A 40,773-nucleotide genomic window follows, 5' to 3' on the forward strand; every position below is an offset into this window, starting at 1 on the left:
TTTTCAGGGTTTTAAACACTGTTCAATCTTTCATTTTCAAGGTTCATTTGCTGTTGTTCTCAGCAGCAACGTGTTATATGTTATCACATTGTTTTCGCTTTGTCAACAACTTTTTTTATTTATTTTTGGAAGTTTTTCATTTCCTTGCCCCGTTCTCACGGGGCGAGGATTATAATATCAAATGTCACGACAAATGTCAACAGTATTTTTCAACTTTTTTCATTTTTTCGCGGAAATCATGGAAAACGTGTTTTTCGTTACTGTTCACGCATGCGTGAACAGTAACGGGATTTTGCCGATGCTTCGCATCCCAAATCGGCAAAATCTGCTACCAGAACTGTATCATACGGGATTTTCAGTTCAGAAAATCCCTACCTGTGAGCAATAATGTTTTTCCCATATGTATGGAACTTCTGACCTACTGCAGTTCTATAAATGGAGCCGCTACCGTTCTTACTCCATCCGGATTTTCAAGGTTCCATTGGGTAAAGCTGAGTGAGGCGTCTGCAACCGTCTTTCCAAGTGCTGTCAAAAACTCTGGGATCTGGCTTTCTAAAATAGTTCCCAATTCTTCTCCCATTTTTTCTTTTCCCTGTTCCTCGCAGCCATTTAAGTATAGAAGAAACGCAGATTCCGTTTTGTCATTTACCTTCTTTGCAGCTCCGCGGAATCCAAGGACACCGGTCTGGTGTGTACCACAGGAGGACGGACATCCGGAAATATGGATTTTCGGAAGTGCATCTGCCGGAAGGTCTGCTTCCCGCACAGCTTTTACGCACGCCTGCAAAAGTGCCTGGGAATCCCGCACGCCGACCTGGCATACCGATGCACCGATGCAGCTTACGGATGCCTCAAACTCGGTCTTGGCAGTATTACCCGCTGTGATCGCCAGAACTTTTTTAGCTTCTTCGCCAGTCAGATTGATGATATACGCAGTCTCATCCGGTGCAAGGCGCATTTCTGCTTCATCCATTTTCTGAAGCGCATCGCTGAGCGCACACAGTACAGAAAGATCCGGCTGTCCTCCGATCGGATGCCACAGCACAGTATAAAGGCCTTCCTGTTTCTGTTCCAAAGCACGGCTATCAGAAACCGTGCTGCCATCTCCGGTCTTATTCACTTCCATTTTCTGAACCTGAAGCTTCAGATCCTCGCCAGACGCATAGACCTCATCCAGCTTTTCCAGAAATGCTTTTCTGTAATTTTCTGCACCGCCGAGACTTTCCTGCATATAGCGGCTTCTGGCTTTACCACGGTTTTCATAATTTCCATAGGCGCGGAAGGTCAGCCACATTGCCTTGATGTAATAGCAGATATCTTCCGGTTTTACTGCCTCTGCGATCAATACACCAAAACGTGGATTGTTTCCAAGTCCTCCCGCGCTGTAAACATCAAAGCATCCATCCGGGCGGGCCGCAAACCCGAGATCCCGGTAAGTTGCATGCGAAAGATTCTTCGGAGAACTGGAAAAAGCCACCTTCAGCTTACGCGGCATTTTTTCCGCACGGATGAACCCCATCAGGTATTCGCCTGCTGCCTTTGCCCATGGCAATACGTTAAAATATTCTTCCTTGTCGACACCGGAAAGCGGACTGCAGGTCACATTACGCGGAAAGTCTCCGCCTCCTCCCATGGTGACGATTCCAACATCCAGAGCCTGTTCCATAATATCGGCAACGATTGCCCCATCCAGATCATGCAGCTGAATGGTCTGGCAGGTAGTAAAATGTGCCTTGTGCAGCTGGTATTTCCGGATCGTATCTGCAACAAACTTCAGTTTTTCCTTTGTCACACAGCCCCCTGTCATGCGCAGACGCAGCATACTGGCCTTTCCACCTTTCTGGGCATAGCTTCCGTACAGACCTGAAAATCCTTTGTAAGCATCCTTGCTAAGCTCTCCCGCATAAAACGCAGCTGTCTTTGCCCGAAATGCTGGAATATCCTGTTTCCAGTCCTGGTCATTTCTGATTTCCATACCTTCTCCTCCTAATATAAATTCAGAATTTCCTTGTCTGTGTTATGCTAATTCTTCCCAAAATAAGCATGCAGACTTGCAGATAACTCTTTCATACGCAATGTAAACCCGCAGGATCTGTTTCCAGCCTTTCAGGATACATAGAGCACAATTTCCTATGGAACAATAAAAGCATCTGATTCGCTCAGATACTTTTGATTTTATCACAATTCACGTTTCATGGAAACGGATTTCGCACATTTTCTATGATCCGCCGGATTTTCACCGGGTCTTTCAATCCTTCTGTTTCCACTCCGCTGCTGCAATCTACCCCAAACGGATGAAACTTCTGAATTGCTTCCCGCACATTTTCCGCCCGCATACCGCCGGCTAAAAACCAGGGTTTTTGAATTGCTCCTACCTGCTTGATCAGGGTATGGTCAAAGGTGTGTCCGGTTCCGCCGCTTCCGGCATCCAGCAAAAGATAATCCGCTTCGCTTGCATCCCAGCGTTTTAATTCATGATCCTGCTTCATGGACACCGCACGGATCACCGGGATATCCGGACGGATGCTTCCGATCAGCTGGTACAGGTTATACGAAAAACTGTCATAATTATCAATCAGTACGATCATGCTTCCATGCCCTCCTCTGCTTTCTTTACTGCAAGAACCACAGCTCTTGCCTTATTTAAGCATTCCTGGTATTCACTTTCCGGCACACTGTCCGCCACAATTCCGGCTCCGGAGCGGGCGTAAACCTTGCCTTTTTTGCATAAGCGATACGGATCGCAATACAGACATCTAAGTTTCCGGAAAAGTCCAGATATCCGATAGCTCCGCCGTAGATGCCGCGCCGGCTGCCCTCCATCTCCGCTTCTAGCTGATTGGAAAGCACTACCTGGAAGATATCTCCCTCCCGGATGTAACGTTTTCCCTTTTCCACCATCTCGCAGTAGGCTTCTTTGGAAAAAGCCGGTTTGAAATCAGTTTTCAGTTTTAACGGCTGCTCCGGTGCCGGCTTTCCGTTTCGGATCAAGTTCACCAGTTTTTCCAGCTCCAGCTGCGCCTTGTAATACTCCTGTTCCAGTGCACCGGTCTTCATATTCACGATCAGAATAATCTTCTGGCGGAAATTATCAAATGCAATGACCTTGTCAAACAGCATCAGGTCTACATCCTGAAAGGAATCCGCGTCGCCTTTTTCCAGCTTCAGCTTCGGTTCCGCATATCAAGAAAAGTGTAACGGCCCCAGCGTTTGGATTTCTCCACGCTCTCTCACAGAAACAGGGAAAGACGATTTCAGGAATACATGATTGCGTCTGTCAGAAGGACTTGAAACAAAAAATCCCGTCCTGAACAGACTTCCTGTGAATTGAAATCTGTCAAGGACGGAATTGGAAATTTAATTTACCAGATCACCCGCGGTGCCACCTTGCTTCGCGAAACCTTCCATGGATAAAGATAAAATCTATAGAATTCCCGCGCACTTTTCGGAATACCAACATATTCCCGGCAACTAACGTATGCCCTCACGTCGCAGAATACTAGGCCTTGCGGCTTTTGACTGCGCCCTCAGCGGTCCATTTAACAAGCTGCGTTCTGACGGTCCTCGGCCCTCCGTCTCTTTATTTCCTTTTGTTCTTTTTCGCCGAAAATGTCGTCCTGTGTTTCTGCCAGTTTTCTTCTAGAGCTGTCAGTTTTGGGACTTTTCTGAAGCTTCGCCATTATGGATTTTCTGCCGGTTCCTGATCTTCCGGAATTTCCGGCGCAAGCGCCAGCGTAAACCAGAACTCCACGCCGTCTTCCCGGTTTGCCACGCCATACTGCTGGTGATGGGCTTCCATGATTGCCTTGACGATGGAAAGTCCGATGCCGCTTCCGCCGTAAGCGCGGGTGCGGGCCTTATCCACCTTGTAGAATTTCGTCCACAGGTTTGGCAGGTCTTCCTCCGGGATCGGATTGCCATTATTGTATACATGAATCTTCGCCACTTTATCGGTTACATCACTCCAGATGCGGATCTGATGTTCCCCGCCAAGATGGTTCATTGCATTCGTCAGATAGTTCGTCACAACTTCCTCGATCTTGAATTCATCACCCATGACCATAAGAATCTCCGGCATGTCCACGGTTACCTTTGCCTCATTCTGCTGGATCAGGATGCCGGAGGAATTGATCAGGTCATGAACCAGTTCTGAAATATCAAAGGCTTCGATACTCGGGGTATCGTTTCCAAACTCCAAAGCCGTCAAGGTCAGTAGCTGACGCACCATCTTATTCATCTTGTTGGCTTCATCCATGATGACCTCGCAGTAGTAATTGCGGCTTTCCACATCCTCACACATGCCGTCGCAAAGGCCTTCTGCATAGCCCTGGATCAGCGCGATCGGCGTCTTTAATTCATGGGAAACATTCGCGATGAATTCCTTTCGCATCTCATCGATCTGGATTTTTTCATCAATATCGTGCTGCAGCTGTTTGTTGGCAGCCTGCAGTGCACCAATGGCATCTTTTAAGCTGTAGGACAGCGAGTTCATGCTGCGCCCCAGAATACCGACCTCATCCTCTGCGTCGTCCTCATAAGCAACATCAAAATTCAGCTTTGACATCTCCTCGGACAGGGAAGATAATTTCAAGATTGGCTTGGTGATGCGGTTGGTCACAAAGCACATCAGGGCACTTCCAAATACCAGCGCGATCAGACCGACCCAGGTAGTAAACCGGTTGGACAACTCCACGCTCTCCCGGATGCTTGCAAGCGGCATGGACATGATGAACATGGTCCGGTTGTCGGAAAAATAGCCCCAGCTCTCCATATATGTGCCGCTGGAACGGAAATCCATGTTCTTCTCAACCACATAATTGTCGTGCTGTTTTAACACCTGCATGTGCTTCTGACCCTTGCCCAGTACATAGCGCTGCAGCTTCTGGGTCAGGAAGTCGCTGTCACGCCCGGATGTAATCAGAGCTTTTCCCGTATCACTGTCGATCAGGGTCATGGCAATGTTGTTCTGCTCACTGTAGCTGCGGATCGTCCCAAGAAGCGTTCCCTGTTCCTGCGGCAGGCCAGCCGGAAGATCTTCTGCCGGAACCTCGTCATCTTGTTTCGGAGATTCTTTCGGTGTGTCTGCGCCGGATGCTTCACCTGAAGCATCGGCGTTATCGGAATCTTCCTCGCCTTTTGCTGTCTGCTTCCAGATTTCCCACTCCTGCTCCAGCTCTAATTTCAGGACATCTCCGATATTTTCATTTTCCCCGACCTTTTCCTGGATGACTGTATCAATATCGGTATAAGCCTCTTCCATCACCTTCAGTTTCTGATCCACATAATAGCGCTCCAGCCACCAGGAATTGACCCCCCAGATGGCCAAAAGCATCGCCGCCATAAGCCCTACAAAAATCAGCATGATCCGGTGACGGATCGAATGAAATTGAAAAACTTTTTTATGCTTCATCAGTCTACCTCGAATTTATACCCCATACCCCAGATGGTCTTGATATAATTGCCCTTCTCACCCATCTTGCTGCGCAGTTTTTTAACATGGGTATCGATCGTGCGGGCATCCCCGAAATAATCATAATTCCAGACATTGTTCAAAATCTTCTCCCTGGACAGCGCAATGCCCTGGTTTTCCACAAAGTAAGTCAAAAGTTCAAACTCTTTGTAACTTAAGTCAACCGGTTTTCCGTCAATCTCGACCAGGTGCGCCGCCTTGTCAATGCGGATACCGCCCACTTCCATGGTCTCGCTCACCGCTACGTTGGACCGGCGCAGAATCGCCTCCACTCTCGCAACCAGAATCTTCGGGCTGAACGGTTTGGAAATATACTCATCCACTCCAAGCTTAAATCCCTGGAGTTCATCGCGTTCCTCACCACGGGCTGTCAGCATGATGACTGGCACCTGGGAATACTGGCGCACCGTCTTCAAAACTTCCCAGCCGTCCATCTTCGGCATCATCACATCCAGAATGATCAGTGAAATATCTTTCTGTTTAAAAAAAATATCGACCGCCTGCTCGCCGTCCTCCGCCTCGATCACGGAAAAGCCCTTGATTGTCAGGAAGTCTTTGACCAGCTTGCGCATTCTGGCTTCATCGTCTACTACTAATATTTTTAAGGAATCCATTATGTATCGTCTCCTCTCTGTAAATGCTGATTCACACAGAATTTCTGCTGCTGACTGTACCCTGCAGCCTGCAGTTTTCCTTCTTTTTCCCCATTTTAGCAGATATTTTTCTGGTTTTCCACGTTTTCACAGAGATTTCACAGATACAACCCGAACTCTGTAAAAGGGCTCCGGAATGCCGCCATATGGCAGCATTCCAGAGCCCTTTTCCTAATCAAATTTATTGCGTTTTTATTCTTCTGTCTTCTCAGCCTCTTCGCACACCTCGATGCCAAGCTCCTCAAGCTGCTTCGGATCTACCGGGGTCGGTGCCTCGGTCATCAGGCAGGAGGCATCCTTTACCTTCGGGAATGCAATGACCTCACGGATGCTGTCGCAGCCGCCCATCAGCATGACCACACGGTCAAGGCCGTATGCCAGACCAGCGTGCGGCGGTACTCCGTACTTGAATGCTTCAAGCAGGAAGCCGAACTGCTCCTGTGCCTTCTCCGGTGTGAAGCCCAGTACCTCGAACATCTTGGACTGGATGTCGCTCTGGTGGATACGAACGGAACCACCACCGATCTCGGTACCGTTTAATACGATATCGTATGCTTTTGCGCGTACTGCGCCCGGATCGGTATCGATCAGGTGCCAGTCTTCGTCCATCGGCATGGTGAATGGGTGATGCATTGCCACGAAACGTCCCTGCTCCTCGGAGTACTCCAGTAACGGGAACTCAGTTACCCACAGGAACTTGTAGTCGTCTTTCTTCAAGAGGTCAAGCTGGCGTGCGATCTCCAGACGCAGGTTGCCAAGAACATCCCATACAACTTTGTTCTTATCTGCTGCGAATAACAGCAGGTCGCCCGGCTTACCATCCATAGCGGAAATGAGGGCTGCCATCTGGTCCTCGGTCATGAATTTTGCGAAGGAAGACTTGTAGCTGCCGTCCTCCTGGATTGCGATGTAAGCAAGACCCTTTGCGCCGTAGCCCTTTGCGAACTCAACCAGTGCGTCGATCTTCTTACGCGGCATATGGCCCTGTCCCTCTGCGTTGATACCACGGACGGTACCGCCGTTTTCGAGTGCGCCCTTGAATACGACAAACTCGCAGTCTTTGACTACATCGGATACGTTCTTTAACTCCATACCAAAACGCAGGTCCGGCTTATCGGAACCGAAACGGTCCATAGCCTCCTGCCAGGTCATACGCGGAATCGGCTGCGGAATCTCTACGTTTAAGATTTCCTTGAACAGCTTGTGTAAGAGACGCTCGTTGACATCAATCACATCGTCTACGTCTACGAAGGAAAGCTCCATATCGATCTGGGTGAACTCCGGCTGACGGTCTGCACGCAGGTCCTCATCACGGTAGCAGCGTGCCAGCTGGAAGTAACGGTCGTAGCCGGAGCACATTAAGAGCTGCTTAAAGAGCTGCGGGGACTGCGGAAGGGCATAGAAGGAACCCGGATGCACACGGCTCGGTACCAGGTAGTCTCTTGCTCCCTCCGGAGTACTCTTGATGAGGGTTGGGGTTTCGATCTCTAAAAATCCTTCCTCTGCCAGGAACTGTCTGGTAAGGATAGCGATCTTACTTCTGAGAAGCAGGTTGCGCTGCATATCCGGTCTTCTTAAATCCAGGAAACGGTATTTTAAGCGCAGTTCCTCTTTGGTCTTGGAGTTCTCCTCGATCGGGAATGGCGGGGTCTCGGACTCAGATAAGATGCGCAGGCTGTTGGCACGTACCTCGATCGCGCCGGTCGCCAGGTTCTCATTGACTGCGCCGGAACGTGCCTCAACACGGCCGGTTACTGCAATGACATATTCACTTCTTAACTTTTCTGCCTTTGCGAAGCTCTCTGCGCCGCAGTCACTCTCCTCGAAGATGATCTGCAGGATACCGGAGCGGTCACGTAAATCTACGAAGATGATTCCGCCCTTGTTTCTGCTTTTCTGCACCCAGCCCATTACGGTCACGTCCTGACCGATGTTTGCTGTGGTGACTTCCGTACACCGATGGGACCGTTTCAGTCCCAGCATTGATTCTGCCATGGTTTTGTCTCCTTATTTCAGCACGGATCACTCCGTGGTTCTTCTGAATTTATAATGGTTCTCATTTAAACCTTATTATTTTAAAGCTGATTTCTTATTTCAAAGTTTTTCTTTATTTCAGTGCTTCCTTATAGAACTCTACAAACTCTGTGTAGCCTTCCTTATTCAGCTGCTCCTTCTGGAACTTCTTGTTCTTGTTCATCATGGAAACCAGCACCTGGACACCGGCTTTACGCTCGTCCATAGCCTGTTTCATGATCTGACCGAAGCGGGACTGGTCCATACCCTTTTCGATGAGGTATGCTTTCTTCGGAGCTGCGTTCTCGATTTCGCCGCCCTGCTCCATAAGAATGGTAACGATACGCTCGAATCCGATGGAGAAGCCGCAGGCCGGGGTATCCTGGCCGGTGAACTTGCCGATCATCTTGTCGTATCTTCCGCCACCTGCAACGGAACCGCCGAAGCCTTCCATGGAAACCTCAAAAATGGTTCCGGTATAGTAAGACATACCACGCACCAGAGTCGGGTCAAAGGCCAGCTTGAAATCAGTTTCCGCAACCTCGGTCACGGTATCCATAATGTTAGCCAGATTCTCTGCAGTCTTTGCATCTAGCACACCGGCTAAGGTCTCACCCAGACCGCGGACTGCTGCTGCATCCTCGCCCAGATTTGCTAACAGGTCTGCATACTTTTCTACGCTCTCCTGTGCATAGCCAAGCTCCAGAAGCTCTGTCTTTACGCCGTCCAGACCGATCTTGTCCATCTTATCCAGGGTGATGAAGACCTGATCCAGTCCATCCTCCGGGAAACCGCAGTAAAGAGCCATACCCTTTAAGATACCGCGGTCATTGATGCGCACGGTAAATGCGTTTTTCGGACAGATCTTGCCAAGTGCTGTGGTCGTAGCCAGGATCAGCTCGATCTCAGCCATATTGGTTGCATCGCCTAAAATATCGATATCACACTGGGTGAACTGGCGGAAACGGCCGCGCTGCGGACGGTCTGCACGCCATACACTGCCCATCTGCAGAGCCTTGAACGGGCTCGGCAGCTGTGCGCCGTTGTTGGAATAATAACGGGACAGCGGCAGGGTCAGGTCGTAGCGGAGTCCGCTGTCTGTTAAATCATTCTCTGTTTCAGCAGTCTCAAGGTTCAGCTTCTCGCCGCGCTTTAAGATCTTGAAGATCAGCTTCTCGTTGTCACCGCCCTGCTTACTGGTCAGGTTCTCGATATGCTCCACACACGGAGTCTCCACCTGAGTAAATCCGAAACTGCGGTAGGTTTCACGGATCTGGTTCATCACATATTCCCGCACCTGCATCTCTGCCGGCAGGATATCACGCATGCCGGTAACCGGCTTCTTTTTCAATGCCATATTCTTTCTCCGTTTTCTATCTTTGTAAATCTCTCTGTGTATCTGAAAAAACACATATTCCTAAAGATTATACTATTCTAAAACACAAAATGCAATCGCAAGTATGTAAGTTACGAGATGTCCGGCAAAAGTTTTGTTTCTGTTTGCACGTACGCACCCGGCAGCAGAGTTACGCTGTGGTTCCCTTACTGCGCAAATAGTTTCTCTTTCCGCTCGATCATCTCATCCACACGGCTGATGTACTGCTCCACGTCTTTGACATTCTCACAGCGCTCGATGCGGTTTTCCTCCGGGAAAAGACGCTTGGTGGTGGTTCCTGCCCCGCAGCCGATGATGGTCTGCTGTTCCTCCATGATGAGCACATTGTAAATGCAGGCTTTTCCCGGTGCCGCATAGCCGACGTTCTCAAAGTTTCCAGCCATATTTTTCTGGCGGTACAGATAATACGGTTCCAGTCCCATTTCTCTTGCGTAGCGGGCCGTTAAGTCGATCATCTCCTGAGTATTCTCGATCTTTAAGTCTTTATAGACTTCTTTCATGGTATTTAAGCGTGCTGCACGCTTGATTGCTAAAGAGTGCACGGTCACGCTGTCCGGTGCCAGGGCCTTCACGGCTTCCATGGTCTCCTGCACGTCCTCTAACGTTTCCTCTGGCAGTCCGATGATCAGATCCATATTGATGTTGTCAAAGCCAACCTCACGGGCAAGCTTGAAACGATCCACCACATCCTCTACGGTATGACGGCGTCCGATGAGCCGCAAGGTGTCCTGCTTCATGGTTTGCGGGTTGATGGAAATACGACCGACCCCGTGTTTCTTTAAGACCTCCAGTTTTTCCCGGGTAATGCTGTCCGGACGTCCTGCCTCCACCGTAAACTCCTGGACGGTAGAGAAATCGAAGGTTGCTTTCAATTTGGTGATGAGCTGATCCAGATCCTCAGGCGAGAGGGAAGTCGGGGTACCGCCTCCAAAGTAGACGGTATCCAGGGTACAGCCCTTTTTCTTCTCTGCCACATAGTCCAGTTCTTTGAATAATGCGTCCAGATACTCCTGAGTGCGGTCCTTCCACTTTCCGATCGGATAAGAGGTGAAGGAGCAGTACAGGCAGGTGGTCGGACAGAACGGAATGCCGACATACAGACTGTATCCCTCTTTATAGTCGATTTTGGAAAGCAGCTGGCGCTCTCTCTGGGCAATCTCAATGCTTAAGTTGATCTTCTCGTTGCTGGTAAAGTAAGTGTCCTTCATGTGGCGGAAGATGCTTTCCGCACTCTCTCCCTCCGCAAATTTGGTCATAGCGATCTTGGTCGGACGGATGCCGGTTAAGGTTCCCCACGGAAGGAGTTTTCCGGTCTGCTGCATCAGCAGCACATAGAGTCTGCGCTTGATCTTGTTCTTCGTCTCGAAACGATTCTCGTAATCAACCTTTAAAACGCTGCTTTCCGCTGCCTCCTGAAGCTCTGCACGCACGCCAGGCTCCAGCGCTTCCATGGAAAACGCCGCAAAAGAACTTCTTCCCAGATGTCCCAGACACAGGTTAAACTCTGTGTGGTCTTCATTTACCGTTCCTTCCACGAAAAAGTCCAGATCATCCTGCATCTCATGGGCGAACGTCTGCCCCGGGTAAAATGCCATCAGAAGTTCCCGGATGTCCTGCTCATAGGCACTGTCATTTAACAAAATTCCGATCATTACCGTCTGCCTCCCTTTCTCACATACGCAGCCACCGGATTGTACTGCTTTTCATGGGCAATCGTCGTGGCATCGCCGTGTCCCGGATAAACCATGATCTCATCCGGCAGCACAAGAAGTTTTTCCGCGATAGAATGCACGATTGCAGACATACTTCCAGTCGGAAGATCGGTCCGGCCTAAAGACTCTGCAAATAAGGTATCTCCGCTGAAGATCACCTCTTCCTCCGGGATGTAATAGCAGACAGAGCCTGCCGTATGTCCCGGTGTTGCCATGACCTTCCACTCCCGGTTCAAAAAGTGCAGCACATCGCCATCGCGCAGCAAATGATCTGCGCTGATGCTGATCTGCTCGGTTCCCATGGTCCCGGAAAGATTCAGGGACGGATCATTTAACATCTTCTCATCGTCCATGTGCACATAAAGCTTACAGCCGTATGTCTTGCGGATATCATCTGCCGCCATCATATGGTCGAAATGTGCATGCGTTAAAAGCACAGCATCCGGTTCCACGCCAAACTCCCGGCATTTGCTGACCAGGTAGTCCGCATTGTCGGCCGGATCGATGATCACCGCCGCCTTTTCTCCCTCGCAAAATACAAGATAGCAGTTTGTGCTGATGCCGCCCAGCACGTAGGTTTTTATTCGAAAATTGCTCATGTTTTGCTCCTTTTTCCCGTTTGATAAATGAAAAGAAAAACTGCGGAACAACTATCCCGCAGTCCTCTCTATATCGATCACGCCCTCGATCTGTCTTAACTTGTCAGTCAGGCGGTTCAGTTCTTCAATTCCATGAATATCAAACGTCATGATTATGGTGGCCTTGCCCTGCTTGCTGGTGCGTACATTCATAGAAGTGATGTCGATCTGACGTTCCGTAAATACCTTGGAAATATCGACAAACATGCCGATCCGGTTATTTGCGTAGATCTGGATCTCTGTGGTGTAGCGCTCCTTGCTGTCTGTATCATCCTCCGGCTGCTGCCACTCTGCTTCAATCAGTCTGGTACGCTCCTCTGACGGAAGGTTGATGATGTTCACACAATCCGTACGGTGAATGGAAACGCCGCGGCCGCGGGTCACATAGCCCACGATCTCGTCACCCGGCACCGGGCTGCAGCACCGTGAGAAACGGACTGCCACATCGTGGATCCCCTTTACCATAATGCCGCCCTTGGACTTCTTGCTGACCTCGGCTTTGTTACCGGACATCTCGCTAAGACCATCTAAAATGTTGGTATCGGTAACTTCCTTGCGGGTTTTCTTGGCACGTTCCTCGATCATCTTGTTGATGACCTGGCCTTCTTTCAAGCCGCCGTGTCCAATGGAAGCCAAAACTGAATCCCAGTCACGGAACGCATAACGCTGCATCACCTTTTCCTGGAACTCCGGCTTGTTTAAGTCCCCAAAGTTGATGCCCTTGGTCTTGCAGTATCGGTCGATCAGTTCTTTACCACGTACAATATTGTCTTCCTTTAACTCACTCTTGAACCACTGGTTGATCTTGTTCTTTGCCTGGGTGCTCTTGACCAGGGACAGCCAGTCCCGGCTCGGTCCCTTGGAATTCTGGGATGTGATGACTTCGATACGGTCACCGTTCTGGACCACATACTCGATCGGTACCAGCTTTCCGTTGACCCTTGCCCCCACCATCTTGTTGCCGACAGCACTGTGGATGGAGTAAGCAAAGTCAATGGTCGTGGAACCGCTCGGAAGCGTCTTGACATCGCCAGACGGGGTAAAGCAGTAAACATTCTCAGAGAATAAGTCCAGGTCACCTTTTACCATGCTTAAGAACTCTTTGGAGTCGCTGGCATCCTTCTGCCACTCCAGGATCTGGCGCAGCCAGGATAACTTCGCAGCTTCGTCGCCTGCCGCGATCTTGCCGCTGCCGCTCTCCTTGTATTTCCAGTGTGCTGCGATACCATATTCCGCAGTACGGTGCATCTCAAAGGTACGGATCTGGATTTCAAACGGCTGGCCATTGCTTCCGATCAGCGTCGTATGCAGGGACTGATACATGTTTGGCTTCGGCATGGCGATATAATCCTTGAACCGTCCCGGGATCGGCTTGTACAGCTCATGGATGACACCAAGTGCCGCATAACAGTCCTTCACGGTCTCGACAATGATGCGGACCGCAAACAGGTCGTAGATCTGGTCCAGTGTCTTGTGCTGATTGACCATTTTCCGGTAAATGCTGAAGAAATGCTTGACGCGGCCATCTACCTTCGCCTCAATGCCCGCCTCTTTCATGTGGGCAGAAACTTCATCTACAATGCCCTTAACAAACTCCTCGCGCGCATCCTTTCCAAGGGAAATCTTCTCAGCCAGGTCGTAATAAACCTCCGGCTGCAGATATTTTAAGGAAAGATCATCCAGCTCTACCTTGATCTTGGAAATACCAAGACGATGGGCGATCGGCGCATAAATTTCCATGGTCTCACGGGCTTTTTCTTTTTGCTTTTCCGGCTTCATATACTGCAGCGTACGCATGTTGTGCAGACGGTCTGCCAGCTTGATGAGGATCACGCGGATATCTTTTGCCATGGCAAGAAACATTTTTCGCAGGTTTTCTGCCTGCATCTCGACCTTATCCTTCGACCAGGACAGCTGGGTCAGCTTGGTAACACCATCTACCAAAAGCGCTACCTCCGGACCAAACTCCTTGGAGAGCTCGTCTAACGTCATGACCGTATCCTCGACAACATCGTGAAGGATACCTGATGCGATCGTCTCTTTATCCATCTCCAGGTCTGCCAGGATAATGGCAACACAAAGAGGGTGAATGATGTAAGGTTCACCCGACTTTCGTTTCTGATCCTTATGGGCCTCATGTGCTACCTTGTACGCCTTTTCGATCAGGGAGATATCGTCCGAAGGATGATACTTCCGGATACTGCGGATCAGGTCCTCATACAATTCTTCCGGGCTGGTAAAATCTGCGGGATTTTCCAGCTCAATGTCCATTTTCTTCTCCGTCTGTTCTTTTGCCATAGAAAAAGCCACCTTTTTGAGCATAGTTATTAAATCATTATAAATATTTTTGTCGGAAAATGCAAGCATTACGTCCCGTAGTTCGCTATTTAGACCATTTGACCGATTTCTAAGCTCTGGTAACCTGATACATCAGCGCATTGCACACAGCTGCCGCAATGTTGCTGCCGCCTTTTCTGCCGCGTGCAACGATGCAGGGAACATCCGACTGGCAGATCAGTTCTTTCGATTCCACGACGTTCACAAACCCAACCGGAGTCCCGATGATGAAATCTGGGTGGATCTCACCATTTTGCATCATCTCATAGAGACGGATCAGCGCAGTAGGCGCATTTCCGATTGCAAAGATGACCGGACCGGAAAGCTTTGCCGCGCGCTCCATGCTGACGATGGCACGGGTCACCCCGCGCTCCTTCGCCTCCGCTGCCACATCCGGATCTGCCATAAAGCAGCGCACGTTTCCGTTTAACTGCTTTAATGCAGCCTTATTCACACCTGCCAGCGCCATGTTGGTATCGGTCACAATGGTAAAGCCGTTGCCGCTCTTCATCATAGCCACGGCCTGCTCCACGGCATAAGGAGAAAAATACAGATTCTCTGCGTAATCAAAATCTGCTGCCGTGTGAATGCAGCGCTTGACCACAGCCAGCTCCCCTGCACTCCAGCTGCCCTTTGGCATCTCTGACTCGATGATCGCCATACTGCGGGCCTCGATCTCCTCCGGACGGACCCACTGCATTTCTTCTATCATAATGTTGTCCTTTCTGATTCATATTCCTCCATAATACGGTATACCGCCTCCATATCCAGAGACCTCCGTACCAGATCTGCCAGCTTATCGTACTGCCTTTCCTTATATTCTTCCATGCTTTTTGCCGTTGCAGTCAGGCTGATGCCTTTTTTTTCTGCAAGCTGGTTTAAAATGGCTCCGGTAAACTCCAGATTGTCGAAGATGCCGTGCAGATAGCTTCCGAACACCAGGCCATCTGCCCGCACGAATCCATCCATGCGGCCGTCTGCAAGACGGACTGCCGGGAATATTTCCTCATTTTCATGAGAAATGTCACTGTTTCCAGTGCCGGTTTCGATTTCTGTCCGGAATGTCTCGCCCATGTGGATCTCATACCCTTTCACGGTCTGTCCCGCACATGCCGTATAAATTCCCGGCAGTTCCTGCAGCGTTCCTTCGGTCTGTGTCCTGGTCTTTTCCGCTGCAAAAATGGTTTCCGCAGCCAGAAGTTCCATGCCGCGCATAGAGCTTCCCGGCTCGCCTTCCACGCCCTCCGGGTCAGAAAGCCGCTCCCCTAACATCTGGTAACCGCCGCAGATTCCGATCAGCGGAACCTGCTCCTCTTTCACCAGTCTCTGGATCACGGCTTCCAGGCCGCTCTCCCGCAGCCATTTTAAATCTGCCATCGTATTTTTGGTTCCAGGCAAAAGGATCAGATCCGGATGTCCCAGATGCGCCGTCCGGTCCACATACCGCAGGGAAACGCCTTCGTAATGCTCCAGCGCATTAAAATCCGTAAAGTTGGAGATGTGCGGCAGATGGATCACTGCCACATCGAGTCCCTCCCGCACCTCGGTCCGCACCAGACGGTCCGACAGACTGTCCTCGTCATCCAGGTCGATTTGTTCCATCGGGATCACACCAACGACCGGAATGTGAAGTTTTTCCTCGATCATGCGAAGTCCCGGCTCCAGAATCTTCACATCGCCCCGGAATTTATTGATCACCAGACCTTTGATACGCGCCCGCTCCTCCGGCTCCAGAAGACTTACCGTTCCATAAAGCGAGGCAAACACGCCGCCCCGGTCAATATCCCCGACCAGAAGCACTGGCGCATTGGCAATCTTTGCCATTCCCATATTCACGATATCATTATCCCGCAGGTTGATCTCCGCCGGACTTCCCGCACCTTCTAAGACAATGGCATCGTACTGGCTTTCCAGACGCTCAAATGCCTCCTTCACAGCCGGGATAAACTCGGTTTTTCTCCGGTAATAATCCATAGCTCTTAAATTGCCGAACACTTCCCCGTTTACGATCACCTGGCTTCCCATCTGGCTGGTCGGCTTTAACAGGATCGGGTTCATGTCCACCGTAGGAGCAATGCCTGCTGCCTCAGCCTGCATCGCCTGTGCCCGTCCGATTTCCAGCCCGTCTTTCGTGATATAAGAATTCAACGCCATGTTCTGGGATTTAAACGGAGCCACGGAAAGTCCGTCCTGTTTCAAAATCCGGCACAACGCCGCCGCCAGAAAGCTTTTTCCCGAATTGGACATGGTTCCCTGGATCATGATTTTCTTTGCCATTTCTAAACCCCCTGACGGAATTCCGTTGTAAAATGCGCGTCGTAAAGCTTGGAAAGTTCAAATGTATCTCCAAGGAAACGCCCCACCGTGACAAGTGCTGTCTTGCGGATGCCTGCTTCTTTTACTTTATCCGCAATATCTGCAAGCGTTCCTGTCACAATTTTCTGGTCTTCCCAGGAAGCCTTATACACCACAGCCGCCGGAGTATCTGCCGGATAACCGCCCGCCTGCAGCCGTCTGCCCAGTTCCACGATCTCCCCGACACTTAAGAAAATAACCATAGTCGTCTGATGTGCTGCCAGTGCCTCGATCTGTTCCCGCTCCGGCACTGCAGTCCGTCCTTCCATGCGGGTCAGGATGACGGTCTGACTCACACCCGGAAGCGTGTACTCCCGCTTTAAGCTGGCCGCTGCCGCCAAAAAGGAACTGACACCCGGTACGATTTCATACGGAATTCCAAGCTTATCCAGTTCTACCATCTGTTCCCGGTGTGCACCATAAATGGACGGGTCACCCGTGTGGACACGGACCACCTTTTTTCCTGCTTCCACGCCGCACTTCATCACATCCAGCACTTCCTGCAGATGCATGGTCGCACTGTTGTAAATCTCTGCCTCCGGCTTTGCTCCGGAAAGCACCTGGGGATTCACAAGGGAACCCGCATAAATGATGATATCTGCCTCATCGATCAGGCGTTTTCCCTTTACAGTGATCAATTCCGGGTCACCCGGTCCGGCTCCGATAAAATAGATCATAAGTTTACTCCTCCTTAAATTCCTGGTACGCCCCCACATGAATTTCCTCAAATGTACTGTTTTCCCGGTACACAGCTTCTGCCATATCCAAAAGCGGAAACAGCATAACCGCTCCGGTCCCTTCGCCCAGCGCCAGATTTCCATAAATACTGGCCTCTAATCCCAGTTTTTCCATCGCCATGGCGCAGGCCGGTTCCTTTCCCATATGGGAAGGAAGCAAAAAGTCTGTCACCTGGGGACAAAGCTTCTGCGCCAGAAGCGCCGCCACCAGGGAGATCAGCCCATCTAACACAACCGGGATCCGGTAAATAGCCCCTCCAAGCATCAGGCCACACATCCCGGCAATATCAAAGCCGCCTACTGCTTCCAGAACCGCCAGCGGGTCTTCCGGGTCCGGCTGATGCAGGGCAATCGCTTCTTTGATGACCTCGATCTTCTTTTCCAGTCCGGTATTGGAAAGTCCGGCACCCCGTCCGGTCACAAGCTCTACCGGAGCCTGCAAAAGCACGCTGGCCACGGCACTGCTGGTCGTCGTATTGCCAATTCCCATCTCCCCGACTGCTAAAAGATCATAGCCTGCATCCTTAAGCTCTGACGCAAGCGTGATTCCGGTATGGATTGCTTCCAAAACCTGTTCATGGCTCATGGCCGGTTCTTTTCTCATATTCCTTGTACCGTTCGCAATACGGCAGCTGCGTACTCCCGGCTCTTTGATTTCCCCAAGCACACCGATATCGACCGGGATCACATCGGCCCCGGCTACCGATGCCATGCGGTTGACACTGGCAATCCCCCTGGCAAAATTCTCGGTCACGACCGCCGTCACACTGCTGTCTGTCTGGGTTACCCCCTCTGCCACCACACCATTGTCGGCACAAAATACCACGACTGCTTTTTTATTCAGACAGATATCTTCCGTCTTCTGGACTCCTGCGATCTTGACCAGAAGCTCCTCAAATTTTCCAAGTCCGTACAATGGCTTCGCAATCCCGTTCCAGTGGTGCTTCGCTGCTTCCACGGTATGGGCATCTGCCGGACGCACGCTCTTGCAAAGGCAGCCAAGCTGCTTTTCCAGATATTGTTCCATGTTACATCTCACTTTCTACGTTACACTTCATGCGTACATACCCGGCAATAGATTTTCATTGCTGTCCGAGCATGCATACCCGCAACAGTTTTGCATCCTCTTTATGGTCAGATGCGGTACCCTCTTGGTGTCACCATCCGCTCCCCAATCTTTCTCGTCTGGGAATTTCCGATAAACACCGTGGTAAACATATCCACCTTCGTATCTTTTAATTCACTTAAGAGCAGCACGCGGGCGCTCTGCCCTTCCCGGCCGATGTTGCTCACAATACCGCAGACCCGGTCTTCCTTTGTCTGCTCCAGAATGATCTCACAGGCACGCTTTAAATAATCCGCCCGCTTCTTGCTGGACGGATTATAAATGCAGATGGAAAAGTCTGCTTCTGCCGCACAACGGAGGCGCTTCTCAATCTTTTCCCATGGAGTTAAAAGATCACTCAAGCTGATCACGGCAAAATCATGCATCAGCGGAGCGCCAAGTACGGCACCTCCTGCCAGGGCCGCTGTCACACCACTGATCACTTCTACCTGGCATTCCGGATATTCCTCCTGCAATTCCAGGATTAGACCGGACATGCCATACACTCCGGCATCGCCGCTGCAGACCATGGCCACGCACTGCCCTTTTCTGGCTTCTTCAAACGCCATGCGGCAGCGCTCTACTTCTTTTCGCATCGGTGTTGTGAGAAACTGCTTTTCTGGGAAATGTCCCCTAAGAAGATCTACATACACCGTATAGCCCACGATCACATCGCTCTGCTCTAAGGCCTTCCGCGCCTCAAACGTCATCTGGTCAAAATTTCCCGGCCCCATGCCGACTACATACACAAGCTTTTTCATTCCAGCCATCCTTACTCCACCTCACACGGTTTCTTTTCCTTTACGATCAGCAGGGAATAATACCCTGCCTGCTCATCGATCTCATCCACAGACCAGAAAATGCGTTCTCCCGGCATGCCACAGTTTTCGATCATACAAGCCTCCATGCCTGCATCCCGGATCCATTGCTTCACCTGTGCCATGTTCTTTCCCATCTTCATGATGATCTTCGTGCCAGGGAGCTTTAATCCCTCCTCGATCTGGTCCGGCTGAGACAAGATGTGGATCTGCTCCTTTCCCTCTGCAATGCCAAGCCCAAGCGTTGCTGCCGTTGCACAGAAGGATGGGATTCCATTCACCATCTCCGTGTGGTATCCCCGCGCTGCGATCCGCTTCTGCACATAAAGAAAGGTCGCGTAGATGGTTACATCTCCCAGGTTTAGGATTCCCACCTGTTTTCCTTCTTTTAAATAGGCTTCCACCACATCCGCTGCACTCTCGTGACTCTCTTCCAGAAGCTTTGCATCCCGCGTCATAGGCATTTCAATGGAAAACCAGGACTTTTCCTGAAGCCCCGGCACTGCGCGGACTGCGATCTGGTAAGCCACACTGTCTGCCACATTCTTTCCCGGCACTGCCAGCACATCGCACTGCTCCATCACCCGGACTGCCTTCAGCGTTAAAAGCTCCGGGTCACCCGGGCCGACACCGATTCCGTAAAGTGTACCTGTCTGTTTTGGATCTGTATGATTCTGCATATTATAATTCCTGCTTTCTGTCCATATTCGAATAGTTTCCCATTTGTTGCTGTTCACGCATGCATACACGACAGGCTCCTTTGGGCCACTGTTCATGCGCTGCGCAAGCAGCAACGGATTTTGCCGATGCTTTGCATTTGGGGTTTCATGGGAAGTATTATAGAGGATTTCCCGCTAAAAGTCCACAGGATTAGCGGAGGCGCGGCTTCTTGGCGCGGCTTCTGGACACGCACACAGATAAGGACCATCCCATGCGGTCTGTACACACAGCAATAGGCCCACAAAAGCCGGAGCATTGCTGTTTGCGCATGGTACAAACAACATCTGCAGCTTCTGTAGGCCTATGATCCTAATTTTTTTAATTATTCGTCAAATGTAATGATCTTTCCAGGATTTAAGATCAGCTTTTCATCAAATGCCAGCTTGATGGACTGGTACAGCTTGTACATCCGGTCACCAACAAACGGCTTTAAGTACTCCAGTCTTCCATTTCCGATTCCGTGCTCGCCGGATAACTGGCCGCCAAACTGTTTGGATACCCCATAAAGCTCGGTCAGGCAGGCGCGGGTTCCCCGGATCCAGTCTTCATCGCTCATGGAGGCGTCACGCAGCATTTCCGTGTGGATGTTTCCGTCTCCGGCATGTCCGCACGGCTCTACACGGATGCCATATTTCGCACCGATGGCCTTTGCAAGACGTACATACTCTGCAATCTTTGCACGCGGAACAACCACATCGCATTCCTCCTGGGCAACGCTCTCTGCCTTCATGCCCTCCAGGATCGCGCCGCGCACAGACCATACCGATGCGATACGCTCTGGTGTATCCGCGATATAGACATCGATCGCTCCGGCCTCCAGTGCCGCATCAGATGCTGCGCTGCAGGCAGCGAACAACTCCTGTTCACTTCCGGCATCGTACATGACGATCAGCACAGCATCGCCCTCCTTCACCGGAAGAAGCTTGTGCAGGTTGCGCTCCACAATATCGATCAGCTCCCGCTCCAGAAATTCAATGGCTGTCGGAACTGCAGGCATCTGCAGAAGACGCGGTACCATATCGATGCAGCTTTCCAAGCTTTCAAACGGCATAACAAGGGTCCGGGTCAGCTTCGGTGCCGGCAAAAGCTTCAGGGTCACCTCTGTGAGGATACACAGGGTTCCCTCGGAACCGATCACCAGATCCTTGATATCGTAACCGGTTGTATTTTTTACTACGTTAGAGGAGAACTGGACGATCTCACCATCTGGCAGGACTGCTTCGATACAACGGACAAAATCACGAGTCAGTCCATAGCGTACTGCACGCATACCACCTGCGTTGGTAATAACATTTCCGCCGATGGACGCTGTTTTTTCACCCGGATCCGGCGGATAGAACAGCCCCTCTGCTGCTGCGGCTGCTGCCACCTCAGTTAACAGCATACCAGGCTGTACCGTGATGGTCATGTTGGCTTTATCCAGGCAGACCAGCTTATTCATCTTCATAACGGATAACAGGATGCCGCCGTACTTACAGCTTGCACCGCCTGCCAGTCCGGTACCTGCACCGCGGACAACGACCGGGATATTCTGCTCCCAGGCATATTTCATGATCTTGCTGACTTCCTGCTTATCCAGCACTTCTACATAAAGCTCCGGCGGAAACACACCGTACTCCGGCATTTCGTCGTGGTAATATTCCCTTGCGATCTCGTCACCGACCCAGACACGCTCCGGCGCAGTCACACTGCGGAGGTAAGCGAAATCCTCTTCAGTCATTTTTTTATATGGAAATGGCATATCACTCACCATCCTTTCTGTTTTTTACATTCTTGACCAGCTCCGGCAACACTGTATACAGATCATCCTTGATCGCAATATGTGCAATGTCAAAGATCGGTGCTTCCGGGTCATTGTTGACTGCAACAATGCATTCTGCACTGTTCATGCAGGCGGTAAACTGGATCGCACCGGACACACCGAAGGTCAGGATCAGCTTCGGCTTTACGGTACGTCCGGACAGGCCGATCTGGTGTGCGGTATCTCCGTATCCATCCTCAATCATCGGACGGGTGAAGCATAACTGGCCTCCTAAAAGCTCTGCCAGCTCCTTTAACTCATCCAGTGCCTTGTCTGCGCCGCGTCCTGCTACAACCAGCACATCCTCCTCCTCGATGGAACGGACATGCTCCAGCACCTTTGCAGAAAGCACTTCGATGCGGGAACGCACCATATCCTCCGTCACGTTACACATGGTAATCTTTCCGGAAACCTTCTCCACCTTCTGTGCACGGTCCATAACCTTATAGCGGACCGTAGCAAACTGCGGCCGTGACTCGCTGATGACGATCTGTGCCATGATGTTTCCGCCAAAGGCAGGACGGATCTGGACCAGATCGGTGTTGGCCTTCATTTCCAGCTTCGTGCAGTCTGCAGTCAGTCCTGTGTGGAAACGGGTCGACAGACGCGGTGCTAGGGAACGTCCCAGAGAGGTTCCTCCGACTAATACAACAGACGGACGCAGCTTGGAAATGCAGTCAGCCACTGCGTCAGCATAGCAGTCAGCCTTAAATCCGTTAAAACCCTCGTGCTCATACACAAAAACCTCATCCACGCCATAAGTCAGAAGCTCTTTTGCATTTTCTGCAGTCCCTGCGCCTCCGACCATGACCGCATAAACCTTGTAACCAACCTTTTTTGCCAGCTTTCTTGCTTCCCCGATCAGCTCAAATACAACCGGATGCACCTTGCCACGCTCCTGCTCCGCATAGACCAGGATCCCGTTCCAGGTACTCTTATCCTCACCGCCGGCCTTCTGTTCAAAATAGAGTGCCTTGCTCTGGCACTGTCTCACGCAGACACCGCACATACGGCAGTTTTCATTTAACGTAATTCCCTTTTTCTCCATGGTAATGGCTTCAAAGGGACATTTATCAATACAGGCTCCGCAAAGGGTGCAGAGCTCCGGATCAAACCGCAATAACTTCATGTATAATTCCTCCGATTTTCCATTCTTGGTTTTTATTTATCTGATCCGCACTCAGCTTTTCTGGCTGTGCATCAGATATATTTCCGCTCTGCAAGCAGGCTGGCCAGCTGGCCTGCTTTCTCTGCCGGTGTTCCGGTCAGCTCCACGCTGGGCGCGCCAGCCTCCGGTGCAAAGATCCGCTCCACTCTGGTCGGGGATCCCACTGCACCAAACCGGGTCAGATCCGGCCTTGGAAGATCATCGAAGGTTACAATGCGTACCGGACGGTCCATGGTTTCTTTCGTGAGGCGCCAGGATGGCAGTCTCGGAACGCAGATGTCTTTATCCACAGTTACCAGACACGGATAATGCATCCGTGAGATCTGGGTCACACTGCCAAAATCCTGCTTTAATGTGATCTGTTCTTCGTCCGCCTCCTCGATGGCAGAAACCCATGCACAGTGCGGAATATGTAAATGCTCTGCAATGGCCGGTCCGATCTGGGCGGTATCGCCATCGGTTGTCTGGCGTCCGCAGAGGATCAGGTCTGCACCACCTAACATTTCAATGCCCTGTGACAATGTGTAGGAGGTAGCCAGCACATCGGAGCCTGCAAACTTGCGGTCACTCAAAATAACGCCCTCATCGGCTCCCATGCTGTAGGCATCGCGGATCATACTCTCTGCCTGGGATGGTCCCATGGTCAGCACCGTAACGCTTCCGCCTGTTTTTTCCCGGATCTGCAGTGCACATTCCAGCGCATAAAGGTCATACGGATTGGTGCGCTGACCTGCGCTTCCCCTCTTAAGGTTTCCGGTCTCCGGGTCAATGTCAACCTTGGAGGTAGCCGGAACCTGCTTCATACATACGATAATTTTCATAGCAAATAACCTTTCCCTCTTTTATCGTTGCTGTTCACGCGATGCGCAGACAGCAGCGGATTTTGCTGCAAATGTAAATGCAATGGTAATACGCAGTTACTGCGAATCATTTTCAGTAGCTGTCGTCTAGTATAGCACGCCAACGCGTTAAAGTCGAGATGTATACAATTTTATTTACGAATGCTTATTTAATGATGCAATTTTCTGGCAATGTGCACTACGAAAAAAGCCCTGGCCTTCGCCAGAGCTTTTAACTATAAAGCATATGCTTTGTTATTCCATTTCACTTCGTAACTGCGCAGATCTACTGAACAGTTCCTTCACTTCTTCTTAAAATGTCGTAAGGGCTGACCTCACAGCCAAGGTCTACCCACAGGATCTGCTTTGGATGCGGTGCGCTCTCCATGGCATTTCCCTCCTCGTCCGTAATGGATTTTACGGTCACCAGGATATTGCGGCCGTCCGGCTTCATGATCTCAATCTGCTCGCCTACGGTAAACTTATTCTTCTGCTCAATGCGGCAGCAGCCATCCTCCCGGACTTCCTCTACGGTACCGAGATAGGTGTAGTTTTTCACGTAAGTGTTGCTGTCGTAGATCTGGCTGTCGGTAGTCGGCTTTCCGAAGTAAAATCCGGTGGTAAATTCACGGTAAGTGCATTTGCCAATCTCTTCCTTGTACCATTCCATGTTTTTCTGGTACAGGGCCGGATCCTTCTTGTAATCATCGATTGCCTTGCGGTAGGTGCGTGCTACGGTTGCCACATACAGGGCAGTCTTCATGCGGCCCTCGATCTTAAAGCTGTCGATACCGGCATCGATAAGCTCCGGAATATGCTCGATCATGCACAGATCCTTGGAGTTGAAGATGTAAGTGCCGCGCTCATTTTCGTAAACCGGCATATACTCGCCCGGTCTGGTCTCTTCCACAACGGAATATTTCCAGCGGCACGGATGCGTGCAGGCACCCTGGTTTGCATCTCTTCCCACCAGGAAATTGCTCAGCAGGCACCGCCCGGAATAGGAAATACACATGGCTCCGTGAATGAAGCTTTCGATCTCCATATCGTCCGGAATGTGTGCACGGATTTCTTTAATTTCCTTTAAGGAAAGCTCACGGGCAGATACCACACGCTTTGCGCCAAGCTGATGCCAGAACAGGTAGGTTCCGTAGTTGGTGTTGTTTGCCTGGGTGCTGACATGCAGCTCCATGTCCGGAAGTACGCGCTTTGCGATCGCAAATACGCCCGGATCGGAGATGATGAGGGCATCCGGACGGATTTCCTTCAATTCCTCAAAGTACTGCTCCACACCCGCCAGATCGTCGTTGTGCGCCAGGATATTGGCTGTGATATAAACCTTTACCCCGCGCTCGTGTGCAAACGTAATGCCTTCCTTGATTTCTTCATTGGTAAAATTCTTTGCCTTGGCTCTGAGGCCGAACGCCTCTCCGCCCAGATATACGGCATCCGCACCGTAGATGACTGCTGTTTTTAAGACATCCAGGCTGCCTGCCGGTATCAGTAATTCTGTTTCTCTCATATTTTTTCCCTGTCAGTTTGTTTCTTTTCTACAATTTTGCAACTACTGTGCATATTCCTTCATGTCAATCTTTGCAGCTGCAAGATTTCTGTTGCCATGTTACCCACAATTTTCGTCTTTCAGACAATATTTATCCACTGATTTTCACGCTTAACGCAACTCCATCCCCAATCGGGATCACGCTGGTCTGGAATTCCGGCATGTGTGTCAGTGTATACAGATATTCCCGCATACGCGCATGGATCGTGCGGTTGCGGCGCTCGACCGCGAAGCGGGACTCTATGATATCGCCGTCCTGCAGCACATTGTCGGAAAACAACACACCGCCCGGAGATAACAGGCGGATAATATCCGGCAGCCAGTGGATATACTGTCCCTTGGCCGCATCCATAAAGATAAAATCGAATGGCCCGTCGAGTTCTTTTAAAATAGCTCCTGCATCGCCCTCTAAAAGGGTGATCCGGTCAGACATTCCTGCCTTTTCAAAATTCTCCCGTGCCACGGGAATGCGCGGTTCATATTTTTCAATGGTAATAATATCTGTACCTTCCGGCATAACCTGTGCCATCAAAAGGGCAGAATAACCAACTGCCGTCCCAACCTCCAGAATGTGCTTTGGCTGTTTTGATGCTACCATGGTCTGCAGAAAAACCGCAGTTTCTTTCCGGATGACCGGCACACGCCCGGCTCTCGCCGTCTTTGCGATCTGGTCACAGAAGGCACCATGTCCCCGGTCCAGGGAATGAATATACTGTGTGATCCTATCCTGGTCCATCATGACGCTGTATCCTCCTCTTCTTCCACCTTTTCATTCAGGATCTGAAGCATCTTTTTGGATGACATGGAAGTGTTCAGCGTATAGGTTCCCGGATGAATCTCGTAATCGTAAAACTTCATCTGGACCCGCATGGCAAGCTCGTTGTCAATGAGTCCGTCTATTTTCAGTTCATGGATGGTGTCAGCATCTTTCTGTCCCTGCGGGACCGTAACGGTAATATCCCGCCCCGGCGCCTGCTCCACGGAACTTTCATAAAACAGGGAATGCCCAAAGGCATAACCTCGTGTGATGCCCTCTGCCAACAGAAGAAGCACAATGGCATACAGGATCAGCTTTCCTGAAATTCCGATGACCGCTCCGGTCACCCTGTTGATATCCTTGGTGATATGGCTCATCTTTAGCCTATTCAACCTCCATAATGATCGGCAGAATCATCGGATTCCGCTTCATACGTTTCCACATAAAGTCACTCAAGCTGTCACGGATTATATTCTTTAACTTGCCCCAGTCGGTCACATGACGGCTCAGGCAGTCTGCTACCGCGTCATCTACCACACGCTTTGCCTCGTCCATGAGGTCCTCAGACTCTCTCACATAGACGAAACCGCGGGATACGATATCCGGTCCTGCAAGAAGCTGGTTGCTATAACGTTCCAGAGTCAGGACTACGATGATGATACCGTTCTGTGCCAGGTTCTGACGGTCACGCAGGACGATGTTTCCTACATCGCCGACACCAAGGCCGTCTACCAGGATACCGCCATGCTGGACATGGTCTACCACTTTGCAGGAATCCTCGCAGATCTCCACAACATCGCCGGAAGACATGATCAGGACATTTTCCTTCGGCACGCCCACTGCAGTCGCGATGGACTGGTTTGCCATTAAGTGACGGTACTCGCCGTGTACCGGAAGTGCATACTTCGGATGCAGCAGGGAGTAGATGAGCTTGATCTCCTCCTGGCATGCATGGCCGGATACGTGGGTATCTTCGGTGATGACTTCAACACCACGCATAGCCAGCTCGTTGATGACCTTCGCTACCTGCTTTTCATTGCCCGGGATCGGGGTAGAGCTCATGATTACGACATCGTTTGGCTTAATGGATACCTTACGGTGCAGACCGGATGCCATACGGGACAAGGCCGCCATGGACTCGCCCTGGCTTCCTGTGGTGATCAGAACGGTCTGCTCGTCCGGATAATTCTTTAACTGGTCGATCTCGATGAGGGTGCCATCGGAAATGTTGATGTAGCCCAGCTCATTCGCTGTGCCAATGACATTGACCATGCTCCGGCCCTCTACGACAACCTTACGTCCGTATTTTTCTGCAGTGAAGATGATCTGCTGCACACGGTCTACGTTGGATGCGAAGGTTGCCACGATGATACGGTTATTCTTATGCTCTGCGAAGATTGCATCGAAAGTCTTGCCTACGGTACGCTCAGAAGCGGTGAAGCCCTTGCGGATCGCGTTTGTGCTATCGCTTAAAAGTGCCAGAACGCCTTTTCTTCCCAGCTCTGCAAAACGTGCCAGGTCAAATGCATCACCAAACACCGGAGTGTAATCTACCTTAAAGTCTCCGGTGTGCACGATGATGCCGGCCGGGGTAAACAGTGCAAGTGCTGCGGAATCCGCAATGCTGTGGTTCGTCTTGATGAACTCCACGCGGAAGCAGCCTAAGTTCACGGACTGGCCATGTTTTACCACCTTGCGCTTGGTGCTCTTCATCAGGTTGTGCTCTTTTAATTTATTCTCGATCAGTGCAATGGTCAGCTTGGTACCGTATACCGGAACATTGATCTTCTGTAAGATATACGGAAGTGCACCAATATGGTCCTCATGTCCGTGGGTGATCACAAAACCTTTGACTTTATCGATGTTACGTTCCAGATAAGTCACATCCGGGATGACCAGATCGATTCCCAGCATATCATCGGTCGGGAATGCAAGACCACAGTCGACAACCACGATGGTGTCTTCATACTCGAATGCAGTAATATTCATACCGATCTGCTCCAGACCGCCAAGCGGGATAATGCGTACCTTCGGCTTGGAAGCAGTATCTGCCAGGACATTCTTTGCTTTTGGTGCCCTTACCGGCTTTTCGCTTCTTGCCGGACGCTCTGCTCTTGCAGGCTTCTCCGCTCTTACCTGCTTCTCTGCACCTGCTGCCTTATCTGCTTTCTCTGTGCGGGCTGTGCGCTCACCTCTTGCCGTTTTTTCTCCTCTGGCTGCTGTGTTCCGTGCAGCTTTCTGGGTTCTTGGCTTTCTTTCTTCCTGCTGTTTGCCCTCTTCGGAAACTTCTGCTCCTTCTTCCTTTTTCGGAGCCTTAGCCGCGCTTCTCGGTCTTCTTGGTCCCCTGCTGCGGTTATTTCTTGCCGGACGTTCCGTTTTCTCAGCTCCAGCTTCTTCCGGCGCACCAGCCACGGCTGCATCTGACGCTCCAGTTGCATTCTGTTCCTGGTTTTCCGGCTGCATTTTCTCTACAGCAGCTCCTGCTTCCTGGATTGTTTCCTGCACCGGTGCACTTTTCACGCTCTGTACCGCTGCTTCTTTCTTTCTGGAAACAAACTCAGCCAGCTCCGCCAGTACAGACTTTTCTTCCTGCTGTGGTGCCTGGGAATATCCGTCTGCCGGTTTGTCATTCTGATTGTTCTGATTTTCCATGCTTTCTATTTTCCTCCAATTTATTTTCCATAAAAGCTTACTTTGAAGATCCACTTCTTGAAAATCTGCTTTTTGAAGATTGATTCCCTGAAGCGTTATTTCTGAAGCTCTACTTCCATATCTTCCATTAATTCGGTAAAAATTTTGAAGAGATAGTCCATCTCATCATCGTTCTCTACAAACTCGTATACCGCATCGCTATCCTCTGCCTTGGAAACATCCTTTAAGATATAGCACTCGCCATCCTCTTCATCGTCGGAATCTGTCACAAGAAGGTAATTCATTCCATTGATCCGGGTTTCCTCCAGAACATAAAAATCCACACTTTCCCCAGTATCGGTCTGCAGGGTAATTTTCTCTTCCATCACGTTCTCTCCTGTTTTTTGTCACTATTCACGTGTTGCACAAACAATCACATTTTGTAACTGTTCAGTACCTTCACAGTTACCACGTTTTTTTACTTCAGGGAGCCCAGATACGACTGCAGGATCAAAGTGGCCGCAATCTTGTCGATCACCTTTTTCCGGTCTTCTCTGCGCACTCCGCTTTCGATCAGAATCTCATTTGCTTCAATAGTTGTCAGACGCTCGTCCCACAAGACAACCGGAAGGCCAGTCCTGCGCACAAGCATATCGCGAAATTCTTCTGTTTTCTTTGCACGTTCCCCAATAGAATCATCCATATTCTTAGGATATCCCAAAACGATCGTTTCAACCTGATATTCCGCCACAAGGGCTTCAATCCGGGCAAGGGTCTTACGCAGCTTATTTTCTTCTTTCCGGGTAATCGTCTCCACACCCTGGGCGGTTATACCCAACGGATCGCAGACTGCTACCCCTACTGTTTTGGATCCATAGTCCAGTCCTAAAAGTCTCATAAAATTTTTCCTTATTCATTTCTATATACGTTGCTGTTCCCGCATGCGTGCCCAATAACAGGATTTTGCCGGTTTTCGCATTCTAAATCAGCCAAACCGGCCAGCGGCAGCTTTTCCGGCTGCATGGCAACACAAAACTGCCAGCCTCTCCGGACGGATATGGCTGGCAATCATCTTTCGTTCATCATTTCGTGATATCATCACTCCATAATTTCGCCGTTCGTCAAAAACCTGCAACCAGTTTTCTGACTCACTTTCACTCATTATATCAGGCACACGTCTTCTTTATTTCAACTTCGCGTCGATATAAACAGACATCAGCTCTTCCAGAATCTCATCACGCTCTACTTTCATGATCAGACTTCTGGCACCTTTATGGCTGGTGATATAGGTTGGATCCCCGGACATAATATAGCCTACGATCTGGTTTACCGGATTATAACCCTTTTCCGTCAGCGCCACGTACACCTGCTCCAAAACCTGGCTGACATCCATTTTGTTCTCCTGTACTGCTTTAAAAAACTGTGTGTTATGAATTTCGCCCATGTTGTTCACGTCCTTTAACTATTCTTCTCTATTCTATACTACTTTCTAGGATTCGTCAAGCGCAAGGCTTCGCTGCTATTCGAGTTGTTGCTGTTCACGCATGCGTATCCAGCAGCAGAACTTCATCGTTCATCGCCCTGACAAGGACTCCTTCCGCCATTTTATTCTTCAGGTTTTCTGCATAAGGCACCACAGCTTTTACATATTCCATGGTATGGCCGATCATATATTCCACACCATCGATCTCAGTTTTTTCCTCGAGAAGTACCGTCTTTTTCTTTCCAAGAAAGCTTTCCCGGTATGCTTTTGACATCTGCTTTTCAAGTTTTAATAAAATCTCACTTCTGGCAGTTTTCACCTGCTCCGGAATCTGGTCCGGCATGCGGTCCGCGCGGGTTCCTGCTCGTCTGGAATATTTGAAAATGTGCATCTCATAGAAGCCGGTCTGCTCTAAAAAGGCTTTTGTTACCGCAAATTCTTCCTCGGTTTCTCCCGGGAAGCCCACGATCACGTCGGTCGTGACAGCCGGATTATCGAAGAAACGGCGCAGGATCGCGCAGCCCTCTGCATATTCCTCTGTAGTATAATGGCGGTTCATCCGTTTTAAGGTCTCGTCGCAGCCGCTCTGTAAGGACAGGTGGAAATGCGGGCAGAATTTCGGCATGCCGGCCAGCGCCTTTGCGAACTCCTCTGTGATGATCCGCGGCTCCAAAGAGCCGAGACGGATGCGTTTGATCCCCTCTACCTCATGTACCTGGCGGATCAGACTCAGCAATGTTTCCTTATGCTCCTCTTCAAAATCTACTCCATAAGAGCTTAAATGGATTCCGGTCAGAACCACTTCCTGATAACCTGCTGCCGCTAACTCCCTTACCTCAGCCACGACCTCCTCCGGCCTGCGGCTGCGAACCCGGCCACGGGTGTACGGAATGATGCAGTAGCTGCAAAATTGGTTGCAGCCGTCCTGTACCTTTAAAAAGGCGCGGGTATGGTCCGCGATCTTATGGATGGAAAGACGTTCGTACTCCTGTGTCTGGCCAATTTCAATGACATGGTCACTGTCCGTGTGGTCCTGAAAATATTCTTCCAGGATCGGGACCAGGTCCTGCTTTTTATTATTTCCGATGATGACATCGACCGCCAGGTCAGCCTTTAATTCTTCAGCCGCTGCCTGTACATAGCAGCCTGCTGCAACCACCACGGCATCCGGATTCTGCTTTTTAGCCCGGTGCAGCATCTGTCTGGACTTGCGGTCCGCGATATTGGTCACGGAACAGGTATTGATGATGTAAACATCGGCTTTTTCATGGAATGGCACAATCTCGTATCCGGCTTCTTCCAGAAGCTGCTGCATTGCTTCGGTTTCATAAGAATTCACCTTGCAGCCCAGATTGTGCAATGCTGCCGTTCTCATATTTTTTCTCCTTATTCTCTGTTGTTTTTCTAACAAGCTACAGTTGTTTCAGAACCAAAATTCCTAACAAACATTTAACCTGTTTTCTTGAAAACTCCCTATTGACTTTCCCTAAATATCTTTGTAAAATTTATCATAAGGCGAGCGAATTTTTATCCATACGCCAAGATTAAAAAGGTAACCATTTAAGGAGGTTTCTCACATGAAAACAGTTCGTATTTCTTTAAATTCTATTGATAAAGTAAAGTCCTTCGTAAACGACTTAACCAAGTTCGATGTTGACTTCGATCTGGTATCCGGCAGATACGTCATCGATGCAAAATCCATCATGGGTATCTTCAGTCTGGATCTTTCCAAGCCGATCGATTTAAACATCCACGCTGAGGCTGGTATCGACGAGATCTTAGAGACCCTGTCCCCATACATCATCAAATAATCATCGCTTACGTGATTTTTAATAAGGATACTCCGTTTGGAGTATCCTTATTTTTTTACCCGGAGCCCTGCGAAAGCAAGCATTCCGGGTTTATGTTTCAACCTTTAGTCACACCAGATGACTTCTTCTGTCTCCAGTGCCGTCTGAACCATCTGGTCGATCTTCTCTTCCAGCTTTGTCTCAGACTTATGGATGATGTTTAAGTTCGGTTTGGTTACCGGATGCTTTGCCACAAAAATGGTGCAGCAGTCCTCGAACGGCTGAATGGAGGTCTCAAAGGTTCCAATCTTCTCGGAAATGTCGATGATCTCCTGCTTGTCAAAACCGATCAGCGGGCGGAATACCGGCATGGTGCAGACCTCATTGGTCGCAGCCAGGGACTGTACGGTCTGGGATGCCACCTGCCCGATGCTCTCACCGGTTATGAGTGCCAGGGAATCGCTCTTTTTCGCGATCTCTTCTGCGATCTTCATCATGTAGCGGCGCATGATGATGGTCAGCTCCTCATGCGGGCACTGCTCGTAAATATAGAGCTGGATGTCGGTAAAGTTTACAACATGCAGCGGGATCGGTCCGGAATAGCGTGCTACCAGCTTTGCCAGATCAACCACCTTCTGCTTTGCACGGTCACTGGTATATGGCGGAGCATGGAAGTAAACCGCATCGATCTTCACGCCGCGCTTTGCGATCATGTAGCCTGCTACCGGGCTATCAATACCGCCGGATAAGAGCAGGGTTGCCTTTCCGTTGGTTCCAACCGGCATACCGCCCGGTCCCGGGATCATCAGGGAGTAAATGTTTACCAGCTTGCGGATCTCCACATGGAGCAGCACATCCGGGTGATGCACATCTACGGAAGTCTCCGGGAACGCATTTAAGATCACCTCGCCAAGGTCACAGTTCATCTGCTCGGAGCGCACCGGATAGTTCTTATCGGCACGTCTGGAATCTACCTTAAAGGTAAAATGCTTATCCGGATAAACCTGGTCGATGTAATCGACAACAACCTTCTTTAAATTCTCGTAATCCTTTTCCTCGATCTGAAGCATCGGACAGATCCAGGCAATGCCGAATACCTTCTTTAATGCGTCGATCACCTCATCGTAATCGTACTCGCTAAGCGCCTGTACATAAATACGGCCAGATTCCTTCGATGCGATGAAAGAACCTTCTACCTTTTTGAGTGCGTTCTTGATCTGCTTGATCAGCGCATCTTCAAAGAGGTAACGGTTTTTTCCCTTGGTACCGATCTCTGCGTACTTAATCAAAAATGACTGGTATACCATAATTCTCCTTTTTTCCTTTCTTATCCTCTCTGGTAACGGCGAAGCACCGGAACCAGTTCCTTTAATGTATCAATTGTATAATCAATTTCTTCTTTCGTGTTAAACATGCCAAAGCTCATGCGGATCGTGGAATCCAGAAGCTTCTGTGCCACACCAATGCCCTTTAAGGTTCCGCTGATGCCCGGATGATTGGAAGAGCAGGCAGAACCGGAAGAAACGTAAATGCCCTTATCCTCCAGCGCATGCAGAAGTACCTCGCTGCGCACGCCTGCAAAGCTGACGCTGACGATCTGTGGTGCACTCGCCTCACCCTTTTTGCTGTTGATGACCGTTCCCTCGATCTCACCCAGCCGGTCTGTCATGTAATCTTTCAGTTCGATCAGCTTCGCAACCTTTGCCGCATGATCGGTGTACATTTCCTTTGCTGCAGCGCCAAAGCCTGCCACGCCCGGAACATTTTCCGTGCCGGAACGCATACCGGCCTGCTGGCCGCCGCCATAGATCAGCGGTTTGATCTTTACGCCGTTTCGGATATACAAAAATCCGACACCCTTCGGTCCGTGAATCTTATGGCTGCTGACCGATAACAGGTCAATGCCCTGTTTTTTCGGGCGGATCACATATTTTCCGTAAGCCTGAATCGCATCGACATGGTAGAGCGTAGACGGATTTTTTGCCTTGATGATCTTTGAGATTTCCTCAACCGGCTCCACAGCGCCCACCTCATTGTTCACATACATGGTGGAAACCAGGATGGTATCCGGGCGGATGGCCTCCTCCAGTTCTTTCAGGCTGATGTGCCCGTCATGATCCACCGGAAGAATGGTCACCTCAAAGCCAAGCTCCTCTAAAACCCCGAGCGGATTGTACACGGACGGGTGCTCGATCGAGGTGCTGATGATGTGTTTCCCGGCTCTCTGGTTGGCCCAGGCAGTACCGATCAGCGCCATATTGTTGGACTCAGAGCCGCCGGAGGTAAACAGGATTTCCTTTTCCTGTACCTTCATGGTATCGGCAATGATCTTTCTGGCATCGCGGATATACTGCTCTGCCTCCATGCCCTTGCGGTGCTTTGCCGCCGGGTTTGCGTAATCCTCTGTCATTGTTTTTACCACAATGTCCTTCACACTGTCGAGAACCTTTGTGGTAGCTGAATTATCAAAATATGCTTCCATTGCATTTCTCCTGTATTTGTTGCAAATCGCAGCGTTTCCATGTTCTTAGACCCGGTTCGGCTGCATGGCCCCTGCTGCTTCTTACTGCCCGTTACTGCTCCAGCTGGAACATTAAAATAGAAAGCATTGTCATGCCTGCAGTCTCCGTGCGCAGGATCCTCCGCCCCAATGTAATGGGGTGAATCCCCTCTTCCATGGCCATTTCTACTTCTTCTACATCAAAGCCGCCCTCCGGGCCGATAAAAATGCCCACACGCATGCCGGGCTTTACCTGCTCCAGAATGGCTTTGGTTTCCTTCATGCCCTCTGCCAGCTCATACGGGATCAGATTGACATCGAACCCTTTGGCATAGGCAAAGGCCTCTTTCATGGTCAGCACGCCGTGAACCTGCGGGATCATCATGCGGCCTGACTGCTTGGCTGCGCTCTCTGCGATCGCATTCCAGCGCTTTAATTTGGACTCTTCTTTTTTCCGGTCCAGCTTCACGACTGCACGGCGGGTTGCCACCGGAATGACCTCATGCACGCCCAGTTCCACTGCCTTCTGGATAATGAGCTCCATCTTGTCGCTCTTTGGCAGTCCCTGGAACAGATAAAGCTCTGCCGGAAGCTCGCTCATATTCGTATCTTCCGTGAGGATTTTTGCACGTATCTCCGCTTCGCCAATGGTTTCCAGCTCACAGATATAGCTGCGGGAAATCCCGTCCCGGATTCCGACCTGCTCTCCGGTTTTCATGCGGAGGACATTGCGGATATGATTGACATCCTGACCGGTAATCACGGCATAGCCATCCATGATCTGCGCCGGTGTTACAAAAAAATGATACACGATTCCTGCTCCTTATTTTCTGCGGGCGGTGATGGATACCCAGTCGCCCTGGTAGGTAGTTTCCACGATTTCAAGCTCCGGATTTGCATTCATCGCGTCTTTGACATCCTGTTCCTTGGTGTTGATGATACCGGAGGTGATGAACATGCCGCCGTGTTTGATGTGCTTGCAGATTTCCCCCTGCAGCATGATGATGACCGGAGCCAGGATATTTGCAACGGCAATGTCATAGCACTCATAGCCGGCCTGGTCCTGAATGGCTTTGTCATCGATGATATTTCCCTGTACCACATGGAAGCGGTCTGCCGGAATGTCGTTGGACTCCAGATTCTCGCCCACTGCCACGATCGCATTCTCGTCCAGATCCGTACCAAATACACTTCTTGCACCAAGCTTCAATGCCGCAATGCCAAGGATACCGCTGCCGGTTCCCACATCGATCACATCAGTTTCCGGAGTTACGTACTTGCGCAGCTGGCGGATGCACAGCTGTGTCGTCTCATGCATACCGGTTCCGAATGCAGTACCCGGATCGATCTGGATCAGAAGCTTATCCTTATGCTCCTCCGGAATCGTCTCCCAGGTTGGTTTGATGAGGATGTCGTCTACAGTAAACGGTTTGAAATACTGTTTCCAGTTGTTGATCCAGTCCTTATCCTCAGTCTCAGAAACACTTAAGGTACGCTCGCCGACGTTGACAAACTCAGCGATCTCGTCCAGCCCGGCATTGACCTGGTGAATGATGTTTTCCAGATTGCTTAAGTCCTCTACATAAAAGCTCACCTTTGCAGTACCATCGTCCGGCGGAAGCTCTGGAAGAATATCGATGAACATGCCTTTGGTGTCTGCATCGGATAACGGAACATTATCCTCGATTTCAATACCCTCAATGCCGATCTCATCCAGCATGCTGCTGATGAGGTCAACGGCTTCGGTTGTCGTCTTTAACGTAAATTTGGTCCACTTCATGAGGTCCTCTCCTTTTTCTTCTTTTTAAATCCCCAGCAGGATTTTCACAAACAAAATAACCAGCACCACAAGGATCAGCGGCCGGACGATTTTCTGTCCGTTGCTTACCACAAGCCCGGAGCCTATGTAATGACCGGCAATGCAGAACACTGCTGCTGCCAGTCCCAGCCCATAATAAACGGTTCCGTTCAGTAAAAAATTGGCCAGCGCCATAACATTGGATGACAGATTCAGCACCTTCGTCATGGCAGATGCCTCGCGCACATTCAGATGTGCCGCACCAGTCAGAACCAGAAGCAGAAAGGTTCCGGTCCCCGGCCCGTAAAAGCCATCATACATGCCAATGACCAGTGCCGCCAGCACACAGATCAAAAGCACATGTCTGGCCGGAAGCTTCTGGACCGTCTCTTCTGCTCCCATGTTTTTATTCCGTAAAACATAAAAGGCAACGACCGGCAGGACCACCATCATCATGTGTTTGATCACAGTGTCACTCACCAGAAGTGACAGGCTGGAGCCGATGTAGGAGCCCGTAAGCGACATGAGGCAGGCACAAGCCGTGGTTATGATCAGCCGTTTTTCTTTCAGATAGCCGTTTTTTAAGTACCTCCAGGTCGAAACGCTTGTCCCCAGCGTAGAAGACATTTTATTGGTACCAAGGGCAAAGTGGGCCGGAACCCCGGCAATGATATAAGCCGGAAGGGAGATCAGTCCGCCTCCGCCTGCTATGGAGTCAACAAATCCCGCCAGAAAAACCAGCGGGCATACGATCAGATACTGTAACATAAAATACTCTTTCCTGCTGATGTCTGCATCCGGCATACAACAGCCTTTTTCTTGCAAATCGGCAAAATGCCACAAATATCAATATAACATAGAATCCGCGGCATGACAAGGGCTCCCACATTTCTTGTTTTTATATTTTGTGTGAAAATAATGCCTTATGAATACTTTCTGATATTGTATAGCTCAGATTTTCAATCCGTTCATCGATATCCGGAGGTGTCACATACAGATTTCCAAATTCCGGTGCCAGAAGCTCCCGAATCAGCAGATACTGCTCCTCCGGCACCAGGCTCTCCATATATCGTCCGGTTTCTTTTGTTCCACTGTTCTTTTTTAAGGTCTCTGTCATGACATCTACCGTATCATAGACGATTGCCGCCGCACTCACCACAGTCGGAACGCCCACCGCCAGAACCGGTACGCCCAGGCTTTCCTTCGTCAGGCTGTGCCGGTGGTTTCCCACACCTGATCCCGGATGGATTCCGGTATCGGTGAGCTGGATCGTCGTTCCCAGTCGCCGGATGCTGCGGGCCGCCAACGCATCTATCACGATCAGAAGATCCGGCTTCGCTTCCCGGACAATCCCTTTTAAGATCTCCGCTGTTTCCATGCCGGTCTGGGCCATAACCCCAGGCACGATGCCGCTCAGTACCGGAAGCTGGTGCTCTTTGCAAAAGATCGCGCCATACTCTTCCTTCAGATGTCTTGTCATCTGCAGATGGCTGATCACTCTCGGTCCCAGCGCATCCGGCGTCACATGGTAATTTCCCAGTCCCACTGCCAAAATTCCCGCCTCCCGTTCCTTTTTCCCGGTGAGCTTTTGGATCAGCTCGCAAAAATACCCGGCCAGCTTCTCCGAAATTTCTTCGTGGTATCCCTCGTCCTTTTTACCCAGCGCATCTGCCTCCAGTGTCAGATAAGTTCCCACCGGCTTTCCCATTGCCCTGGCTCCCCGCTCATCCAGGATCTTCACCTCTGTCATCCGGATATCCGAATGGCTCTCCCTCCACTTTCTCAGCGAAACACCTGAGATTTCCCCTCCATCACCCGGAAAACGCTCCTGTTCTTCCACTGCAAGATCCGTGCGGACCTCAAATTCTGTCCTATTTTCCTGCTTCATCTCTTTCTTTATTTTTTCCCTTATTTCTTTTCCTATTTCTTTTCTTATTTCTTTTCTCATTTTTTGCATTCCTTATCATTTCTTTTCCGCTGCTATCCTTATATTTTTCGCAAAATTAAGCAATTTATGTATTGACATTTTGGGCCGGATTAGGTAGAATGCAATAGTATGTTTACATTGAACTGTCCGTGTCCAGACTTTGATGCAAACCAAAGACTATGAATAAAATTTTTGTTAATTGGAGGTGCCCAGATTGGCTAACATTAAATCTGCTAAAAAGAGAATCTTAGTAAACGAGACCAAGGCTGCTAGAAACAAAGCAATCCGTTCTAAAGTGAAAACTGCTTGCAAGAAGGTAGAGGCTGCTGTAACCGCTGGTGATAAGGCTGCTGCTCAGACCGCATTACTTGCTGCAACTTCCGAGATCGATAAGGCTTGCACCAAGGGTGTATACCACAAGAATACCGCTTCCAGAAAGGTTTCCCGCCTCTCTAAAGCTGTTAACGGTATGGCTTAATCATAAGACTGGAATATTATAAATAATCAAAAAAGCTTCGGTTCCTGGGTGTGAGGAACCGGGGCTTTTTTGTTTGTCTTTTTCCCGTGATAACGCGCATTCCGTAAAACGATTTTCATAAGCCACAATTTCCATGACATAAAAAAAGAGAAACCATCGCAGATACCCTGCAGCGGTTTCTCTTTTTTAACATTACAGTTCTTGCATTTGCACAAACTTTTTCATGCTTTTTGTTCTTATACGTTGAAACGGAACAGGATCACATCGCCATCTTTGACAACGTAATCTTTTCCTTCCAGGCCAACCAGGCCTTTTTCTTTTGCCTTTGCGTAAGTACCGCAATCTAACAGATTCTGGTAATTTACGACCTCTGCACGGATGAAGCCACGCTCAAAGTCAGAATGGATCTTTCCGGCTGCCTGCGGAGCCTTGGTGCCAACCTTGATAGTCCATGCACGGGTCTCATCCTCACCGGAGGTCAGGTAACTGATCAGGCCAAGCAGGCGGTAGCTTGCAGCGATCAGCTTATCCAGACCAGACTCTGCAAGACCAAGTGCATCTAAGTATTCCTGTTTCTCGTCATCATCCAGCTCTGCGATCTCCTGCTCGATCTGGGCACAGATTACAAATACCTCGCAGTTGTTCTCTGCAGCATACTCACGGACTGCAGCAACATGCGGATTGGAAGCGCCGTCGTCTGCCAGATCCTCCTCGCCAACGTTTGCAGCAAAGATAACCGGCTTGCAGGTTAACAGGTTCAGGGAATTTACGAAAGCCATAACATCTTCGTCGTCATTCTCGTAGCTGGAAGCCATCTTTCCATCTTCCAGGATTGCCTTTAACTCTTTTAAGATCTCTACCTCTTTTGCCAGGGACTTGTCGTTGAATGCAGACTTGGAAGTCTTTGCGATACGGCGCTCCAGAATCTCGATATCGGAGAAGATCAGCTCCAGGTTGATGGTCTCGATATCACGGATCGGATCTACACTGCCCTCTACATGGATGACGTTCGGATCCTCAAAGCAGCGTACCACGTGAACGATCGCATCGACCTCACGGATATTGGCAAGGAACTGGTTTCCAAGGCCCTCACCCTTGGAAGCACCCTTTACCAGACCTGCGATATCAACGAACTCGATCACAGCCGGGGTTACCTTTTTGGAATGGTACAGGTCTCCCAATAATTTTAAACGGTTATCCGGAACCGCAACCACACCCACGTTCGGGTCGATGGTACAGAACGGATAGTTAGCAGACTCTGCACCAGCCTTGGTCAGAGAGTTAAACAGGGTACTCTTGCCGACGTTCGGCAGACCCACGATACCTAATTTCATAGTTTCTATTTCCTCCTTAGAAATACGCAGGAACGTATTTTATCTCTCAGCTTCTTACTTTTTAGCAGAAAAAGCGAGTTTTATTCTCGTATACTATAACATAGGTAGAAAAAAAAGTAAATGTCAGTGACGTCCTCTCTCGGCTAAAGTCACGGTTATGTTTGTGCAAGGCGCCAGTGCCTGCTTATCCATGACAATAGCCATATAGTCAAACAGCATCGGAGCAGAAAGTTCCCGGATCATGGCACCGTTACTCTTAATCGATGCAGTAAAGTTCGCGTTGCCATGGCGCAGCTCCTGTGCAGCAGCCAGGTGTTCATTTCCACCGGTGCCTCCGTGCCCGGCGCTCCAGTTTCCAAATAGCCTATCAGATATTCTATGGCGAATCAAGCGCATACGTGAACTACATCGGCAATTGAATTACCGAGCATCTGATTACGAAGCATAGCTCCATAGTTTCAGGGGTGCGTCCATGACACCCTTACTGCTACCCAGGTGGGTTACACAGCTACTTTTATTGTTTTTGTACTGCTCAGCCCGGTTACGGGCATATCAATTTCTTTGCCGGATACGGCATGATACTTTCTCAAAATATTATAAGCTCCTACTGCATCTGCATTGTAGATCACGGTATCTACAATGTAGATACCACGCTTTTTTCGATTCCTTTTCTCTGCATAAATGCACGATACTTCTTCTGACTGTGGCGGGCATTGACTGGAATAACTTTCTTCCTGTCTTATCAGACGAAT

36 protein-coding genes and 2 pseudogenes are annotated in these 40,773 nt (G+C 50.0%); 2 read left to right on the plus strand and 36 right to left on the minus strand.

Annotated elements, in window-relative coordinates; all coding sequences use genetic code 11:
• Positions 1-418: 418 nt before the first annotated feature.
• The 27 genes and pseudogenes from DW922_RS15885 to mtaB all read right to left on the minus strand — a co-directional run bounded on the left by DW922_RS15885 (position 419) and on the right by mtaB (position 31,569).
• On the minus strand, positions 419-1,975 hold the full coding sequence (locus DW922_RS15885) for a nitrite/sulfite reductase (protein ID WP_118727088.1): 1,557 nt from the start codon (positions 1,973-1,975) through the stop codon (positions 419-421).
• Between the two features lie 217 nt (positions 1,976-2,192).
• Positions 2,193-2,588 (minus strand): hypothetical protein, encoded by a 396-nt coding sequence (locus DW922_RS15890; protein ID WP_118727089.1) that lies wholly within the window; start codon positions 2,586-2,588, stop codon positions 2,193-2,195.
• Positions 2,585-3,183 (minus strand): annotated as a pseudogene (locus DW922_RS15895) (chorismate-binding protein); the annotation flags it as partial. The gene DW922_RS15890 and the pseudogene DW922_RS15895, both read right to left, overlap by 4 nt.
• A 496-nt stretch (positions 3,184-3,679) precedes the next feature.
• Positions 3,680-5,410 carry a HAMP domain-containing sensor histidine kinase gene (locus DW922_RS15900; RefSeq protein WP_118727090.1) on the minus strand — a complete coding sequence of 577 codons (1,731 nt, stop codon included), beginning with the start codon at positions 5,408-5,410 and terminating at the stop codon, positions 3,680-3,682.
• Complete coding sequence (locus DW922_RS15905) at positions 5,410-6,084, minus strand: response regulator transcription factor (RefSeq protein ID WP_118706801.1); 675 nt, start codon at positions 6,082-6,084, stop codon at positions 5,410-5,412. Before DW922_RS15905 ends, DW922_RS15900 begins: the two co-directional genes overlap by 1 nt.
• Positions 6,085-6,315: 231 nt before the next feature.
• Positions 6,316-8,118: an aspartate--tRNA ligase gene (aspS, locus tag DW922_RS15910; RefSeq protein ID WP_118706799.1), complete on the minus strand. Its 1,803-nt coding sequence runs from the start codon at positions 8,116-8,118 to the stop codon at positions 6,316-6,318.
• A 112-nt stretch (positions 8,119-8,230) separates the two neighbouring features.
• Positions 8,231-9,493, minus strand: coding sequence for a histidine--tRNA ligase (gene hisS / locus DW922_RS15915; RefSeq protein WP_118543563.1), 1,263 nt, complete (start codon positions 9,491-9,493; stop codon positions 8,231-8,233).
• A 185-nt stretch (positions 9,494-9,678) separates the two neighbouring features.
• Positions 9,679-11,184 (minus strand): coproporphyrinogen dehydrogenase HemZ, encoded by a 1,506-nt coding sequence (gene hemZ, locus DW922_RS15920; protein WP_118727091.1) that lies wholly within the window; start codon positions 11,182-11,184, stop codon positions 9,679-9,681.
• A complete protein-coding gene (locus DW922_RS15925) occupies positions 11,184-11,843 on the minus strand; it encodes an MBL fold metallo-hydrolase (RefSeq protein WP_118727092.1) in 660 nt (219 codons plus the stop codon). Before DW922_RS15925 ends, hemZ begins: the two co-directional genes overlap by 1 nt.
• 51 nt (positions 11,844-11,894) lie before the next feature.
• Positions 11,895-14,180, minus strand: coding sequence for a bifunctional (p)ppGpp synthetase/guanosine-3',5'-bis(diphosphate) 3'-pyrophosphohydrolase (locus DW922_RS15930; RefSeq protein ID WP_118727093.1), 2,286 nt, complete (start codon positions 14,178-14,180; stop codon positions 11,895-11,897).
• A gap of 109 nt (positions 14,181-14,289) precedes the next feature.
• The gene (locus DW922_RS15935; protein ID WP_118727094.1) at positions 14,290-14,931 is read right to left on the minus strand and encodes a precorrin-8X methylmutase; all 642 of its coding nucleotides are present in this window, start codon (positions 14,929-14,931) and stop codon (positions 14,290-14,292) included.
• Complete coding sequence (locus DW922_RS15940) at positions 14,928-16,496, minus strand: cobyric acid synthase (RefSeq protein WP_118727095.1); 1,569 nt, start codon at positions 16,494-16,496, stop codon at positions 14,928-14,930. The genes DW922_RS15935 and DW922_RS15940 overlap by 4 nt, the downstream gene beginning before the upstream one ends.
• A gap of 2 nt (positions 16,497-16,498) precedes the next feature.
• Positions 16,499-17,251 carry a precorrin-4 C(11)-methyltransferase gene (gene cobM, locus DW922_RS15945; protein ID WP_118727096.1) on the minus strand — a complete coding sequence of 251 codons (753 nt, stop codon included), beginning with the start codon at positions 17,249-17,251 and terminating at the stop codon, positions 16,499-16,501.
• A 4-nt stretch (positions 17,252-17,255) separates the two neighbouring features.
• Positions 17,256-18,338: a nicotinate-nucleotide--dimethylbenzimidazole phosphoribosyltransferase gene (gene cobT / locus DW922_RS15950; protein ID WP_118727097.1), complete on the minus strand. Its 1,083-nt coding sequence runs from the start codon at positions 18,336-18,338 to the stop codon at positions 17,256-17,258.
• A gap of 107 nt (positions 18,339-18,445) precedes the next feature.
• Positions 18,446-19,177, minus strand: a complete 732-nt coding sequence (gene cobJ / locus DW922_RS15955) for a precorrin-3B C(17)-methyltransferase (protein WP_118727104.1) — start codon at positions 19,175-19,177, stop codon at positions 18,446-18,448.
• An 11-nt stretch (positions 19,178-19,188) separates the two neighbouring features.
• The gene (gene cobI / locus DW922_RS15960; protein WP_118727098.1) at positions 19,189-19,914 is read right to left on the minus strand and encodes a precorrin-2 C(20)-methyltransferase; all 726 of its coding nucleotides are present in this window, start codon (positions 19,912-19,914) and stop codon (positions 19,189-19,191) included.
• Positions 19,915-20,276: 362 nt separating this feature from the next.
• The gene (locus tag DW922_RS15965) at positions 20,277-21,695 is read right to left on the minus strand and encodes an FAD-binding oxidoreductase (protein WP_118727099.1); all 1,419 of its coding nucleotides are present in this window, start codon (positions 21,693-21,695) and stop codon (positions 20,277-20,279) included.
• A gap of 1 nt (position 21,696) precedes the next feature.
• Positions 21,697-22,884: an electron transfer flavoprotein subunit alpha gene (locus DW922_RS15970; RefSeq protein ID WP_118727100.1), complete on the minus strand. Its 1,188-nt coding sequence runs from the start codon at positions 22,882-22,884 to the stop codon at positions 21,697-21,699.
• A 71-nt stretch (positions 22,885-22,955) separates the two neighbouring features.
• Positions 22,956-23,744: an electron transfer flavoprotein subunit beta/FixA family protein gene (locus DW922_RS15975; RefSeq protein ID WP_118727101.1), complete on the minus strand. Its 789-nt coding sequence runs from the start codon at positions 23,742-23,744 to the stop codon at positions 22,956-22,958.
• Positions 23,745-24,048: 304 nt separating this feature from the next.
• Positions 24,049-25,284, minus strand: a complete 1,236-nt coding sequence (locus DW922_RS15980; RefSeq protein ID WP_118727102.1) for a U32 family peptidase — start codon at positions 25,282-25,284, stop codon at positions 24,049-24,051.
• Between the two features lie 130 nt (positions 25,285-25,414).
• Positions 25,415-26,062 carry an O-methyltransferase gene (locus tag DW922_RS15985; protein ID WP_118721160.1) on the minus strand — a complete coding sequence of 216 codons (648 nt, stop codon included), beginning with the start codon at positions 26,060-26,062 and terminating at the stop codon, positions 25,415-25,417.
• Positions 26,059-26,457, minus strand: a complete 399-nt coding sequence (locus DW922_RS15990; protein WP_118721159.1) for an endolytic transglycosylase MltG — start codon at positions 26,455-26,457, stop codon at positions 26,059-26,061. The genes DW922_RS15985 and DW922_RS15990 overlap by 4 nt, the downstream gene beginning before the upstream one ends.
• Positions 26,458-26,464: 7 nt before the next feature.
• On the minus strand, positions 26,465-28,135 hold the full coding sequence (locus tag DW922_RS15995) for a ribonuclease J (protein ID WP_243032269.1): 1,671 nt from the start codon (positions 28,133-28,135) through the stop codon (positions 26,465-26,467).
• Positions 28,136-28,827: 692 nt separating this feature from the next.
• Positions 28,828-29,097, minus strand: a complete 270-nt coding sequence (locus DW922_RS16000; RefSeq protein WP_118721156.1) for a DUF1292 domain-containing protein — start codon at positions 29,095-29,097, stop codon at positions 28,828-28,830.
• Between the two features lie 92 nt (positions 29,098-29,189).
• On the minus strand, positions 29,190-29,609 hold the full coding sequence (gene ruvX / locus DW922_RS16005) for a Holliday junction resolvase RuvX (protein ID WP_118721155.1): 420 nt from the start codon (positions 29,607-29,609) through the stop codon (positions 29,190-29,192).
• Positions 29,610-29,894: 285 nt separating this feature from the next.
• On the minus strand, positions 29,895-30,155 hold the full coding sequence (locus DW922_RS16010; protein ID WP_118543576.1) for an IreB family regulatory phosphoprotein: 261 nt from the start codon (positions 30,153-30,155) through the stop codon (positions 29,895-29,897).
• 94 nt (positions 30,156-30,249) lie between these two features.
• Positions 30,250-31,569 carry a tRNA (N(6)-L-threonylcarbamoyladenosine(37)-C(2))-methylthiotransferase MtaB gene (gene mtaB / locus DW922_RS16015; protein ID WP_118721154.1) on the minus strand — a complete coding sequence of 440 codons (1,320 nt, stop codon included), beginning with the start codon at positions 31,567-31,569 and terminating at the stop codon, positions 30,250-30,252.
• 202 nt (positions 31,570-31,771) lie between these two features.
• Here mtaB and DW922_RS16020 point away from each other — a divergent pair, with 202 nt between their 5' ends.
• On the plus strand, positions 31,772-32,005 hold the full coding sequence (locus tag DW922_RS16020) for an HPr family phosphocarrier protein (RefSeq protein ID WP_118534028.1): 234 nt from the start codon (positions 31,772-31,774) through the stop codon (positions 32,003-32,005).
• Between the two features lie 104 nt (positions 32,006-32,109).
• Here the strand turns inward: DW922_RS16020 and thiI are convergent, their stop codons facing one another.
• From thiI to gpr, 6 genes are all read right to left on the minus strand, one after another.
• Positions 32,110-33,291 carry a tRNA uracil 4-sulfurtransferase ThiI gene (gene thiI, locus DW922_RS16025; protein ID WP_118543578.1) on the minus strand — a complete coding sequence of 394 codons (1,182 nt, stop codon included), beginning with the start codon at positions 33,289-33,291 and terminating at the stop codon, positions 32,110-32,112.
• Positions 33,292-33,311: 20 nt separating this feature from the next.
• Complete coding sequence (locus tag DW922_RS16030; RefSeq protein WP_118706775.1) at positions 33,312-34,466, minus strand: cysteine desulfurase family protein; 1,155 nt, start codon at positions 34,464-34,466, stop codon at positions 33,312-33,314.
• Positions 34,467-34,557: 91 nt separating this feature from the next.
• On the minus strand, positions 34,558-35,295 hold the full coding sequence (locus DW922_RS16035; protein ID WP_118721153.1) for a 16S rRNA (uracil(1498)-N(3))-methyltransferase: 738 nt from the start codon (positions 35,293-35,295) through the stop codon (positions 34,558-34,560).
• 12 nt (positions 35,296-35,307) lie between these two features.
• Positions 35,308-36,264: a 50S ribosomal protein L11 methyltransferase gene (gene prmA / locus DW922_RS16040; RefSeq protein ID WP_118721152.1), complete on the minus strand. Its 957-nt coding sequence runs from the start codon at positions 36,262-36,264 to the stop codon at positions 35,308-35,310.
• A 24-nt stretch (positions 36,265-36,288) separates the two neighbouring features.
• Entirely contained in the window at positions 36,289-37,050 is a 762-nt protein-coding gene (locus DW922_RS16045) for a TSUP family transporter (protein WP_118721170.1), read from the minus strand.
• Positions 37,051-37,180: 130 nt separating this feature from the next.
• Positions 37,181-38,170, minus strand: coding sequence for a GPR endopeptidase (gpr, locus tag DW922_RS16050; RefSeq protein WP_118727106.1), 990 nt, complete (start codon positions 38,168-38,170; stop codon positions 37,181-37,183).
• A 253-nt stretch (positions 38,171-38,423) separates the two neighbouring features.
• On the opposite strand from gpr, the gene rpsT reads away from it, so the two are divergent.
• Positions 38,424-38,687: a 30S ribosomal protein S20 gene (gene rpsT / locus DW922_RS16055; RefSeq protein WP_118721151.1), complete on the plus strand. Its 264-nt coding sequence runs from the start codon at positions 38,424-38,426 to the stop codon at positions 38,685-38,687.
• Between the two features lie 236 nt (positions 38,688-38,923).
• Here rpsT and ychF read toward each other — a convergent pair whose 3' ends face one another.
• The 3 genes and pseudogenes from ychF to DW922_RS18155 form a co-directional block, all read right to left on the minus strand.
• The gene (gene ychF, locus DW922_RS16060) at positions 38,924-40,021 is read right to left on the minus strand and encodes a redox-regulated ATPase YchF (protein WP_118727103.1); all 1,098 of its coding nucleotides are present in this window, start codon (positions 40,019-40,021) and stop codon (positions 38,924-38,926) included.
• A gap of 123 nt (positions 40,022-40,144) precedes the next feature.
• A complete protein-coding gene (locus DW922_RS16065) occupies positions 40,145-40,417 on the minus strand; it encodes a hypothetical protein (RefSeq protein ID WP_118721149.1) in 273 nt (90 codons plus the stop codon).
• A 104-nt stretch (positions 40,418-40,521) separates the two neighbouring features.
• Positions 40,522-40,773: pseudogene (locus DW922_RS18155) on the minus strand (RNA-guided endonuclease TnpB family protein); the annotation flags it as partial.

The sequence above is a fragment of the Clostridium sp. AM42-4 genome, from assembly GCF_003480105.1.
Lineage (GTDB): Bacteria > Bacillota > Clostridia > Lachnospirales > Lachnospiraceae > Brotaphodocola.

What these genes read in the sequence shown, in the direction of transcription:
- DW922_RS15885 (WP_118727088.1), bottom strand. Translation starts at nt 1,975, where the DNA reads ATGGAAATCAGAAATGACCAGGACTGGAAACAGGATATTCCAGCATTT.
- DW922_RS15890 (WP_118727089.1), bottom strand. Translation starts at nt 2,588, where the DNA reads ATGATCGTACTGATTGATAATTATGACAGTTTTTCGTATAACCTGTAC.
- DW922_RS15900 (WP_118727090.1), bottom strand. Translation starts at nt 5,410, where the DNA reads ATGAAGCATAAAAAAGTTTTTCAATTTCATTCGATCCGTCACCGGATC.
- DW922_RS15905 (WP_118706801.1), bottom strand. Translation starts at nt 6,084, where the DNA reads ATGGATTCCTTAAAAATATTAGTAGTAGACGATGAAGCCAGAATGCGC.
- aspS (WP_118706799.1), bottom strand. Translation starts at nt 8,118, where the DNA reads ATGGCAGAATCAATGCTGGGACTGAAACGGTCCCATCGGTGTACGGAA.
- hisS (WP_118543563.1), bottom strand. Translation starts at nt 9,493, where the DNA reads ATGGCATTGAAAAAGAAGCCGGTTACCGGCATGCGTGATATCCTGCCG.
- hemZ (WP_118727091.1), bottom strand. Translation starts at nt 11,184, where the DNA reads ATGATCGGAATTTTGTTAAATGACAGTGCCTATGAGCAGGACATCCGG.
- DW922_RS15925 (WP_118727092.1), bottom strand. Translation starts at nt 11,843, where the DNA reads ATGAGCAATTTTCGAATAAAAACCTACGTGCTGGGCGGCATCAGCACA.
- DW922_RS15930 (WP_118727093.1), bottom strand. Translation starts at nt 14,180, where the DNA reads ATGGCAAAAGAACAGACGGAGAAGAAAATGGACATTGAGCTGGAAAAT.
- DW922_RS15935 (WP_118727094.1), bottom strand. Translation starts at nt 14,931, where the DNA reads ATGATAGAAGAAATGCAGTGGGTCCGTCCGGAGGAGATCGAGGCCCGC.
- DW922_RS15940 (WP_118727095.1), bottom strand. Translation starts at nt 16,496, where the DNA reads ATGGCAAAGAAAATCATGATCCAGGGAACCATGTCCAATTCGGGAAAA.
- cobM (WP_118727096.1), bottom strand. Translation starts at nt 17,251, where the DNA reads ATGATCTATTTTATCGGAGCCGGACCGGGTGACCCGGAATTGATCACT.
- cobT (WP_118727097.1), bottom strand. Translation starts at nt 18,338, where the DNA reads ATGGAACAATATCTGGAAAAGCAGCTTGGCTGCCTTTGCAAGAGCGTG.
- cobJ (WP_118727104.1), bottom strand. Translation starts at nt 19,177, where the DNA reads ATGAAAAAGCTTGTGTATGTAGTCGGCATGGGGCCGGGAAATTTTGAC.
- cobI (WP_118727098.1), bottom strand. Translation starts at nt 19,914, where the DNA reads ATGCAGAATCATACAGATCCAAAACAGACAGGTACACTTTACGGAATC.
- DW922_RS15965 (WP_118727099.1), bottom strand. Translation starts at nt 21,695, where the DNA reads ATGCCATTTCCATATAAAAAAATGACTGAAGAGGATTTCGCTTACCTC.
- DW922_RS15970 (WP_118727100.1), bottom strand. Translation starts at nt 22,884, where the DNA reads ATGAAGTTATTGCGGTTTGATCCGGAGCTCTGCACCCTTTGCGGAGCC.
- DW922_RS15975 (WP_118727101.1), bottom strand. Translation starts at nt 23,744, where the DNA reads ATGAAAATTATCGTATGTATGAAGCAGGTTCCGGCTACCTCCAAGGTT.
- DW922_RS15980 (WP_118727102.1), bottom strand. Translation starts at nt 25,284, where the DNA reads ATGAGAGAAACAGAATTACTGATACCGGCAGGCAGCCTGGATGTCTTA.
- DW922_RS15985 (WP_118721160.1), bottom strand. Translation starts at nt 26,062, where the DNA reads ATGATGGACCAGGATAGGATCACACAGTATATTCATTCCCTGGACCGG.
- DW922_RS15990 (WP_118721159.1), bottom strand. Translation starts at nt 26,457, where the DNA reads ATGAGCCATATCACCAAGGATATCAACAGGGTGACCGGAGCGGTCATC.
- DW922_RS16000 (WP_118721156.1), bottom strand. Translation starts at nt 29,097, where the DNA reads ATGGAAGAGAAAATTACCCTGCAGACCGATACTGGGGAAAGTGTGGAT.
- ruvX (WP_118721155.1), bottom strand. Translation starts at nt 29,609, where the DNA reads ATGAGACTTTTAGGACTGGACTATGGATCCAAAACAGTAGGGGTAGCA.
- DW922_RS16010 (WP_118543576.1), bottom strand. Translation starts at nt 30,155, where the DNA reads ATGGGCGAAATTCATAACACACAGTTTTTTAAAGCAGTACAGGAGAAC.
- mtaB (WP_118721154.1), bottom strand. Translation starts at nt 31,569, where the DNA reads ATGAGAACGGCAGCATTGCACAATCTGGGCTGCAAGGTGAATTCTTAT.
- DW922_RS16020 (WP_118534028.1), top strand. Translation starts at nt 31,772, where the DNA reads ATGAAAACAGTTCGTATTTCTTTAAATTCTATTGATAAAGTAAAGTCC.
- thiI (WP_118543578.1), bottom strand. Translation starts at nt 33,291, where the DNA reads ATGGTATACCAGTCATTTTTGATTAAGTACGCAGAGATCGGTACCAAG.
- DW922_RS16030 (WP_118706775.1), bottom strand. Translation starts at nt 34,466, where the DNA reads ATGGAAGCATATTTTGATAATTCAGCTACCACAAAGGTTCTCGACAGT.
- prmA (WP_118721152.1), bottom strand. Translation starts at nt 36,264, where the DNA reads ATGAAGTGGACCAAATTTACGTTAAAGACGACAACCGAAGCCGTTGAC.
- DW922_RS16045 (WP_118721170.1), bottom strand. Translation starts at nt 37,050, where the DNA reads ATGTTACAGTATCTGATCGTATGCCCGCTGGTTTTTCTGGCGGGATTT.
- gpr (WP_118727106.1), bottom strand. Translation starts at nt 38,170, where the DNA reads ATGAAGCAGGAAAATAGGACAGAATTTGAGGTCCGCACGGATCTTGCA.
- ychF (WP_118727103.1), bottom strand. Translation starts at nt 40,021, where the DNA reads ATGAAATTAGGTATCGTGGGTCTGCCGAACGTCGGCAAGAGTACCCTG.
- DW922_RS16065 (WP_118721149.1), bottom strand. Translation starts at nt 40,417, where the DNA reads ATGCGCTTGATTCGCCATAGAATATCTGATAGGCTATTTGGAAACTGG.